The 54,999-nt window shown below is 65.5% G+C and carries 58 protein-coding genes and 1 pseudogene (1 of these 59 only partly in view); 31 read left to right on the top strand and 28 right to left on the bottom strand.

The window, feature by feature from the left end:
• Positions 1-113 (bottom strand): annotated as a pseudogene (gcvT, locus tag F3H26_RS01630) (glycine cleavage system aminomethyltransferase GcvT); the annotation flags it as partial.
• A gap of 366 nt (positions 114-479) precedes the next feature.
• Here gcvT and F3H26_RS01625 point away from each other — a divergent pair.
• Genes F3H26_RS01625 through F3H26_RS01610 form a run of 4 tightly spaced genes read left to right on the top strand, consistent with a single transcriptional unit; the run spans position 480 to position 3,986 of the window.
• Positions 480-1,130, top strand: coding sequence for a histidine phosphatase family protein (locus F3H26_RS01625; protein WP_149774313.1), 651 nt, complete (start codon positions 480-482; stop codon positions 1,128-1,130).
• Positions 1,131-1,154: 24 nt separating this feature from the next.
• Positions 1,155-1,772 (top strand): glutathione S-transferase family protein, encoded by a 618-nt coding sequence (locus F3H26_RS01620; RefSeq protein WP_149774312.1) that lies wholly within the window; start codon positions 1,155-1,157, stop codon positions 1,770-1,772.
• Positions 1,773-1,784: 12 nt separating this feature from the next.
• Positions 1,785-2,840, top strand: a complete 1,056-nt coding sequence (locus tag F3H26_RS01615; protein ID WP_149774311.1) for a saccharopine dehydrogenase — start codon at positions 1,785-1,787, stop codon at positions 2,838-2,840.
• Positions 2,841-2,843: 3 nt separating this feature from the next.
• On the top strand, positions 2,844-3,986 hold the full coding sequence (locus tag F3H26_RS01610) for a saccharopine dehydrogenase family protein (protein ID WP_149774310.1): 1,143 nt from the start codon (positions 2,844-2,846) through the stop codon (positions 3,984-3,986).
• A gap of 94 nt (positions 3,987-4,080) precedes the next feature.
• On the opposite strand, the gene F3H26_RS01605 is transcribed toward F3H26_RS01610, so the two are convergent.
• Together F3H26_RS01605 and F3H26_RS01600 are read right to left on the bottom strand one after the other, a co-directional pair.
• Positions 4,081-4,398: a DUF3775 domain-containing protein gene (locus F3H26_RS01605; protein WP_149774309.1), complete on the bottom strand. Its 318-nt coding sequence runs from the start codon at positions 4,396-4,398 to the stop codon at positions 4,081-4,083.
• A gap of 85 nt (positions 4,399-4,483) precedes the next feature.
• Positions 4,484-5,254, bottom strand: coding sequence for a DUF1365 domain-containing protein (locus tag F3H26_RS01600; protein WP_149774308.1), 771 nt, complete (start codon positions 5,252-5,254; stop codon positions 4,484-4,486).
• A 138-nt stretch (positions 5,255-5,392) separates the two neighbouring features.
• On the opposite strand from F3H26_RS01600, the gene F3H26_RS01595 reads away from it, so the two are divergent.
• Genes F3H26_RS01595 through F3H26_RS01585 form a run of 3 tightly spaced genes read left to right on the top strand, consistent with a single transcriptional unit; the run spans position 5,393 to position 7,105 of the window.
• On the top strand, positions 5,393-6,049 hold the full coding sequence (locus tag F3H26_RS01595; RefSeq protein ID WP_149774307.1) for a sigma-70 family RNA polymerase sigma factor: 657 nt from the start codon (positions 5,393-5,395) through the stop codon (positions 6,047-6,049).
• Positions 6,050-6,059: 10 nt separating this feature from the next.
• A complete protein-coding gene (locus F3H26_RS01590) occupies positions 6,060-6,710 on the top strand; it encodes a ChrR family anti-sigma-E factor (protein ID WP_188127661.1) in 651 nt (216 codons plus the stop codon).
• A 56-nt stretch (positions 6,711-6,766) separates the two neighbouring features.
• Positions 6,767-7,105: a hypothetical protein gene (locus tag F3H26_RS01585; protein ID WP_223162402.1), complete on the top strand. Its 339-nt coding sequence runs from the start codon at positions 6,767-6,769 to the stop codon at positions 7,103-7,105.
• A gap of 69 nt (positions 7,106-7,174) precedes the next feature.
• On the opposite strand, the gene F3H26_RS01580 is transcribed toward F3H26_RS01585, so the two are convergent.
• The 6 genes from F3H26_RS01580 to F3H26_RS01555 form a co-directional block, all read right to left on the bottom strand.
• On the bottom strand, positions 7,175-8,413 hold the full coding sequence (locus F3H26_RS01580; protein WP_149774305.1) for a DNA recombination protein RmuC: 1,239 nt from the start codon (positions 8,411-8,413) through the stop codon (positions 7,175-7,177).
• Between the two features lie 57 nt (positions 8,414-8,470).
• Positions 8,471-10,333 carry a DNA mismatch repair endonuclease MutL gene (gene mutL, locus F3H26_RS01575; RefSeq protein ID WP_149774304.1) on the bottom strand — a complete coding sequence of 621 codons (1,863 nt, stop codon included), beginning with the start codon at positions 10,331-10,333 and terminating at the stop codon, positions 8,471-8,473.
• Between the two features lie 282 nt (positions 10,334-10,615).
• The gene (locus F3H26_RS01570) at positions 10,616-11,545 is read right to left on the bottom strand and encodes a metal ABC transporter permease (RefSeq protein ID WP_149774303.1); all 930 of its coding nucleotides are present in this window, start codon (positions 11,543-11,545) and stop codon (positions 10,616-10,618) included.
• Positions 11,542-12,747 carry a metal ABC transporter permease gene (locus F3H26_RS01565; RefSeq protein ID WP_149774302.1) on the bottom strand — a complete coding sequence of 402 codons (1,206 nt, stop codon included), beginning with the start codon at positions 12,745-12,747 and terminating at the stop codon, positions 11,542-11,544. Before F3H26_RS01565 ends, F3H26_RS01570 begins: the two co-directional genes overlap by 4 nt.
• Positions 12,748-12,750: 3 nt before the next feature.
• Positions 12,751-13,554: a metal ABC transporter ATP-binding protein gene (locus tag F3H26_RS01560; RefSeq protein ID WP_149774301.1), complete on the bottom strand. Its 804-nt coding sequence runs from the start codon at positions 13,552-13,554 to the stop codon at positions 12,751-12,753.
• 1 nt (position 13,555) lies between these two features.
• The gene (locus F3H26_RS01555) at positions 13,556-14,509 is read right to left on the bottom strand and encodes a metal ABC transporter solute-binding protein, Zn/Mn family (RefSeq protein ID WP_149774300.1); all 954 of its coding nucleotides are present in this window, start codon (positions 14,507-14,509) and stop codon (positions 13,556-13,558) included.
• 198 nt (positions 14,510-14,707) lie between these two features.
• Here F3H26_RS01555 and deoC point away from each other — a divergent pair, with 198 nt between their 5' ends.
• The 3 genes from deoC to F3H26_RS01540 are packed head-to-tail and all read left to right on the top strand — an operon-like array spanning position 14,708 to position 18,890.
• Complete coding sequence (gene deoC / locus F3H26_RS01550; protein WP_149774299.1) at positions 14,708-15,706, top strand: deoxyribose-phosphate aldolase; 999 nt, start codon at positions 14,708-14,710, stop codon at positions 15,704-15,706.
• A gap of 11 nt (positions 15,707-15,717) precedes the next feature.
• The gene (locus tag F3H26_RS01545; RefSeq protein ID WP_149774298.1) at positions 15,718-18,051 is read left to right on the top strand and encodes an aldehyde dehydrogenase family protein; all 2,334 of its coding nucleotides are present in this window, start codon (positions 15,718-15,720) and stop codon (positions 18,049-18,051) included.
• 23 nt (positions 18,052-18,074) lie between these two features.
• Positions 18,075-18,890: an SDR family oxidoreductase gene (locus F3H26_RS01540; protein ID WP_149774297.1), complete on the top strand. Its 816-nt coding sequence runs from the start codon at positions 18,075-18,077 to the stop codon at positions 18,888-18,890.
• Positions 18,891-18,910: 20 nt separating this feature from the next.
• On the opposite strand, the gene F3H26_RS01535 is transcribed toward F3H26_RS01540, so the two are convergent.
• The 7 genes from F3H26_RS01535 to F3H26_RS01505 all read right to left on the bottom strand — a co-directional run bounded on the left by F3H26_RS01535 (position 18,911) and on the right by F3H26_RS01505 (position 27,381).
• Positions 18,911-20,221 (bottom strand): M16 family metallopeptidase, encoded by a 1,311-nt coding sequence (locus tag F3H26_RS01535; RefSeq protein WP_149774296.1) that lies wholly within the window; start codon positions 20,219-20,221, stop codon positions 18,911-18,913.
• On the bottom strand, positions 20,218-21,558 hold the full coding sequence (locus F3H26_RS01530; RefSeq protein WP_149774295.1) for a M16 family metallopeptidase: 1,341 nt from the start codon (positions 21,556-21,558) through the stop codon (positions 20,218-20,220). The genes F3H26_RS01535 and F3H26_RS01530 overlap by 4 nt, the downstream gene beginning before the upstream one ends.
• A gap of 82 nt (positions 21,559-21,640) precedes the next feature.
• A complete protein-coding gene (locus F3H26_RS01525; protein ID WP_149774294.1) occupies positions 21,641-22,156 on the bottom strand; it encodes a DUF3035 domain-containing protein in 516 nt (171 codons plus the stop codon).
• 50 nt (positions 22,157-22,206) lie between these two features.
• Positions 22,207-22,683, bottom strand: a complete 477-nt coding sequence (gene lspA, locus F3H26_RS01520) for a signal peptidase II (RefSeq protein ID WP_149774293.1) — start codon at positions 22,681-22,683, stop codon at positions 22,207-22,209.
• Positions 22,683-24,272 (bottom strand): bifunctional phosphoribosylaminoimidazolecarboxamide formyltransferase/IMP cyclohydrolase, encoded by a 1,590-nt coding sequence (gene purH, locus F3H26_RS01515; RefSeq protein ID WP_149774292.1) that lies wholly within the window; start codon positions 24,270-24,272, stop codon positions 22,683-22,685. Before purH ends, lspA begins: the two co-directional genes overlap by 1 nt.
• Before the next feature lie 21 nt (positions 24,273-24,293).
• Positions 24,294-26,033: a heparinase II/III family protein gene (locus tag F3H26_RS01510; protein ID WP_149774291.1), complete on the bottom strand. Its 1,740-nt coding sequence runs from the start codon at positions 26,031-26,033 to the stop codon at positions 24,294-24,296.
• A gap of 88 nt (positions 26,034-26,121) precedes the next feature.
• Entirely contained in the window at positions 26,122-27,381 is a 1,260-nt protein-coding gene (locus F3H26_RS01505; RefSeq protein ID WP_149774290.1) for an RsmB/NOP family class I SAM-dependent RNA methyltransferase, read from the bottom strand.
• 88 nt (positions 27,382-27,469) lie between these two features.
• Here F3H26_RS01505 and F3H26_RS01500 point away from each other — a divergent pair, with 88 nt between their 5' ends.
• The gene (locus F3H26_RS01500) at positions 27,470-27,652 is read left to right on the top strand and encodes a DUF1674 domain-containing protein (RefSeq protein WP_149774289.1); all 183 of its coding nucleotides are present in this window, start codon (positions 27,470-27,472) and stop codon (positions 27,650-27,652) included.
• 4 nt (positions 27,653-27,656) lie between these two features.
• On the opposite strand, the gene F3H26_RS01495 is transcribed toward F3H26_RS01500, so the two are convergent.
• Positions 27,657-28,517: a LysR family transcriptional regulator gene (locus F3H26_RS01495; RefSeq protein WP_149774288.1), complete on the bottom strand. Its 861-nt coding sequence runs from the start codon at positions 28,515-28,517 to the stop codon at positions 27,657-27,659.
• Between the two features lie 98 nt (positions 28,518-28,615).
• Here F3H26_RS01495 and tmpA point away from each other — a divergent pair, with 98 nt between their 5' ends.
• Together tmpA and tmpB are read left to right on the top strand one after the other, a co-directional pair.
• Positions 28,616-29,752, top strand: coding sequence for a 2-trimethylaminoethylphosphonate dioxygenase (tmpA, locus tag F3H26_RS01490; RefSeq protein WP_149774287.1), 1,137 nt, complete (start codon positions 28,616-28,618; stop codon positions 29,750-29,752).
• Positions 29,749-30,339 carry a (R)-1-hydroxy-2-trimethylaminoethylphosphonate oxygenase gene (tmpB, locus tag F3H26_RS01485; RefSeq protein ID WP_149774286.1) on the top strand — a complete coding sequence of 197 codons (591 nt, stop codon included), beginning with the start codon at positions 29,749-29,751 and terminating at the stop codon, positions 30,337-30,339. The genes tmpA and tmpB overlap by 4 nt, the downstream gene beginning before the upstream one ends.
• Here tmpB and dapB read toward each other — a convergent pair.
• Positions 30,336-31,145, bottom strand: a complete 810-nt coding sequence (gene dapB, locus F3H26_RS01480) for a 4-hydroxy-tetrahydrodipicolinate reductase (protein WP_149774285.1) — start codon at positions 31,143-31,145, stop codon at positions 30,336-30,338. The genes tmpB and dapB overlap by 4 nt on opposite strands.
• A 92-nt stretch (positions 31,146-31,237) precedes the next feature.
• Between dapB and rbfA the strand changes: the two genes are divergently transcribed.
• From rbfA to F3H26_RS01440, 8 genes are all read left to right on the top strand, one after another.
• Positions 31,238-31,633, top strand: coding sequence for a 30S ribosome-binding factor RbfA (gene rbfA, locus F3H26_RS01475; protein ID WP_149774284.1), 396 nt, complete (start codon positions 31,238-31,240; stop codon positions 31,631-31,633).
• Positions 31,634-31,650: 17 nt separating this feature from the next.
• A complete protein-coding gene (locus F3H26_RS01470; protein WP_149774283.1) occupies positions 31,651-32,373 on the top strand; it encodes a phosphodiester glycosidase family protein in 723 nt (240 codons plus the stop codon).
• Positions 32,374-32,427: 54 nt separating this feature from the next.
• Positions 32,428-33,333, top strand: coding sequence for a tRNA pseudouridine(55) synthase TruB (gene truB, locus F3H26_RS01465; RefSeq protein ID WP_149774282.1), 906 nt, complete (start codon positions 32,428-32,430; stop codon positions 33,331-33,333).
• 22 nt (positions 33,334-33,355) lie between these two features.
• Entirely contained in the window at positions 33,356-33,865 is a 510-nt protein-coding gene (locus F3H26_RS01460) for a DUF1643 domain-containing protein (protein WP_149774281.1), read from the top strand.
• 94 nt (positions 33,866-33,959) lie between these two features.
• A complete protein-coding gene (locus tag F3H26_RS01455; protein WP_149774280.1) occupies positions 33,960-35,045 on the top strand; it encodes a calcium-binding protein in 1,086 nt (361 codons plus the stop codon).
• Between the two features lie 143 nt (positions 35,046-35,188).
• Positions 35,189-35,458, top strand: a complete 270-nt coding sequence (gene rpsO / locus F3H26_RS01450) for a 30S ribosomal protein S15 (protein WP_005980247.1) — start codon at positions 35,189-35,191, stop codon at positions 35,456-35,458.
• A 317-nt stretch (positions 35,459-35,775) separates the two neighbouring features.
• Positions 35,776-36,150 (top strand): hypothetical protein, encoded by a 375-nt coding sequence (locus F3H26_RS01445; RefSeq protein ID WP_149774279.1) that lies wholly within the window; start codon positions 35,776-35,778, stop codon positions 36,148-36,150.
• A gap of 53 nt (positions 36,151-36,203) precedes the next feature.
• Complete coding sequence (locus tag F3H26_RS01440) at positions 36,204-36,581, top strand: hypothetical protein (protein ID WP_149774278.1); 378 nt, start codon at positions 36,204-36,206, stop codon at positions 36,579-36,581.
• 227 nt (positions 36,582-36,808) lie between these two features.
• On the opposite strand, the gene F3H26_RS01435 is transcribed toward F3H26_RS01440, so the two are convergent.
• The gene (locus F3H26_RS01435; protein ID WP_223162401.1) at positions 36,809-37,555 is read right to left on the bottom strand and encodes a DUF3299 domain-containing protein; all 747 of its coding nucleotides are present in this window, start codon (positions 37,553-37,555) and stop codon (positions 36,809-36,811) included.
• 284 nt (positions 37,556-37,839) lie between these two features.
• Here F3H26_RS01435 and pnp point away from each other — a divergent pair, with 284 nt between their 5' ends.
• Together pnp and F3H26_RS01425 are read left to right on the top strand one after the other, a co-directional pair.
• On the top strand, positions 37,840-39,990 hold the full coding sequence (gene pnp / locus F3H26_RS01430; protein WP_149774277.1) for a polyribonucleotide nucleotidyltransferase: 2,151 nt from the start codon (positions 37,840-37,842) through the stop codon (positions 39,988-39,990).
• A 104-nt stretch (positions 39,991-40,094) separates the two neighbouring features.
• Positions 40,095-40,826, top strand: coding sequence for a glycosyltransferase family 25 protein (locus F3H26_RS01425; protein ID WP_149774276.1), 732 nt, complete (start codon positions 40,095-40,097; stop codon positions 40,824-40,826).
• A gap of 68 nt (positions 40,827-40,894) precedes the next feature.
• Here the strand turns inward: F3H26_RS01425 and F3H26_RS01420 are convergent, their stop codons facing one another.
• Positions 40,895-41,545: a peroxiredoxin gene (locus F3H26_RS01420; RefSeq protein ID WP_149774275.1), complete on the bottom strand. Its 651-nt coding sequence runs from the start codon at positions 41,543-41,545 to the stop codon at positions 40,895-40,897.
• Between the two features lie 217 nt (positions 41,546-41,762).
• Here F3H26_RS01420 and F3H26_RS01415 point away from each other — a divergent pair, with 217 nt between their 5' ends.
• The gene (locus F3H26_RS01415; RefSeq protein ID WP_149774274.1) at positions 41,763-43,202 is read left to right on the top strand and encodes an aldehyde dehydrogenase family protein; all 1,440 of its coding nucleotides are present in this window, start codon (positions 41,763-41,765) and stop codon (positions 43,200-43,202) included.
• A gap of 63 nt (positions 43,203-43,265) precedes the next feature.
• Here F3H26_RS01415 and F3H26_RS01410 read toward each other — a convergent pair whose 3' ends face one another.
• Positions 43,266-43,700, bottom strand: a complete 435-nt coding sequence (locus F3H26_RS01410; RefSeq protein ID WP_149774273.1) for a glyoxalase superfamily protein — start codon at positions 43,698-43,700, stop codon at positions 43,266-43,268.
• 177 nt (positions 43,701-43,877) lie between these two features.
• Entirely contained in the window at positions 43,878-44,729 is an 852-nt protein-coding gene (locus tag F3H26_RS01405; RefSeq protein WP_005980227.1) for a bifunctional helix-turn-helix domain-containing protein/methylated-DNA--[protein]-cysteine S-methyltransferase, read from the bottom strand.
• Positions 44,730-44,861: 132 nt separating this feature from the next.
• On the opposite strand from F3H26_RS01405, the gene nth reads away from it, so the two are divergent.
• The 3 genes from nth to F3H26_RS01390 all read left to right on the top strand — a co-directional run bounded on the left by nth (position 44,862) and on the right by F3H26_RS01390 (position 47,235).
• Positions 44,862-45,506: an endonuclease III gene (gene nth / locus F3H26_RS01400; protein WP_040633580.1), complete on the top strand. Its 645-nt coding sequence runs from the start codon at positions 44,862-44,864 to the stop codon at positions 45,504-45,506.
• Positions 45,503-46,492, top strand: coding sequence for an adenosine kinase (locus F3H26_RS01395; RefSeq protein WP_149774272.1), 990 nt, complete (start codon positions 45,503-45,505; stop codon positions 46,490-46,492). Before nth ends, F3H26_RS01395 begins: the two co-directional genes overlap by 4 nt.
• A 203-nt stretch (positions 46,493-46,695) precedes the next feature.
• Positions 46,696-47,235 carry a hypothetical protein gene (locus tag F3H26_RS01390; RefSeq protein ID WP_149774271.1) on the top strand — a complete coding sequence of 180 codons (540 nt, stop codon included), beginning with the start codon at positions 46,696-46,698 and terminating at the stop codon, positions 47,233-47,235.
• A gap of 71 nt (positions 47,236-47,306) precedes the next feature.
• Here F3H26_RS01390 and F3H26_RS01385 read toward each other — a convergent pair whose 3' ends face one another.
• On the bottom strand, positions 47,307-47,792 hold the full coding sequence (locus F3H26_RS01385; protein WP_149774270.1) for an RNA pyrophosphohydrolase: 486 nt from the start codon (positions 47,790-47,792) through the stop codon (positions 47,307-47,309).
• 135 nt (positions 47,793-47,927) lie between these two features.
• Between F3H26_RS01385 and F3H26_RS01380 the strand changes: the two genes are divergently transcribed.
• From F3H26_RS01380 to F3H26_RS01370, 3 genes are all read left to right on the top strand, one after another.
• On the top strand, positions 47,928-49,955 hold the full coding sequence (locus F3H26_RS01380) for an NADPH-dependent 2,4-dienoyl-CoA reductase (RefSeq protein WP_149774269.1): 2,028 nt from the start codon (positions 47,928-47,930) through the stop codon (positions 49,953-49,955).
• Between the two features lie 97 nt (positions 49,956-50,052).
• Positions 50,053-50,304, top strand: coding sequence for a hypothetical protein (locus F3H26_RS01375; RefSeq protein WP_149774268.1), 252 nt, complete (start codon positions 50,053-50,055; stop codon positions 50,302-50,304).
• Positions 50,301-50,678, top strand: a complete 378-nt coding sequence (locus tag F3H26_RS01370; protein ID WP_149774267.1) for a hypothetical protein — start codon at positions 50,301-50,303, stop codon at positions 50,676-50,678. The genes F3H26_RS01375 and F3H26_RS01370 overlap by 4 nt, the downstream gene beginning before the upstream one ends.
• A gap of 17 nt (positions 50,679-50,695) precedes the next feature.
• On the opposite strand, the gene F3H26_RS01365 is transcribed toward F3H26_RS01370, so the two are convergent.
• Positions 50,696-51,133, bottom strand: a complete 438-nt coding sequence (locus F3H26_RS01365) for a DUF4399 domain-containing protein (protein WP_394349754.1) — start codon at positions 51,131-51,133, stop codon at positions 50,696-50,698.
• Between the two features lie 229 nt (positions 51,134-51,362).
• Here F3H26_RS01365 and F3H26_RS01360 point away from each other — a divergent pair, with 229 nt between their 5' ends.
• A complete protein-coding gene (locus F3H26_RS01360) occupies positions 51,363-52,268 on the top strand; it encodes a LysR family transcriptional regulator (RefSeq protein ID WP_149774265.1) in 906 nt (301 codons plus the stop codon).
• Between the two features lie 60 nt (positions 52,269-52,328).
• Here the strand turns inward: F3H26_RS01360 and F3H26_RS01355 are convergent, their stop codons facing one another.
• The 4 genes in view from F3H26_RS01355 to F3H26_RS01340 are tightly spaced (at most 31 nt apart) and all read right to left on the bottom strand, a layout consistent with a single transcriptional unit that may run on beyond the window.
• Positions 52,329-53,228, bottom strand: coding sequence for an OmpA family protein (locus tag F3H26_RS01355; protein WP_149774264.1), 900 nt, complete (start codon positions 53,226-53,228; stop codon positions 52,329-52,331).
• Positions 53,225-53,782 carry a peroxidase-related enzyme gene (locus tag F3H26_RS01350; RefSeq protein ID WP_394349756.1) on the bottom strand — a complete coding sequence of 186 codons (558 nt, stop codon included), beginning with the start codon at positions 53,780-53,782 and terminating at the stop codon, positions 53,225-53,227. Before F3H26_RS01350 ends, F3H26_RS01355 begins: the two co-directional genes overlap by 4 nt.
• A 31-nt stretch (positions 53,783-53,813) precedes the next feature.
• Positions 53,814-54,524, bottom strand: coding sequence for a GNAT family N-acetyltransferase (locus F3H26_RS01345; protein ID WP_149774262.1), 711 nt, complete (start codon positions 54,522-54,524; stop codon positions 53,814-53,816).
• Positions 54,521-54,999, bottom strand: partial view of a competence/damage-inducible protein A gene (locus F3H26_RS01340; RefSeq protein WP_149774261.1) — the 3' portion only. Its footprint extends 244 nt past the window's final position; only the last 479 of its 723 coding nucleotides appear in the window; its start codon lies beyond the right edge, outside the window; it ends in the stop codon at positions 54,521-54,523. The genes F3H26_RS01345 and F3H26_RS01340 overlap by 4 nt, the downstream gene beginning before the upstream one ends.

Here is a 54,999-nt window from a genome sequence, read left to right as displayed (position 1 = left end):
ATGATCCCCAAAGGATACTGAACGGGCATCTCCCAGCCCGCAAAATCAACCAGCTTGCCACCCAATTCAACATGAAGTGCATGCAGCGGCGTGCGGCGGAGCGTGTCTGTCATTTCAATGACCTTTCCTTGGATGAGCCCGCAGGGGCTGAGTCGCACCGGAAGGGCAGGCGAAATCGAGTCGGCCCCATCCTAGCCCAATAACCGCGACGCAGGAGCCCCATTCCTGTGGGTGAGACCGGATCAGTGGTGGCGTCAATCGGGTGGCGGTCATTGCGGCCCAAATCGCGATGCAAGACAAGAGGTATACGGCCGCATACGGCAGCCAATGTTCCTATAGGAAACTTTTTTCCGTTAAGCAACACGCGAATTGACCCGGGCCGCCTGTGTCTTGATCGCGAGATTTACGGCCCTGCCGGTCGAACGCCTCTGGCCCCCTGCGGAAACCTGCCCTAAGACTTCGCAGCAAGAGGGACGCACATGTCATACATCACATTGGTCCGGCACGGACAGGCCAACACCGCCGCGCGCGACGAAGACAGCTACGACAAGCTCAGCCCGCTGGGCCATCAGCAGGCCCGGTGGCTGGGTGCTTATCTGCAGGACACGCGGGCGCATCATCCGCGCGTGTTCTGCGGTACCCTGACCCGCCACCTGGAAACGGCTGCCAGCATGGGCCTGCCGGATCCGGTCCGCGACCCGCGCCTGAACGAGATCGAGTATTTCACCCTCGCCAAACTGTTCGAGGACCAGCACGGCGTGGCGATCCCGACCGACCGCGAGGGCTTTGTCCGGCACCTGCCGCAGACCTTCGAGGCCTGGGCGCGGGGCGATATCAAGGATGCGCCGGAAACATTCGAACAGTTCGAATCCCGCGTCTCGGATGCTCTGCGCGAAATCCGAAACGGCGACGGGCCGGCCATCGTGGTGACCTCGGGCGGGTTGATCTCGATGGCGGTGCGGCAGGCGATGGGGCTGGACATTCCGGCGATGGCGCGGGTGGCCCTTGCCATCATGAACACCTCGTTGCATCGTCTGCACCCGATCGGGGCCGATCTGAGCCCCGTTCTGTTCAACGCAGTCCCGCATCTGGAAGCGCCCGACCGGCAGTTCGCCCAGACGCATCTGTAACCGCCCAGCCCGACGGAGCCGCCGATGCAGCTGTATTATGCGCCCAACACCATATCGGTTGCGACCGCCATCACCCTGGAAGAGGCCGCGCTGCACTATGAGGCGATCAGGGTGGATTTCGCCGCGGGCGAGCAGACGACGGCAGCCTACAGGCAGATCAACCCCAAGGGGCGCGTGCCCGCGCTGGTGGTCGAGGGCGGGATTCTGACCGAAACCGGCGCCCTGCTGGAATTCATCGCCGCCAAGGCCCCCGAGGCCGGGCTTGTCCCCGACGACCCGCTGCTGGCGGCGCGGATGCGCGAGGTGATGTATTACCTGGCCTCGACCATGCATGTGAACCATGCGCACAAGATGCGTGGGCACCGCTGGGCCGACAGGAAATCCAGCTGGAAGGACATGGCGGCCAAGGTGCCACAGACCATGACCGCATCCTGCAAGTATATCGAGGCGAACGGCCTGCGCGGCCCGTTCGTGCTGGGCGAAAGGTTCAGCCTTGCCGACCCGTATCTTTACGTGGTGTGCAGCTGGCTCGAGGGGGACGGGGTCGACGTTTCGGCCTTTCCCAAGATCGTCGCGTTTCGCGACGCGATGGAAGCACGCGCATCCGTCAGGGCGGTTCGGGCCGCCGGGATGCTGGGATAACAGGAAGAACAGATGACACATCTCTGGGTCCGGGCCGAACAGCGCCCGAACGAGGAACGGGTGGGGCTGACGCCCGAAGGCGCGGCGCAACTGATCGCGGCCGGCATCCGCGTGACGGTCGAAGAAAGCCATGTCCGCGCCATCCCGATCGACGGCTACCGCGCGGCGGGCTGCGAAATCGCGCCGGAAAACTCGTGGCCGGAGGCGCCGCCGGATGCGATCATCTTCGGCCTCAAGGAACTGCCCGAGGACGGCACGCCGCTGCCGCATCGACACATCATGTTCGGCCATGCCTTCAAGGGCCAGCATTCGGGCCGCAAGCTGCTGGAACGGTTCAAGGCCGGCGGCGGCACGCTGTATGATCTGGAATACCTGGTGGACGAGAATGGACGGCGCGTCGCGGCCTTTGGCTATTGGGCGGGCTACGCGGGCGCGGCGGTGACGCTCAAGACCTGGGCGGCGCAGCAGCGCGGCGAGATCTGCGGCCCCGTCGGGGTCTATCCCGGCAAGGACGCACTGAACGCCGAGTTGCTGGCCGAGCTGGACGCCACCGGAGCGCCCCGCCCCCGTGCAATTGTCATCGGCGCCTTGGGCCGCGTGGGCACCGGCGCCTCCGACCTGTGCGAGGCGATGGGCGTCGAGGTGACCAAGTGGGACATGGCGGAAACCGCCCTTGGCGGGCCGTTCCCGGAAATCCTGGAACACGACATCTTCCTCAACTGCATCTTCGCCCGCCCCGGCACCCCGGTCTTTGTCCCGCGCGAGGCGCTGAATGCCCCGCGCCAGCTGACCGCCATCGGCGACGTGGCCTGCGACCCCGACAGCGACTACAACCCGGTGCCGGTCTATGACCGCGCCACCACCTGGGAAGAACCCGCCCTGCGCGTGGCCACCGACCCGGTGCTGGACGTGATGGCCATCGACAACCTGCCCTCGATGCTGCCGGTCGAAAGCTCGCAGGACTACGCCGCGCAGCTTCTGCCCTCGCTGCTGACCCTGACCGACCTGACCTCGGGCGTTTGGGCGCGGGCCGAGGACACCTTCAAATCCCATATCGAAAGGATCTGAGCCATGACGATTCACTGGTGTGGCACCGGCCTGTCGGCCATCCCCGGCCTGCGCCGCCTGATCGAACGCGGCCACAAGGTCACCGTCTGGAACCGGACCGTCGAAAAGGCCCGCGCCGAGGTCGGCGATCTGACCGACGACATCCAGGCCTTCGACATCGACGCCCTGGGCGCGGTGCTTGAAAAGGGCGACGTGATCGTCTCGATGCTGCCGGGCGACTGGCACGTGCCGCTGGCGGAACTGGCAATCGAGAAGGGCGCGCATTTCGTCTCGTCCTCCTACATCGCGCCCGAGATGCGCGCGCTGGACGACAAGGCCCGCGAGGCGGGCGTCGCGCTGGTCAACGAGGTCGGGCTGGACCCCGGCATCGACCACCTGATGGCCCACGCGCTGGTGGACGACTACCGCGCCTCCGACGCCTTCGACCCGGACAACCACCTCAGCTTCATTTCCTATTGCGGCGGCATCCCCAAGAACCCCAACCCGTTCCGCTACAAGTTCAGCTGGTCGCCCCTGGGCGTGCTCAAGGCGCTGCGCTCGCCCTCGCGGTCGATCCGCGACTATGCCCCGCTGGACGTGGCCCGGCCCTGGGACGCGATCAGCACCTATGTCGCGCCGCTGCCCACGCCCGAAAGCTTCGAGGTCTATCCGAACCGCGACTCGATCCCCTTCATGCAGCAGTACCATTTCGAGGAGCACTGGCCGGTCAAGGAATTCGTCCGCGGCACCCTGCGGCTGAACGGCTGGTCGGATGCCTGGGCGGACGTGTTCCGCGAGATCGAAACGCTGGAAGGGCCCGAGGGCGAGGAGCGGCTGAAGGAAATGTCCGACCGGTTCTGGGCCGAAAACGCCTATGAAGAGGGCGAGCCGGACCGGGTGGTGCTGTGCGTCGGCCTGAAGGCCGAGAAAGACGGCAGGCCGGTCTGGCACAAGACCTACGTGATGGACGCCTGGGGCGACGCGCGAGGCAGCGCCATGGCCCGCCTCGTCTCGATCCCGGTCTCGCTGGCGGTCGAGGCGGTTCTGAACCGCGCCATCCCCGCCGGGGTTCACGCCGCCCCCAGCGACCCGAAACTGGTAAAGGACTGGATGGCCGAGATCGACACGCTGGCGCAGCACCTGCAGGTGGTCGATCACACCGCCTGACAGATCAAAGGGCGCGGGGAACCCGCCGCGCCCTGTTCTTCTTCTTTTCGAAAATACTCCGGGGGCACGAGGGGCTGGCCCCTCGCTGACACGCTCACATCAGATCGTTTTCCACGTCCTCGGCGGAAATCCCCAGCGCGTCCAGACCGTTCTCCAGATGATCCGACAGGTGCGGCGTGCCGATCAGGTAGTCGGCGCAGGGGGTCGAGGCCTCGGCCTTGGCCGTCGCAATCGCCTCGGCCAGGTCCTCGGGGAAAAAGCTTTCGCGGCCGATCCACATGATCGCCACCAGTTCGGCCTGTTCGTCCTCGCTCATCCGGTCGATGAAGGCGCGCAATTCGCCTTCGGCCCGGTCCAGTTCGCGCCCCATCAGGGCAACCTGAGCCACTTTTCTGGGCGAGATTTCCAGCATCGGTGTCAACTCCTCTGTCCGCGTCTGCACCCATCTGAACCATCGGCACCGGGCGTCGTCCTTGATCTTGCGCAAATTGCGCCGGTCACTCGTGCGTCCGCGACACGGGCTCGGCCGGCACCGGCGCGGTGCGGAACGGCAGGAAGGGCGCTTTCCTGACCCACAGCCTGAGCGCCTGCCAGTGGATCAGAAACACCGCACGCCGGGCCCCGAATGGCCGCCGAAGCAACGACCACAGGATCGCCCGGTTGGTGAGCGCCCGGCGCGGGCCGGTAAGCGTGGCAATCAGCCCGCCCCCATCGCGCCCATAGTCGATCCAAACGCCAACCCGGTCGGGCCGGAAATCGAAGCGGAAGGTATATGTCCCCTCGATCTTCTGGAACGGGGACACATGCATGCGCTTCTCTGCCCGGATGCGATCCGATGGCCCGATCGGTGTGAATCCGGGCTTGTGGCAGACATAGCTGTGGCGCGTGCCGTGGGTATTCGTGACCTCGGCCACGACTGCATAGGGTTGGTCCGCGTCATCGAGGCAGAACCAGAAACTGACCGGGTTGAACACATGGCCAAAGACCCTGGGTTGCGTCAGCAGGGCGATCCGGGCGGGCTGCGGGATGTCCATCTCGCGCAGGCGCGCGCGCAGCCAGGCGGCCCCGCTGCCCCGCCCCGGCAGGCCGCCGTGGTCGCGGGTGCGCCAATTGGTGATGTTGGCGCGGTCCACCGAGAACAGAAGCGGCGTCCGCGGCCGGGCTTCGGGATCGAACAGAATGTAGTCGACCGAATAGCGAAAGGCGTTCTGGATGGCACCTTTCCTGCCGTGAAAGGTGTGGGCGGGGACGAAGTCGATCGAAGTCATGAACCGGTGCCGTATTCAACTGCTTGAGGCCGCACGGCTTTTCGTGCGGCCGTTAGTTTGTGTACGAAAATTATCCGTATTCGGATCAAAAATCCCGTTTCCTGTGATCCAGCTTGGGCCGAGCGTCGTAATGCGGTTATGTTTACCGAGATCGACACCGTTGATTTGGACAGTGCCGCGGCAGGAACCGCGCCGCGGCGCGCCCACGGCGGCAGCAAACGAACCAAGGGAAGTTCGGTGAACGGAACACAATCGAATGGCGCAGCGCGGTGCCCGTGGGTCGACCACGTGAAACGCATCCGCGAGGCGCAGGATCAGGCGGCCTTTGCCGAGCTGTTCCAGCACTTTGCTCCAAGGGTCAAGGCGTTCCTGATCCGCTCGGGGTCCGACGCCGCTCTGGCCGAGGAATGCGCGCAGGAGGTGATGGCGACGCTGTGGCACAAGGCCCATCTGTTCGACCCGACGCGGGCGACGGTATCCACATGGGTCTTCACGATCGCGCGGAACAAACGCATCGACGCGCTGCGCAAACAACGGCGCCCCGAACCTGAAGACCTGACCTGGGGACCCGAAGCAGAGCCCGAACAGGCGGACGTGGTTGCGATGCAGCAGGAAACGGCGCAGTTGCGCACGGCCCTGCGCGCGCTGCCCGAGGCGCAAAGGGAACTGATCGTGAAGGCCTATTTCGGAGACCTGAGCCACCGCGAGATTGCCGCGCAGACGGGTTTGCCGCTGGGCACGATCAAGTCGAGAATACGGCTGGCGCTGGACCGTCTGCGCCATGCGATGAACTGAGATGACAAAGATGAGCAACGCGATCAAACACCACCTGACGGACGATCTTCTGATGGCCTATGCCGCGGGCGCCCTGCCCGAGGCATTTGACCTGATGGTCGCCACGCACATCTCACTGTGCGACCATTGCCGCGCGCGCGCGGAAAGCTACGAGGCCGTCGGCGGGCATCTGCTGGAAGATCAGGACGACACGGTGGCGATGAGCCGGGATTCGCTGGCGGCGACCATGGCGCTGATCGCCCAGAACGCCCCTGCGGCGAAACCCAAGCGCCAGGCCTGCAGTGTTCTGCCCGCCCCGTTGCAGGATTACGTGGGCGGCGACGTGCACAGCATCCGCTGGAAACCGATCGGCATGGGGGTCAAGCAAGCCATCCTGCCGACCACGAAGGAAGCAACCGCCCGGTTGCTGTTCATCCCGGCCGGTGCGGCGGTGCCGGATCACGGCCACAAGGGCATCGAACTGACCATGGTCTTGCAAGGCGCGTTTTCCGACGAGGTGGATCATTTCGCCCGCGGCGATGTCGAGATTGCAGACGAGGATCTGGAACACACGCCCGTGGCCGACATGTCCGAAGACTGCATCTGCCTGGCCGTGACCGACGCTCCGCTGAAGTTCAACGGCCTGATCCCACGTTTGGTGCAGCCCTTCCTGCGAATCTGACCGATCCATCGGGTGTGCAAGGCTTGGATCCGGAAATCACCGGGAGGATATGCAGAATGTTGAAACAAGCTCTCGCAGCCCTGTTCATGGCCGTTGTGGCCGTTCCGGCCTTGGCCCAAAGGAAGGCCGAGGTGAAGTTCCAGCCTGGAAATTTCGGCACCATGGTCAACGGCACCATCACGGGTGATGAATATTTCGACTATGTGCTGGGTGCGAAGGGCGCGCAGGAACTGTTCGCCGAACTTCAGGTCAGCGATACCAACGGCAACGGCGTGATCTATTTCAATATCCTGCCGCCGGGCAGCGACGGTGTCGCGATCTACAACGGCTCGATCGACGGCAACACAGCCCGCATCACCCTGCCCGAGGACGGAGATTATACCATCCGCGTCTAGCTGATGGGCAATGACCGGGATACCGGCAAGACCGTCGGCTACAATCTGGACCTGTCGATCCAGTAGGCCTCAGCCCTCGGACTTGCCCAGCGGCACCACGTTGGCGCGGTCCTCCGGGGCCAGTTCCTCGAAATCGAAATTGTCCAGCCGCTGCGCCCGGCGACCCGCCTTTTCGGCGCTGATCTTGATTTCCGAGATATCCTTGGCCGCCTGACCGAAATGCCGGTCCAGGTTGGCCACCCGGTCGCCCAGACGCTCCACATCCTTGTGCAGCAAGCCCAGTTCCTTGCGGATCGCGCCCGCCTGTTCGCGCATCCGCGCGTCCTTGAGGATCGCCCGCATCGTGTTCAGAGTGGCCATGCAGGTGGTGGGCGAGACGATCCAGACCCGTTTCGAGAAACTCTCCTGCACCAGTTCGGGGAACTTGGCGTGCAGCTCGGCATAGACCGCCTCGGAGGGCAGGAACATCAGCGCCCCGTCGGCGGTTTCGCCGTCCAGGATGTATTTCGTCGAGATGTCCGTGATGTGCTTGCGCACCGTGCTGCGGAACATCTGCACCGCCGCCTTCAACTCCATGTCATTGCCCGCGCCCACCAGCGCCTCATAGGCCTCCAGCGGGAACTTGCTGTCGATCACGATGGGCCCCGGCGGGTTGGGCAGGCGGATCAGACAGTCGGCGCGTCTGCCATTCGACAGGGTGGCCTGCAGCACATAGCTGTCCGAGGGCAGCGCCTTGGACACGATGTCGTTCAACTGGATCTCGCCGAAGGCACCGCGGGTCTGCTTGTTCGACAGGATGTCCTGCAGCGACAGCACGTCGCCCGACAGCTTGGTGATGTTGTCCTGCGCCTTGTCGATGGCGGCCAGACGCTCTTGCAACTGGGTCAGCGAGGTCGCGGTCTGTTTCGACGTGCCGTGCAGGGTTTCCTTCATCCGCTCCTGCATCTCGGCCAGTGCGCGGGCGGATTTCATGGCGTTGTCGGCGAGCCGGTCGTTCATCTGCTGCTGCACCGCCGACAGCCGCGCCTCGACCGTCTGGATCACCTGCACCTGCGCATTGGCCTGCGTGTCCGAGACATGCTGCAACCCGCCGCGTAATTGCTCCTGCCCCTGCCCCAACTGCTGCACATGCTGGCCCAGATAGGCCAGCTGCCGGGCCAGCGGCTCGGCCATCCGGGCCGAGCGGTTGGCCGCGCGAAGGGCCAGAAACAGCAGGACGAGGATCAGCAGAACCACCCCCGCCCCGATCAGGGCGGCCATCACCATGGGGTCTTCCAGCGAATATCGGGTGCCTGCAATCTCGATCATCTCAACCTGCGCGTTCTTGTTTTGTTTCTTCTTTTCTATCGCCGACCGGCGGCCGGATCAACTGCGGCCGAACAACCTTTCGATATCGCTCAGCTTCAGTTCCACGTAAGTGGGCCGCCCGTGGTTGCACTGGCCGGAATGGGGCGTGGCCTCCATCTCGCGCAGCAGGGCGTTCATCTCTTCGGCGCGCATCCGGCGGCCCGAGCGGACCGAGCCATGGCAGGCCACCCGGCTGAGGATCGCCTCGATCCGTGCCTGCACCGTCTGGCTTTCGCCCTGATCGGCCAGTTCGTCCAGAATATCCAGGATCATCGCTCGCGCGTTGACCTCGCCCAAAATGGCCGGGGTTTCGCGCACCGCCACCGCGCCGCCGCCGAAGGGCTCGATGGTCAGGCCGAGGCGCGACAGGTCATCGGCCACCGCGAGCAGGCGGGCGCAGTCGCCCTCGGAGAGTTCCACGATCTCGGGGATCAGCAGCGCCTGTGCGGCCACGCCGTTCTCGGCGATCTGCTTCTTGAGTTTCTCATAGACCAGCCGTTCATGCGCGGCGTGCTGGTCCACGATCACCATGCCGTCCGCGGTCTGGGCGATGATGTAGTTTTCATGCACCTGACCGCGCGCGGCCCCCAGGGGCAGATGTTCGGGCGGCGTCTGGTCGGGCTGCGCAGAGGCGGGTTCGGCCACCGGTTCGACCACGCTGCCGCTGTAGGCATTGGCCAGATCGGCAAAGCCGGGCGCCTGCGCCTGATAGGCCATGGCCCGCGCCGCGGGCGAGGGCCGGTCCATCTGATAGACCCGCGCGGGCGCCGCCGGGGCCGGCTCGGGCCGCATCGCGCCCAGCGTCGCGTTGGCCACGGTGGTCGAGGCGCGGTGCCCCGCCTCGGCCAGCGCGTGACGCAGGCTCGAGACGATCAGCCCGCGCGCCACGCCGGGATCGCGGAAGCGCACCTCGGATTTCGCCGGGTGCACGTTCACGTCGACCAGAGTCGGCTCGCAGTCGACGAACAGCGCCGCCGCCGGGTGCCGGTCGCGGCTGAGGAAATCGAAATAGGCCGCGCGCAGGGCCCCGGTCAGCATCTTGTCGCGCACCGGCCGGCCGTTGACGAACAGGAACTGCGCCACCGCGGCCCCGCGCGAATAGGTGGGCAGCGCGGCGTAGCCATAGAGCCGAATCCCCTCGCGGGTGGCGTCGATCCGTAAGGCATTCTCGGCGAACTCGCGGCCCAGGATGCGGGCCAGACGGGCGTGCAGCGCGTCGAACAGGTCTCCGTTCTCGCGGTCGGCGCGGAACACCACGCGCCCCTCGCCCCCGCCCGAGACATCGCGCAGGGTGAAGGTGATGGAGGGTTCCGCCATGGCCAGCCGCTTGACCGTGTCCGAGATCGCCTGCGCCTCGGCCCGGTCGGTGCGCATGAATTTCAGCCGCGCGGGCGTGGCATAGAACAGGTCGCGCAGCTCGACCACGGTGCCGGTGCGCAGGGCGGCGGGTTTCACCGGTTCCATCTTGCCGCCGGCGACGCGGATCTGGGCCGCCTCGGCCCCCGGCGCGCGGCTGGTGATGGTCAGACGCCCCACCGCCCCCAGCGAGGGCAGCGCCTCGCCCCGGAACCCGAAGGTGTGGATGTTGAGCAGGTCCGACCCGTCGATCTTGGAGGTCGCGTGGCGCGACAGGGCCAGCGGCAGATCCTCGGGCGCGATGCCGCATCCGTCGTCGGTGACGCGAATCAAGGTCTTGCCGCCATCGGCGATGTCGATGGCGATCCGGGTGGCGCCTGCGTCGATGGCGTTCTCCACCAGCTCCTTGACGGCCGAGGCCGGACGTTCGACCACTTCACCGGCGGCGATACGGTTGATCGCGGCCTCGTCGAGTTGCCGGATTACGGGGCGATTTTCGCTGATATTGGGGTTTGCCTGCGCCATACCGCTAGACCTAGCACGGCCGCGCGCGATTCTACCACAGGTTTGAGCAAATTCAGGAGAAGGGGCCGGATCGTCCGGGCCATCGAAAACGGCAAGCTCGACAGGTTGCCTGTATCACAATGACTGCCCGGACGACCCGTGGTGAGTGGTGGTCGTGCATTTTGCAATGGCCGGGGTTCTAGCACGATGCGCCGCACAAAGCGCGCCCTGATTTCCGGCCCGCCCGGTCTCGGCGAAGTTTGGCCGAAGCGGCGCGGGTCGCGGCGGCGAAAACCTGCGGGGTCAACCGGTGCCCGGCGCCCCCGCCCGTCCGCGGCATGGCCCGAAAGCAGCGGCCAGGACCAGGATGACGCCCGAGACCGTGGCGATCATGCCAGCGGCACTGACCGCATCGGCCCAACCCAGCCACAGCGGCCCATAGCCCGCCAGAACATAGCCGATCACCGCCGACAGAACCGCGAACAGAACGCTCCAGCCGATCTGCGCCTCGAGCCGGTTGGTCATCATCCTTGCGGCGGCGGGCGGGCAGATGAACATCGCGATCACGATGATCGAGCCCACCGCGTCGAACGCCGCCACCGCCGAGATCGCCGCGACCAGCACCAGCGCAAGGCCCAGCGCGCCGGTGCGGATGCCGATCGTGCGGGCAAATCCTTCGTCGAAGGTCGAAATCTTGAGCGGCCGCCAGAACAGCCCAATGAACAGCGCGACGGCCAGCAGCGTGACCGCGATCCGCGGCAGTTCCGGCGGCAGCCCGGCCAGCGCCTTAGGGTCCAGCAGTGAGGCCCAGCCCGTTGCATCCAGCCAGATCAGGCTTTCCAGATTGCCGTAGAGCGCATGTTCCACGTCCAGATGCACGCTCGAGGTGTCGGTCTGTTCCAGCAGCAGCACACCGGCGGCGAACATGGTGGTGAACACAACGCCCATCGCTGCGCCCGGCTCGATCCGGCCCAGCCGTCGGATGGCCTCGATCAAAATCACCGCCACCGCGGCCGCGCCCGCCGCGCCCAGCATCATCGGCCAAGTCGAGATCACCCCGGTCAGCAGAAACGCCACCACGATGCCCGGCAGCACCACATGGCTGATCGCATCGCCGATCAGCGCCTGCCGGCGCAGCAGCAGGAAGTTGCCCGGCAGCGCACAGGCCACCGCCGCGCAGATGCCGATCAGCAGCGGCGTCAAGGAAAGGGGAACGAATTCTTCGCCGCTCATGCGCGCACCTCGTGCGGGGGGCCGATCCGGCGGTCGATCTCGTCGATCTGATCGCGGGTCAGGACGGTTTCGATGTCGCGCAGGCCGTCATATTGCGCCGCGGCGGCTTCGTGCGTCTGGTCCGCGCGCACGAGGCCCCAGCGCCTTTCGTCGCGCAACGCCTTGGCGGCCCGCGCCCGGCCCGCTTCGGTGGCCACGCCGTCGGCGCGCATCAGCCCGGCCCGGCGCAACAGGCGCCGGGTGTAGGGCTCATAGACTTCCTGCCCCTGCGCCAGGGCCAACAGACCCTGCCGGACATGGACGCGGCGCTGAAACCGCCGGTGACGCAGCACCGCCGCCAAGACCCCGCGCGCCGGCGCCAGCAACAGCGACAGCGCAAAGAGCGCGAAGCTGATCAGCACGATGATCGGTCCGGTCGGAAGGTTCGGGGCCGAGGCGGACACGGCCGCGCCCAGATACCCCGCCAGCCCCCCGGCGATCCCCGACAGCAGAACCACCCGATCTGCCCGGTCCGACCAGAACCGCGCCGTGACCGGCGGGATGATCAGCAGGGCCACGATCAGGATCAGGCCGACGATCTTCAGCCCGATCACCGTGACCGCCATCACCAGGCCCATCATCGCCAGGTCAACGCGATGCACCGGCACCCCCGTGGCCGCCGCGTATTCGGCGTCGAAGGCCACCATCAGCATCGGGCGACGCAGGATCATGACCAGCAGCACGGTCGCTGCGCCGCCCACCGCGATGATCAGCGCGTCGGCAAACAGCATCCCCGCGGTCGAGCCCAGCAGGAACCCCTCGAGCCCCGCCTGACGGCCAACGCCCATCGTCTGGATCACCGTCAGCAGCACCACGCCGAACCCGAAGAACACCGACAGGACGGCGCCGATCGCCGCGTCCTCGGCCAACCGGGTGCGCCGGGTCAGCCCGTTGATGCACAACAGCCCCACCCAGGCCGACAGAGCCGATCCCGCCAGCAGGCCGGGCAGGTTGCGCCCGTCACCGCCCAGCGCCACCATCACCATGAAGGCGATGCAGACACCCGGCAGGGTCGCATGGCTGATCGCATCGCTGACCAGCGCCCGTTTGCGCAGAAACAGGAAGGTACCGGTCACCCCGGCGGCAAATCCCAGAAGCGTCGCGCCGATGGCGACCAAAGTGGCGTTGTAGCCCAACTGCAGGGTCAGCGCATCCCACAGCATGGCCTAGCCCAGAGCTCCGGCGATCTGGTCGATCTGCGCGGTGGCCAGCCGGCCGCCATAGGTGGCCTGCAGGGTCTCGGCGGTAAAGGCCTCGTCCACCGGGCCTGCGGCCAACTTGCGCGTGTTGATCAGGAAGACGTGGTCGAAATAATCCGTCACGGTGGCCAGATCATGATGCACCGCCACGACGGTCTTGCCCGCCTGTTTCAGCGATTTGAGAACCGCGATGATCGCCTTTTCGGTGGCGGCATCCACCCCGGCGAAGGGCTCGTCCAGCAGGTATAGGTCGGCGTCCTGCGCCAGCGCGCGGGCCAGGAACACCCGCTGCTGCTGGCCGCCGGACAGCTGGCCGATCTGGCGGTCGGCAAAGTCATGCATGCCGACCCGGTTCAGGCAGTCCATCGCCTTGGCGATGTGCCGCATGCGCACCCGGCCCAGCAGGCCCAGTTCGCGCGACAGCCCCATCAGCACCACGTCGATCACGCGGGTGGGGAAATCCCAATCGACGCTGGCGCGCTGCGGCACATAGGCGATGCGGGCGCGCTGTTTCTCAAGCGGCCTGCCAAAGACGGTGACCTGCCCCGAAACCGGCCGGACGATGCCCAGCGCCGCCTTCAGCAGGGTGGACTTGCCCGCGCCGTTCGGACCGATGATCGCGGTCATCGACCCAAGTTGAACGGTCATGTCCACGGAAAACACCGCCGGTTTCTGGTTGTAGGACACGGTCAGCCCGCGAATGGCCAGCGGGCTGGCCTGAACCGATGGATCGGTCGGGCGAACGCCCTGTTTCGCGGCAAGCTCGACCATGTCAGGACCCCGCCGCCAGCTTGCCGTCCATGCCGCGCGCGGGCACATCGGCGCCCAGCCCGCGGGCGATGACGGTGAAGTTGTGATCGAGCATGCCGACATAGGTGCCCTCGTAGGTGCCCGGCGCGCCCATTGCGTCCGAGAACAGCTCGCCGCCCACGGCAACGGTGTGCCCCTTGGCCGCCGCCCCCTCGATCAGCGCCCGAACCGACCGGTCGGACACCGAGCTTTCGACGAACACCGCCGACACCTGCCGTTCGACCAGCATATCGACCAGTTCGCCGATCCGGTTGAGCCCCGCCTCGGACTGGGTGGAAATGCCCTTGATGCCGGTCACCTCGAACCCGTATTCCGCGCCGAAATAGCCAAAGGCGTCATGGGCCGTGACCAGCACCCGCTTGTCCGCGGGGACCTGCGCCAGAACCTGTTCGCCATAGGCGTGCAGGCGGTCGATCCTGTCCAGAAACGCCTGGGTGTTCGCGGCGAACAGGTCGGCGGCCTCGGGGCGTGCCTCGGTCAGGGCCTGCTGCACCTCGATCACGACGTCGCGCCACAGGACCGGGCTCATCCACAGATGCGGGTCGTACTTGTCGGCATAGTCGTCATGGGCCCGCAGTTTCGACTTGTCGACCCCCTCGGCCACGGCCACCACCTGGCGTTTGCGGCCGAGATCGTGAAAGAAATCCTCCATCTGCGCCTCGAGATACAGGCCGTGCCACAGAACCAGGTCGGCGCGGGTCATGGCGACGATGTCGCTGCGGGTCTGGCGATAGGCATGGGGGTCCACGCCGGGTCCCATCAGCGATTTCACCTCGACCTGGTCGCCACCGATCTGCTGCACCGCATCGGCGATCATGCCGGTCGTGGCCACCACCTTCAGCGGGGCCTCGGCCCATCCGGCGACGGGCAGTATGGTGGCAAAGGCGAGCGCAGCGAGAAATTGACGGCGAATCATGTTCGTCCTCGGGTTGGGTTCACGTTGACCCCGAATATGAGAACCATTCGCAACTAAGTCAATGCAATTGCGAATTACTCGCAAGAAAATGCCTATTTTGTCCGTTTGGTCAAAAATCTGAGGTTACACGGTGCGCAACGCCTTTCCTTCGCCGCCGTCTCGTGCGATTTTGGCGCAAACCTCCCAAAGGACGTGACAATGGATACGCAGAGCTCAGAAAGCCCCGTGCGCACCGCGCATCTGCCGCAAGTGACCGAGCCCCGAAACCCCGGCATGGATCTGGACCTGGACTGGGTGCGCGCCGTGCAGGCCAACACCTCGGCCATCGAGCGCCGCGCTGCGACCCTGCCCGGGCGCCGGTCGGTCAAGAAAGAGCATCAAGCCGCGTGGCTGCTGAAGGCGATCACCATGATCGACCTGACCACCCTGTCGGGTGATGACACCGAAGGCCGCGTGCGCCGCCTGTGCGCCAAGGCCCGGCAGCCGGTGTCCCCCGCGCTTCTGAAGGCGCTGGACATGCCGCCGATCACCACCGGCGCGGTCTGTGTCTATCACGACATGATCGAAACCGCGGTGGAGGCGCTGACAGGCACAGGCATTCCGGTCGCGGCCGTGTCCACCGGCTTTCCGGCGGGTCTGTCACCTTTTCACCTGCGCGTGGCCGAGATCGAAGAGAGCGTGAAGGCCGGGGCCGAGGAGATCGACATCGTGATCTCGCGCCGCCATGTGCTGAAGGGCGACTGGCAGGCGCTGTATGACGAGATGAAGGCGTTCCGCGCAGCCTGCGGCGAGGCGCATGTAAAGGCCATCCTCGCCACCGGCGAACTGGGCAGCCTGCGCAACGTGGCGCGCGCCTCGCTGGTCTGCATGATGGCGGGGGCCGATTTCATCAAGACCTCGACCGGCAAGGAAAGCGTCAACGCCACTCTGCCCGTGTCGCTGGTGATGATCCGCGCGATCCGTGACTATTATGACCGCACCGGCTATCGCGTGGGCTACAAGCCCGCGGGCGGGATCTCCAAGGCCAAGGACGCGCTGGTCTACCTGTCGCTGATCAAGGACGAGCTGGGCGACCGCTGGCTGCAGCCCGACCTGTTCCGGTTCGGCGCGTCGTCGCTGCTGGGCGATATCGAGCGGCAGTTGGAACATTTCGTCACCGGGGCATACTCGGCCGGCTACCGGCACCCGATGGGCTGAGGACAGGAACAATGACAGTCAAAGAGATTTTCGAGACCATGGAATACGGACCCGCCCCGGAAAGTGCCGTCGAGGCTCTGGCATGGCTGGTCGATCAGGGCGACAAGTTCGGCCATTTCATCGACGGCGCCTCCACCAAGCCGGGCAAGGGGTTTGAAAGCCGCAACCCGGCCACCGGCGAGGTTCTGGCGACCCTGACCCAGGCCACCCAGGCCGACGTGGATGCCGCCGTGGCCGCCGCGCGAAAGGCGCAACCCAAATGGGAAAAGCTGGGCGGCCCCGCCCGCGCCCGATACCTCTATGCCATCGCGCGGCTGATCCAGAAACACGCCCGCCTGTTCGCGGTGCTGGAAACGCTCGACAACGGCAAGCCGATCCGGGAATCGCGCGACATCGACATTCCGCTGGTGCAGCGGCATTTCTACTATCACGCGGGTATGGCCCAGCTGATGGAAAGCGAATTGCCCGACGCGCAAGCGCTGGGGGTTTGCGGCCAGATCATCCCGTGGAACTTCCCGCTGCTGATGCTGGCGTGGAAGGTGGCCCCGGCGCTGGCCATGGGCAACACGGTGGTGTTGAAGCCTGCCGAATACACCTCGCTGACGGCGCTGCTGTTTGCCGATATCTGCATGCAGGCCGGTCTGCCCAAGGGCGTGGTCAACATCGTCACCGGCGACGGCGCGGTGGGCGAGATGATCGTGAAGGCGGACGTGGACAAGATCGCCTTTACCGGCTCGACCGAAGTGGGCCGCCGCATCCGCGAGGCCACCGCCGGGTCGGGCAAGTCCCTGACGCTCGAGCTGGGCGGCAAGTCGCCCTATATCGTCTTTGACGACGCCGATATCGATTCAGCCATCGAAGGTCTGGTCGATGCGATCTGGTTCAACCAGGGCCAGGTCTGCTGCGCGGGCTCGCGCCTGCTGGTGCAGGAGGGCATCGCCGAGCGGTTCTACGCCAAGCTGCGCGCCCGCATGGACACGCTGCGCATCGGCAACCCTCTGGACAAGTGCATCGACGTGGGCGCCGTGGTGGACCCGGTGCAGCTGCAGACCATCAAATCGATGGTCGAGGGCAACGCGGTGGGCCAGGTTTACCAGCCCGCCTGTGAGTTGCCATCGAATGGCTGCTACTACCCGCCGACGCTGATCACCGGACTCGAGACCTCGGACCCGCTGATGCAGGAGGAGATATTCGGCCCGGTTCTGGTCTCGACCACCTTCCGCACCCCGGCCGAGGCGGTCGAGTTGGCCAACAACACCCGCTATGGGCTGGCGGCCACGGTCTGGACCGAGAACGTCAACCTTGCGCTCGACATCGCGCCCAAGCTGGTTGCGGGCGTGGTCTGGGTGAATGCCACCAACCTGTTCGACGCGGCCGCGGGCTTTGGCGGCGTGCGCGAAAGCGGCTTTGGCCGAGAAGGTGGCTGGGAAGGGCTGAGCGCCTATACCAAGCCCAAGGGCAAAACCAAGCCGCTGGCGAAAATCGAGCCCGTCGTGGGCGAGGGCGGCCCGGTCGACCCGATCGACCGCACCGCCAAGCTGTATGTCGGTGGCAAGCAGGCGCGGCCCGATGGCGGCTATTCCCGCGCGGTCTGGGGCAAGGCGGGGCTGCTGGGCCATGCGGGTCTGGCCAACCGCAAGGACGTGCGCAACGCGGTCGAGGCCGCGGCGGGAGCCAAGGGCTGGTCCAAGACCACCGGCCATCTGCGGGCGCAGATCCTGTATTACATCGGCGAGAACCTCTCGGCCCGCGCAGACGAGTTCGCGCATCGCATCGACGCGATGACCGGCCGCAAGGACGGCGCGAAAGAGGTCGACGCCGCGATCCAGCGCCTGTTCACCGCCGCCGCCTGGGCCGACAAGTATGACGGCCAGGTGCATGGCGTTCCGATCCGGGGCGTGGCGATTGCGATGAAGGAACCGGTGGGCGTGATCGGCGCGCTGTGCGCCGACGAGGCGCCGCTGCTGGGTCTGGTCTCGGCCATGGCGCCGGCGATCGCGATGGGCAACCGGGTGGTTCTGGTGGCGTCCGAGCCCTATCCGCTGGCGGCCACCGATTTCTACCAGGTGCTGGACACCTCGGACGTGCCCGCCGGCGTGGTCAACATCCTGACCGGCAGCCACGAGGAGCTGGCCAAACCGCTGGCCGCGCATCTGAACGTGGATGCGGTCTGGTCCTTCTCGTCATCGGACCTGTCGGGTGAGATCGAGAAAGCCTCGGCCGGGAACCTCAAACGGACCTGGGTGAATAACGCGACGGCATTCGATTGGGGCATGGACCACACCCGCCGCTTCCTGCAGGCTGCGACCGAGATCAAGAACATCTGGGTGCCCTACGGCGAGTAGGGCTCCCGCCAAGGGAGGCCTATATGGACTTTGCGGGAAAGACGGTCATCGTCATCGGTGGCACCAGTGGCATCAACCGGGGCATCGCCGAGGCATTCGCGGCTTCGGGCGCGAAACTGGCCGTGGCCAGCCGCTCGCAAGAGAAGGTGGACGACACGGTCGCCGCGCTGAAAGCGGCCGGTGCGGCCGAGGCCATCGGCGCGGCCTTCGACGTGCGCGATGCCGAGGCGGTCGCTGAGGGGCTGAAACAGTTCCACGCGGCGCTCGGCGATTTCGACGTGCTGGTTTCGGGGGCGGCGGGCAACTTCCCGGCGCTGATGGCGGAAATGTCGGTCAACGCCTTCCGCACCGTGGTCGAGATCGACCTGATGGGCACCGTGCATGTGCTGAAAGGCGCCTATCCCTATCTGAAACGGCCCGGCGGCAACGTCATCAACATCTCGGCCCCGCAATCCTATCTGCCCTACGAGGGTCAGGCCCATGTCTGCGCGGCCAAGGCAGGCGTCGATCAGATCACCCGTACCCTGTCGATGGAATGGGGCGTGGAAGGTATCCGGGTGAACTCGGTGGTGCCGGGTTTCATCGAGGGCACCGAGGGCGCCAAGCGTCTGGCCCCCACCCCAGACGCGGGCAAGCAATTGCTTCAGGACGTGCCTCTGGGCCGCTGGGGCACCCCGCAGGACGTGGCCAATGCCTGCCTGTTTCTGGCCTCGGACATGGCCAGTTACATCAGCGGGACGGTTCTGGCCGTGGACGGGGCGCTGTATCAGCGCGGCTCGGGCCGGTTCGGCCAGATGATGGGGCAGATGCTGCGCGGCATGGCCGGCAACAAGGGCTGAGCACCGCCCAGCCCCGCGCCTCAGTTCGTGGTCTCGAGCCCCTCGGGTTTGCCCACCACCACGAAATGCAGCCCGTCCGGGTCCAGCAACTCGGCCGCGACGCGGTTCACCTCGTCCAGCGTCACCGCGTTCACCTTGTCGTTGCGGGTGGCGATGTAGTCGATCGGCAGGCCTTCCATCTGCATCCCCACCATGATCCCCGCGATCCGGGCATTGCCGTCGAAGCGCAGTGGATAGGCACCGGTCAGATAGGTCTTGGCGTCGTCCAGCTCTTTCTGGGTCACGCCTTCGGTCGCGGCGCGCCGCCATTCGTCGCGGATCACCGTGATGGCCTGCGCGATCCGGTCATTGGCCGAGGACACCGACCCCAGATAGACCGAGGCCAGATCCTTGGGCACCAGATAGGTCCCGACGCCGTAGGTCAGGCCGCGCTTTTCGCGCACTTCCTGCATCAGGCGGCTTTCGAAACCTCCGCCGCCCACGATGTGGTTCAGGATGTAGGCCGCGAAGAAATCCGGGTCGTCGCGGTCGATGCCTTTCTGGCCGAACAGCGCCACCGATTGCGGCGTGTCGAACTCGACCACCGTGACGCCGCCGGGGATGTTCACCTGCGCCTTGCCGGGGATCGGCTTGCCCGTCTCGGGCAGATCGGCCAGCAGATGGTCCAGCAGCGCGCCCAGTTCGTCGGGGGTGATGTCGCCCACGGCACCCACATACAGCCGGTCCTTGGCAAATACGCCCTTGTGGGCCGCCACGATGTCATCGCGGGTCAGGGCCGAAATGCTTTCGATCGTGCCCTTCCCGTCCGAGCCGTAAGGGTGATCGCCATAAGCCATCCGGGCGAAGGTCCGCCCCGCGATGGTGTTCGGGTCGGTCTGGTCGGACCGCAACCCGGACAGCACCTGCGCCCGCACCCGGTCGATCGCATCCTGGTCGAACCGCGGCTGCTGGATCGTGGTACGCAGCAGGTCCACCGCCTGGTCGCGGTTCTCGGTCAGGAACTGGGCCGAGATCGCCACGCTGTCATCCGACGCGTCATAGCCGAAGGAGGCCGCCAGCGACTCCAGCGCCCGCGCATAGCTGCGCGCGTCCATGTCGCCCGCGCCTTCCTCCAGAAGGCCGCTCATCAGGTAGACCGCACCGCGCTTGTCGGGATCGTCCAGCGAGGTGCCCCCACGGAACCGCAGTTCCAGCGCGGTGAAGGGGATCGAGTGATCCTCGACCAGCCAGGCCCGGATACCGCCGGGCGAGGTGACCTCCTGGATCTTGATTTCGGCCCAGGCGGGCAGCGCGAACAGCAGGGCAATCAGGGGGGCAAGGAAACGGATCATTGGGTCACCTCGTCATCACGCATCAGCCAACCGGTGACCGAAGATTCGGGGCGCAGAACCTCGCGCGCGGCGGCGATGATATCGTCGCCAGTGACGGCCTGCAGGATGTCGGGCCAGGCCTGCACGTCTTCGACCGTCAGGCCGCTGGTCAGCGCCCGCCCATAGCGGTTGCCGATTCCGTCGACATTGTCGCGGGCATAGATCTGCGCGGCGCGCAATTGCAGCTTGATCCGGTCCAGATCCTCTTGCTTGACGCCCTCGGCGATGAAATCGGCCACCGCCTGATCCATCGCCTCTTCGGCCTGTTGCAGCGACACGCCCTGCGCCGGTACGACGATCAGGTCAAAGGTCGTGTCATCCAGCGACACCCCGCGATAGAACGCCCCAGCATAGACCGCCAGCTGCTGATCCAGTTGCAGTTTTTCGTTCAGGTAGGATGTGGTGCTGCCGCCCAGCAGCTCGGCCAGCAGGTACAGCGCCGCGGCCTTCTCCTGCGCGCCGGCGTCGCGTTCGGGCGCCAGATAGCTGCGGTGGACATAAGGCTGCGATACCCGCGCATCCTTGAAGGTGAGGCGCCGGGCGGCGGTCTGAGGCGGCTCCTGCGAGCGGACCCGCTCGGGCAGGTCCGGGTTGGCCGGGATCACGCCGTAATAGGTTTCGGCCAGCGCCTTGACCTCGGCCGGGTCCACGTCACCGGTCACCACCAGGATCGCATTGTTGGGCGCGTAATAGGTCTGGTAGAAGGACAGCGCGTCCTCCATGTCCAGCTCTTCCATTTCGTGCTTCCAACCGATCACCGGAACGCCGTAGCGGTGGTTGAGATACTGCGCTGCGCTCATCTGTTCGCCAAACAGGGCGCGGGGGTTGTTCTCGGTGCGCTGGTTGCGCTCTTCCAGGATCACGTCGCGTTCGGTCGCGATGTCCTCCTGCGAGAGCCTGAGGTTGCGCATCCGGTCGGCCTCCATCTTCATCATCAGGCCCAGCCGGTCGGCCGCGACCCGCTGGAAATAGGCCGTATAGTCATACGAAGTGAAGGCGTTGTCATTGCCGCCATTGGCCGCGACGGTGGCCGACAGCTCGCCGGGGGCCATGCTGTCGGTGCCCTTGAACAGAAGATGTTCCAGAAAATGCGCCACGCCGGATGAGCCCACCGGCTCGTCCGCCGATCCGGCCCGGTACCAGACCATGTGCTGCACGACCGGGGCGCGGTGATCCTCGATCACCACCACGTCCATGCCGTTGTCCAGGGTAAACGTGGTCACGGCCTCGTGGCCTGTTCCGGCCAGAACCGGGGCTGCGATTGTCAGTGCGGCGCAAAACGCCAGGGCCCGAACCATGGGGCATCCTCCGTCTGTGTCGTTGGTCTTCAAACTACGGTGGCGCCGGGCGGGATCAAGAGCGATGACGGAAAGTTAAGGATTATTCATCCGGCGGGAAGGACGGGGTTTCGTACCCCTGCCGGCGGAAGGCTTCGGCCTGCTGCCTGGAATCGATGGACTCGCGCTTGTAGACCTGCGCGTAGCGGTCCACCTTGAACAGGCGCAGACGGGTCCAGCGCGCCTGGCGCGTGCGGAAGGCCTCGTCCTCGGCGGCCAGCGCCTGCCGGGTGTCGGGCGCCACGCCATAGCGGCTGGAGGCCGTGACCAGCGCCGCATCCGACGACGGGATGCCGCCTGCGGACTTCAGCGCCGCGGCGTTTCCGCCCAGCGCGGCCACCGCGTCACCTTTGGGGTTGGGATCGGTCAGGTTCTCGCCGCCCGGTGTGGGGGCGGGCAGAAAGGCATAATCCTTGGGCTGGGTCAGCGGCTTGACCGGCATCACCGAAAACTCGTCAGGCCCCGAGCCGGGCGCTTCGAGATGGCGCAGGCCAATATCGGAACATCCCGCGGCAAGGGCGGCGAGTGTCAGGGCAACAATGGCGCGCGGCATCCGCATCTTGGTCTCCAGCCTGTTTCAGGCGCTTTTATCGCATAACAACCAGCGCGTCACGAGGGCTTTTTGCCGTCGAACAGCACCAGCCCCAGCGCGCCGGCAAAGATGAACACGTCGGCCAGGTTGAACACATAGGGGTTGTTGATGCCGCAGCAGGACATGTTCAGGAAATCCAGAACATACCCGTACAGCACCCGGTCGACCACGTTCCCCAACGCTCCGCCGATCAGCAATCCACCGAAAACCAGCATCCGCCGCGATGCGGCCGTGCGCCAGAGCCAGACGAAAACGCCGATGCTGATGGCCAGCGAAACAGCGACGAGAAACCAGCGCGCGGCCTCGGAATTGCCCTGGAACAGGCCGAAATTGATGCCCCGATTCTCGCCGTACCGAAAGGTCAGCATCGGCGGCAGCACGTCGATGCCGCCGGGGTGGTCGGCCACGCGCAACACGTGGACGACCAGGTACTTGCTGAGCTGGTCGATCGCAAATGCGGCCAGCCCGGCCCAGAGCAGAACCCGGACCCGCATCAGTGGCGGAAGTGCCGCATGCCGGTGAACACCATGGCCAGGCCGGCCTCGTCGGCGGCGGCGATCACCTCGTCATCGCGCATCGACCCGCCCGGCTGGATCACGCAGGTCGCGCCTGCGGCGGCGGCCTCCATCAGCCCGTCGGGGAAGGGGAAGAACGCATCCGACGCCACGGCCGAGCCGATGGTCAGCGGTTCGGGCAGGCCCAGGGCTTCGGCCATGCGCTCGGCCTTTTTGGCGGCGATCAGGGCCGAATCCACCCGGCTCATCTGACCGGCGCCGACGCCCACCGTGGCCTCGTTCCTGACATAGACGATGGCGTTCGACTTGACGTGCTTGGCCACTTTCCAGGCAAACAGCAGATCACGCATCTGCTCGGGCGTGGGGGCCAGCTTGGTCACGACCTTCAGGTCATCCATCTCGACATGGCCGTTGTCCTTGTCCTGCACCAGAAGCCCGCCGGCCACCTGGCGGAAGGCCAGCCCGCCCGCGCGGGGGTCGGGCAGCGCCTCGGTGGTCAGCAGGCGCAGGTTCTTCTTGGCGGCAAAGATCTCTTTGGCTTCGTCGGTAGCGCCCGGAGCAATCACGACCTCGGTGAAGATGCCGGTGATTTCGCGCGCGGTTTCCGCGTCCAGCGGCCGGTTCAGCGCCACGATCCCGCCAAAGGCCGAGGTCCGGTCGCAGTCGAACGCGGCCTTGTATGCCTCGAGCAGCGTCGCGCCCTTGGCCACACCGCAAGGGTTCGCGTGCTTGATGATGGCACATGCGGCGCTGTCGCGCGGGTCGAACTCGGCCACCAGTTCAAAGGCGGCGTCGGTGTCGTTGATGTTGTTGTAGCTCAGCTCCTTGCCCTGATGCTGCACGGCGGTGGCGACACCGGGACGGCCCGAGCCATCGACATAGAACGCCGCCTGCTGGTGGCTGTTCTCGCCATAGCGCAGGGGCTGTTTCAGCTCGCCGGCGAACACGCGGCGCTTGGGCGTGTCGATCTGCAGCGCGTCGGCCAGCCAGCTGGACACGGCCGCGTCATAGGCTCCGGTGCGGGCATAGGCCTTCTGCGCCAGCCACTGGCGGAAGCCCAGCGACGTCTTGCCGTAGTTTTCCTCGAGCTGATCCAGCAGGGCCGAGTAATCCTCGACATCCACCACCACGTTGACGAACGCGTGGTTCTTGGCCGCGGCGCGGATCATCGCGGGGCCGCCGATGTCGATGTTTTCGATGCATTCGTCATAGCCCGCGCCCTTGGCCACCGTTTCCTCGAACGGGTAGAGGTTGACCACCAGCAGGTCGATCGGACCGATGCCATGCTCCTGCATCGCCGCCACATGGGCGTCATTGTCGCGCAGCGCCAGCAGGCCGCCATGCACCATCGGGTGCAGCGTCTTGACCCGGCCATCCATCATCTCGGGGAACCCCGTGACCTCGCTGACATCCTTGACCGCAAGCCCCGCATCACGCAGCGCCTTGGCGGTGCCGCCGGTCGACAGCAGCTCGACCCCGCGGTCGGCCAGGGCCTTGCCCAGATCGGTCAATCCGGTCTTGTCGGAAACGGAAAGCAACGCGCGGCGCACGAGGTGAAGGTCGGTCATGGGTCCAAAGATCCTTTTGGCTCAGTCGAAATCGGGCTCGTCCCGGTGCACGTCGCGCACGGCATAGGCTGTATCCTGCGCCTTGCTCAGCGTCCACCGGATGCGCGTCGCATACCCGATTGCGCGGCCGGAGAGAACGATCTGTTTTGTCGCGCGGGGCTTCAGGCGGCCTTTTTCCAGGTAAACGCTTGGCTCAAGCGCCAGTTTCGCCGCCCCATCATGGCGAAACACCCAGATCTCGCCGCTTTTCAGCGCCATCGACACAGCCGACCCGCCCAGATCCAGCGCCACGTCCACATCCGGGTGCAGGTGAAACCGGATGTCGAAACCGACCCCCTCGAGGTGCGAGGCCTCGAGCGCGCGGTCGTATTGGCGCCTGGCCTTGCCATCCAGAGACAGCAGGTTGTCTTCCCCGCTCAACTCGCGCCCGTCGAAGCGCAGTTCGAGGGTACGGGCATGGGTCAGGCCAAAAACCCGGACATAGCCGTCATGCCCGGCCATGAGACGCACCCCGTGGGGGCCGTGCTCGAACTCGGCCGGAACCAGGTGCGGGCCATCCACCAGCGCCTCGTGCGCGGACCCCTTGGCCGGAGCGGCCAGCCGCGCGCTGGAAAAGCCGCCCAGGCACAAAGTCGAATGCGACGGCGTGGCCCGTCCGGCCCGACGCCATTCCAAGCCAAAGCTGGCCCCCGAACCGCAGTTGACGATCAATGGGCGCCGCCCCGACGTCAGTTCGAAAGCCAGTGTGGACGCATGACCGTTGTACGATGCCGCCCCCGTGGGCGGCCGAGCCGCGTCGGCGATCACCGTGGTCCGCGCCGCCGACAACCGCGCGTAGCCCATGGCCAGCCCCCCGGTCGGCGCCGGTTTCACGCCACTTTGCGCCAGCGCCTGTTCCAGCCGGCCCTCGACCCCGCGCCCGCCGCCGTGGAACCGCGCAAGCGCGCCGTCGGCGTGGCGCAGGCTGCGCAGCGTCGGGGCAATCCGTTTGATGGCCTCCATCTGCGCGGCCGGAGTGCCCCGCCCCACTTCGCCCAGTGCGGCCGAGGTCCAGGTCAGCAGGGTGAACACGTCCAACAATTCTTCGGGGTTGCGGGTGGGAATGCCGCCCTGTGCATCGATCTGGGTCTGGCATTCCCGCGCCAGGGCGCGCACCGCCGGGTCGGCGATCTCGTCCATCCCCTCCAGCGCCAGCCCCGCCTGAACCAGGCCCGCCAAGGCCTCGAACCGCGGCAGCCCCGGTGTCGCCGCGTGCCAGCGTTTGGACAGGAACCAGGTCTGCTGTGACAGAGACCGGAAAAACAGGCGACTATGGGCCTCGTCCATACCGCGCAGAAGGAACAGCGCGTGATTGATCCAGCGGATCAGGCGGCGTCCGGTCAGGTCCGGGGCCCAGCCCGGACCCTGCCCCTTGCCGTGGGTCTCGATCCAGCCCCAGACCCAGCGTTGCGCCTTTTCCCGTGCCGCGGCATCACCCACTGCGGCCAGATCGTCCAGCCAGGCAAACCCGTGCCGCTCGTCGTCGAATGCGGCGTTGGGGGCCGCGACCTCCCACAAGCCCGTGTCCGGGGCTTCGACCAGGTAACCCGCAAACAAGAGATTTCCCGCCACCAGTTGCCGCCCGCGCGCAAAGGAACCGACAGTGCGCGGCTCGGGCTGACCGACAAAGCCGCTGACAGGTTTGCGGCGTTGGCTGAGGCGCGCGTAGAGACGGTTCTGAAACCGCACCCATCGGTTGGCCATGGTGTCCGAATTCGACATGACGTGTGTTGCTCTGCCCCTGCCGCTCTGCTGGCGTTTGAACCAACGATAGCCGGGCCGGTTCGTCAAGTCATCGAAAAGCGACCGGTCAGGCCGATTTGCTCAGGCAGGCGATGTAGAACCCGTCCATACCGCCCAGATCGGGCCAATAATCGGGACGCAGGCGCAGCCCGCCTTCCTCGGTCAGCCAGCCGGGTTGAACGCCGGGCACCTGCAACGCCGCGCGGTCCACCTGCATGTCGGGATGTTGCGGCAGCGCCTCTTCGATCTGCACCTCGCCTTCGTCGGGCAGCAGCGAGCAGGTGCAATAGACCAGTCGCCCGCCGGGTTTCAGCAGGGTCCAGGCATGGGCCAGCATCCGGGCCTGCAACGCGATCAGGCCACCGAATTCCGAGCCATCCTTGGCAAAGGGCAGATCCGGGTGCCGCCGGATGGTGCCGGTCGCCGAACAGGGCGCGTCCAGCAGGATCGCGTCGTACTGACCCCGATGGTCCAGCGCGTCACCGGCGACCACCAGGGCCGACAGCCCTGTGCGTTCGAGGTTTTCCCGCACCCGCGCCAGCCGGGCCTCGGAAATGTCCAGCGCGGTGACCTCGGCCCCCGCCGCCGCCAGTTGCAGCGTCTTGCCGCCGGGCGCGGCGCACATGTCCAGAACCCGCTCGCTGGGCCGAGGCGCCAGAATCCGCGCCGGCAGGGCGGCGGCGGCATCCTGCACCCACCAGTCTCCGGCCGCATAGCCCGGCAGGGCCGAGACCTGCCCCGCGTCAGCAACCCGCACCGAGCCGGTCGGCAGTTCGGTGCCCATTGGGATCGTTGCGCCGGGTTTCGGCGTCAGGTCCAGCGGTGCGCCGTTGAAATGGGCCTGCTCCATGCCCTTGACCGCCTCCGTGCCCCAGGCCGCGATCAGCGGCTCGCGCAGCCAGTCCGGCAGGCGCGGCACCCGCATCTTGGGCCAGGCCTCGGGGCCTTCGGCGGCGATCTTGCGCAGAACCGCGTTGACCAGCCCCTTGAGCCGCCCGTGCTTGCGCGAGCGGCCGATGATCTCGACCATCGCGTTCACGACGCCATGCGCAGCCTCGCCCTGGCACAGTTCGACCGTTCCCAGACGCAGCGCGTTTTGGACGGTCAAAGCCGGTGTGCGCCGCAGATGCCCCTCCAGCAGGCGGTCGGCGCGTTCAAGCCCGCGCAGGGTCTCCAGCGCCAGCCGCTGCGCCCGCGCGCGGTCTTCGGGGGCCAGGCGATCCAGCGCCCCGGCCGCCAGGCATTCGGACAGCAAGCGCCCCTCGCCCAGGATCTGATCCAGCAGATGGATGGCGCTGCGCCGCGCCGCCGTCGGGGTGTTGGTCATGAAACCGCCTTTGCAAGGTTTGCGCCCGCATTGCCATCAGCGGACGAGGGCGTATATCAAGGCCATGCACGGAAAGGAACCCGATGTCATGAGCGACGACCGCACAGACCTGCCGCCCGCCGCCCGGCGCGCCCTGGCCGAGGCCGAGGAGCGCCGGCGCAAGGCCGAAGCCGACGCCAAACCCCTGCCCAAGGAGCTGGGCGGGCGCGACGGCCCCGATCCCGCGCGCTTCGGCGATTGGGAGAAGAAGGGCATCGCGATCGATTTCTGACCGCTCAGACCGCCGCGCGCAGGGCCTGCAGGAAATCGCCGATCAGGGCCTGCTGCTTTTTCGACTGCGCCCGGTCCCGCGGCCAGGTCAGCCAGTATCCGTCGCGGGTTTCCAGATCGGGACGCCCCAGCCGGATCAGGCGGCCCGAGGCCAGATCCGCCGAGGCCAGGGCGACCGACCCCAAAGCGACCCCCAACCCCTGCCGCGCCGCGCCAAGGGCATGTTCCATCGAATCAAAGCTCAGACCGGCGCGTGGCAGATCCGTGTCGCCCGTCTTCTGCATCCAGTCCTGCCAGCCGGGCCGTTCGCCGCGCAGCTCGATCACGGGCGCGCGCCAGCTGACGCCCGGCGCTGCCATCGGAGTCAGAACCTCGGGCGCGATCAGGTCGGCGGCGCGCCCCGGCCAGTTGCCGCGCCCATATCGGATCTGAAGCCAGGTCCGCTCGTCCTCCAGCGAGGACCGCCGGGCCACCGAATCCGTGGTGACCTGCACCTCGGGTCGCAGGGCGCGAAAGGCCCCTAGACTGGGCAGCACCAGCGCCTGGATATGCGAGGACAGCCCGGCCACCCGCAGCGCGCGCGGGGCGGTGCCGAACAAATCCTCGGTGTTGCGTTCCAACGCCCGCAGACTGTCCTGCACCAGCGGCAGATAGCTTTCGCCCTCGACCGTCAGCGACACGCCGCGCGCCTCGCGCACGAACAGGGACCGGCCCAGCCAGGATTCCAGATTGGCGATGCGCTGGCTGACCGCCGCCTGGGTCAGGCCGAACTCGCGCGCCGCGGCCGAGAATCCGCCCAGCCGCCCGGCCGCCTCGAACACGCGCAGCCAGTCCAGCGGCGGCAGGCCGACCTTTTTCTTGCTCATTAGATTTTCCAACCCTCAGAGGAAACAAGCCTTAATTGTCGTAATGCCATATCCCGCGTATCTCCTCAACCAAAGCCCGCGCTGAACAGGAGAGCCCCATGCTGCGCCACGCCACCCATGACCCGGCGGTTGTTTCGGTTGAATTCAAAGACGGCACCCGCGCCCGTTTCCACGCCATCTGGTTGCGCGACAATGCGCTGGACCCGCAGACGCGCGACCCCGGCAACGGCCAGCGCCTGATCACGATCGGCGACATTCCGGCAAAGATCGCGATCCAGGCGGCCGAGGTGGCGGGCGGCGACCTGCAGGTGACTTTCGCCCCCGAAGACAAGACCGTCACCTTCCCCGCAAACTGGCTGGCCGCGCATGTCTATGATCGGGACCAGACCCGCCCGATGGGCTGGCTGTCGCCCGGCATCACCACCTGGGACGGCGGGTTCGCGGCCCCGGCTGGCGACTGGACGCAGGTGCATGAAAGCCCCGCCGCCAAGAGCGACTGGCTGGCGGCGGTCGCCGAATACGGCTTTGCCAAGCTGACCGACGGCCCGACCGAGCCCGGTTCGCTGCTGAAGGTCGCCGATCTGTTCGGATATGTGCGCGAGACCAATTATGGCCCCTATTTCGAGGTGCGGACCGAGGTGAACCCGACCAACCTGGCCTATACCGGCCTTGGCCTGCAGGCGCATACCGACAATCCCTATCGCGATCCGGTACCCACGCTGCAGATCCTCTATTGCCTGGAAAACAGCGCCGAGGGCGGGGAGTCGATCGTGGTCGACGGCTTTCGCGCGGCCCAGCGCCTGCGCGACGAAAACCCCGAAGCCTTTGCCCTGCTGGCGGGCTATCCCGCGCGGTTCGAATACCGCGGTTCGGACGTGGTATGCCTGCGCGCGCGCCGCCCGATGATCGAGCTGTCGCCCGATGGCGAATTGATCGGCATCCGCTTCAACAACCGGTCCTCGGCCCCGTTCGTGGATGTGCCCTTCGACCGGATGGAAGCCTATTACGCCGCTTACCGTCGTTTGGGCGAGATCATCGACGACCCGGCCATGGGCGTGGCGTTCAAGCTGGAACCAGGCGAGAGCTTCATCGTCGACAACACCCGCGTCCTGCACGCGCGGCTGGGCTATTCGGGTGCCGGGGCGCGCTGGCTGCAGGGGTGCTATGCCGACAAGGACGGGCTGCTGTCGACCCTGGCCGCGATGCGGATGGCGCAACCGGAGGCGGCGGAATGAACCCCGATTTCCAGACCCTGACCCGCGACAACATCGTGGCCTTCATCGCCGATATCTTCGACCGGCGCGGGGGCCAGGAATATCTGGGCGAGCCGGTCACCATGGCCCAGCACATGCTGCAGGGCGCCACCATCGCCGAGCAGAACGGCATGCCCGAAGAGATCATCGTGGGCGCCCTGCTGCACGATATCGGGCATTTCACCTCGGAATTCGGCACCTACCATCCCGACGACACCGAGGACCGCCACCACGAGGATGCCGGCGCCGAGGTGCTGGAGCGGTTCTTTCCCTCGGTCATCACCGATTGCTGCCGCTATCACGTCGCGGCCAAGCGGTACCTGTGTGCAACCAGGCCCGAGTATTTCAACCGTCTGTCGGCGGCCTCGGTCCATACGCTGGAATTGCAGGGCGGCCCGATGAGCGCCGAGGAAGTCGCGGCATTCGAGGCCAACCCGAACCTGAAGGAAATCATCCAGGTCCGGTATCTGGACGAGGCCGGCAAACGGCCCGACATGGACACCCCCGGCTTCGACCATTTCGCGCCGATGGTTCAGCGCATGGTCGACCGGCATCTGGGCGAGGATTAAAGGCCCAGCACATCCACCATGTCATATTGGCCGGGGGTCTTGCCCTGCCCCCACAGCGCCGCCTTCAGCGCGCCTCGGGCAAAGATCGCCCGGTCGGTGGCCACGTGGCGCAGCACGATCCGTTCGCCCGGCGCGGCGAACAGAACGTCATGTTCGCCGACGATGTCGCCACCGCGGATGGCGTGGAACCCGATATGGCCGCGTTCGCGCGCGCCGGTGATCCCGTCGCGGCCCCGATCGGCGACATCGGCAAGGTTCACGCCCCGCCCCTCGGCCGCGGCCTCGCCCAGCATCAGAGCCGTGCCCGAGGGCGCATCGACCTTGTGATGGTGATGCGCCTCGATCACCTCGATGTCGAAATCCTCGTCCAGCGCGGCGGCGACCTTTTTGGTCAGTTGCACCAGAAGGTTGACGCCCAGGCTCATGTTGCCCGCCCGCACGATCACCGCATGGCGCGCGGCGGGTTCCAGCGCGGCGATCTGTTCGTCGCTCATGCCGGTGGTGCCGATCACATGCACGCAGCGCGCCTGCGCCGCCAGCGCGGCGAACTCCAGCGTCGCCTCGGGCGCGGTGAAGTCGATCACCGCCTGCGCCTGTGCAAAGGCCTCGAGCGGATCGTCGGTGACGGTCACGCCCAGCGGCTGGCCGCCCATCGCGGTGCCCACGTCCTGGCCGATCCAGTCATGGCCAGTGCGCTCGACCGCGCCGACCAGCCGCGCCTGATCGCTGTCGGTGATGGTCTTGATCAGCATCTGCCCCATCCGGCCCGAAGCCCCGGTCACGACGATTCCCGGAATATGCGTCATTGCGCTGGTCCTTCTTCTGAAATTCGGCTCAAAGCCTCCTACCCGGTTCGGGGCCGCTTGGCAAAGCCCCGCTTTGCGCTTAGATCGGGGACATGGCTAAGAACAAATTCCACGACGGCCCCGGCCCCTCGCAACGGCAGCTTCGCGTCGGCGAACTGATCCGCCGCACCCTGTCCGAGGTGCTGGCGCGCGACGACGTGCACGACCCAGACCTGAACCGCCTGTCGATCACCGTGGGCGAAGTGCGCACCTCGCCCGACCTCAAGATCGCCACCGCCTATGTGCTGCCGTTGGGCGGCAAGGGGCAGGACACCGTGATCGAGCTGCTGACGCGCAACAAGGGCGAGCTGCGCCGCATGGTCGGCAAGAAGGTCGGCCTGAAATTCGCCCCCGACCTGCGCTTTCGCCTGGACGACACGTTCGACCGGATGGACGACACGCGCCGGATGTTCGAACAGGACGCCGTGCGCCGGGACCTGGACGAGTGATCCGCAGGACCGCAGCTGTGATCGCATTGCTCTGGGCCGGACAGGCCGGCGCGGTGACGTGCGAGCGTGTGGTCCACGAAGACCGGCGCTATACCGTTTGCGAGGTTGACGCCACCACCGAAGACCTGCGCCTGTTCCTGTATGACGAAGCGGGCCAGGTGCTGGGCCATTTCTCGTCGGTGAACGAAGAACTGGCCGGCGCGGGCCAGCGTCTGAGCTTTGCGATGAACGCCGGCATGTATCACGAGGACCGCTCGCCCGTGGGCCACTATATCGAAGACGGCGAAGAGCTCATGCGCGTGATTCCCAACGCCGGCCCCGGCAATTTCGGCCTGCTGCCCAACGGGGTGTTCTGCATCCGCGAAGGCCGCGCCGACGTGTTCGAGACGCTGGACTATCTGGACCGCAAGCCCGAGTGCCGTTTTGCCACCCAATCCGGCCCGATGCTGGTGGTCGATGGCGAATTGCATCCGCGGTTCCTTGAGGAGTCGACCTCGCGCTATATCCGCAACGGGGTGGGCACCAGCGCCGATGGCAGCCGTGCGGTGTTCGTGATTTCCGAGGATTACGTCACCTTCCATGAATTCGGCCGCCTGTTCCGCGACGTGCTGAACACGCCCAACGCGCTGTTTTTCGACGGCAACATCTCACGCATGTATGATCGGGCGGCAAACCGGTCGGACGTGGGTTTCTCGCTGGGGCCGATCGTCGGCGTGGTCGAGGACATCCCGGCAAATTGACAGCGCCGGGCCGATCCGCTAGGTCGCGCGCCTTAGCAGGAAACAAGGTGCATCATGGGACGCAAACGCAAGGGTCGCGACATTTCCGGTTGGCTGGTGGTCGACAAGCCCGCGGGCATGACCTCGACCGCCGTGGTCAACAAGGTCCGCTGGGCGATGGACGCCAAAAAGGCGGGCCATGCCGGCACGCTCGACCCCGAGGCCACCGGCGTTCTGGCCGTCGCTTTGGGCGAGGCGACCAAGACCGTTCCTTTCGTCACCGATGCGCTCAAGGCCTATAGCTTTACCGTGCGGCTGGGTCAGGCCACCAATACCGACGATGCCGAGGGCGAAGTGATCGCGGAAAGCGACCTGCGCCCCACCGATGACGAGATCAAGCAGGCCCTGCTGCCCTTCGTGGGCGAGATCATGCAGGTGCCGCCCAAGTTCTCGGCGGTCAAGATCGACGGCCAGCGCGCCTACAAGCTGGCCCGCGACGGCGAGGACGTGGAGCTGGCCGCCCGCCCGCTGTGGGTCGAGGAGCTGGTGCTGGTCGATCGTCCCGATCCCGATCATGTCGTGCTGGAAATGACCTGCGGCAAGGGCGGCTATGTCCGCTCGATCGCGCGCGACCTGGGTGAGGCGCTGGGCTGTTACGGCCACGTCAAGGAGCTGCGCAGGATCTGGTCCGGCCCGTTCGACGCCGAGGACGGCCTGAGCATCGAGCAGATCGACGAGATGGCGAAAACCCCGGCGCTGGATGACTACCTGCGCCCGCTGGAAGAAGGGCTGGCCGACCTGCCCGAGCTGAAATGCACCCCCGAAGGCGCCACCCGCCTGCGCAACGGCAACCCCGGCATGGTTCTGGCCGGCGACGTGGAATACGGCGACGAGGCCTGGGCCTCGTTCGACGGCAAGGCCGTGGCGGTGGGGATCTACAAATCCGGTGAACTGCACCCCAGCCGGGTGTTCGCCGGTTAGGTCCCGTGCTAAGCGAAGGCGCATGATCACCCGGTCCCATACCAAGGGCGACGCGCCCTCGACAGCCGTCTATTCCGACTGCGAACGCTATCGCTACAGCCTGACCCGCATCTGGGATCCGGCCGGGCGCCGGGCGTTGTTCGTGATGCTGAACCCCTCGACCGCGACCGAGGTGCAGAATGACCCGACCGTCGAGCGTTGCGAACGGCGCGCGCGGGCCTTGGGGTTCGGGGCCTTCCAGGTGACCAACATCTTTGCCTGGCGCGACACCAACCCGCGCAAGATGCGCGCGGCGGCCGATCCGGTGGGGCCGGACAACGACGCCGCCATCCTGGCCGGCGTGGACTGGGCCGACCAGGTGATCGCCGCCTGGGGCACCCATGGCGCGCATCTGGATCGCGGCCCAGCGGTCGAGCGTCTGCTGCGCGGCACCGGCCAGCCGCTGTTCCACCTGGGCCTGACCAAGGACGGCCACCCCAAGCACCCGCTGTACATCGCCTATTCGCAGCAACCGCAGCCCTGGGGCCGGTAACGAGCGGTTAACCACAGAATCAAGTAGCCCTTGACCAACGCCCTGATCGGGTGGGATATTTCACACTCGGAGCAATATCTGCCCGGAGGGTTTCATGTTCCTGTTCGGCCTGCTTGGGCTGGCCGCCATCGGCGGCGCCGCCTATGCCATGAGCGATGTCCTCTTGCCCTCGGAAGAGGACGAGACAGACACCGACGTGATCGAGGACGAAGAGACCGCCGACGTGTCCCAAGGCAACCTGCTCGAGACCGACGACATGCCCAGCGAGGGCAACCTTGTCGAACCCGACACCACAACCGCGACGGACGAAATCGCCCCCGAGGACAGCGCGCCGGATGCGGAAAAGACACCCTCGGCCGGCACCGTTCTGTCCGATTATGAAGGCAACCTGGTCATTGCCGGGGCGGAAGGCGACGATGTTCTGGCCGGCGGCGCAGGAAACGATCAGATCAACGGATATGGCGGCGACGATACCGTGGTAGGCGGCGACGGGAATGACGTTCTGTTCGGCGATCAGGGCACAGACAAGCTGACCGGCGGAGCGGGCGACGACACCCTGCACGGGCAGGATGACGCAGACAGTCTGGATGGCGGCACCGGAGACGACGCGCTTTTTGGCCATCACGGCGACGACAGGCTGACCGGCGGCTCCAACGAGGACGAGCTGTATGGCGGGCAGGGCAACGACATCTTGGCCGGTGACGCGGGCGAGGATTCGCTGCAGGGCGGCGCCGGCGATGACCGCCTGGCCGGCGGCGCGGGCGCGGACGCTTTGTTCGGCGGCGACGGGGACGACACGGTGGACGGGTCCGATGGCGAAGACACGCCGTCCACCGATTTTCTGAACGGAGGGGCCGGAGACGACACCATCCTGGCCGGCCTGGGCGATATCGCCACCGGCGGCGCGGGCGACGACACGTTCCTTTTGGACGGCGCCCCCGCCGGGCCGGAAGTGACCGTCACGGATTTTGCCCACGGACAGGACAAGCTGCTGGTGTCCTGGGACCAGCCCGAGGCACCCGAGATCTCGATCGAACAGAATGCCGACGACCCCGACATGACGCAGGTGCTGGTCAATGGGCAGTTGGTGGCACAGCTGCTCGGTGCCGAGGGGCTGACGCTGGACGATATCGAGCTGGTTTCCACCCTGTCGGGGCCCCAGTCCGCGGCAACCGGCTGACGGACCAGAAACCCTTTGCCATTCGCGCCAAATGCGCCTATACGCGCCCATCCGCATCGGAATCGGTGCGGTTCTCTCCATGGGCCTGCGCTGGACGACATCCCGGCCTGCGCCATCAACTCTAACCTGTAAAGGAGACCCCGATGTCGATCACTGCCGAAGAAAAAGCACGCGTCATGAAAGAATTCGCAACCAAGGACGGCGACACCGGTTCGCCGGAAGTCCAGGTTGCCATCCTGACCTCGCGGATCAACACCCTGACCGAGCACTTCAAGACCCACAAGAAAGACAACCACGGCCGCCGTGGTCTGCTGAAGATGGTCGCCCAGCGCCGCAAGCTGCTGGACTACCTGAAGGGCAAGGAAGAAGCGCGCTACCAGGACCTGATCAAAAAGCTGGGCATCCGCCGCTAAGCCCGGAACACCCCGCTTTCCAGCTCCAGACGCCCGCCATTTGGCGGGCGTTTTTCATACCCGCAGTCGCCGGACCATCAGGGCATTTGAGACTTGCCGCGAAGTCGCTGAATCCCTTCCGCAAAGCTGCTTGGATCACTCCTCCAGGGGTTGGCCCTTCTAGGCCCGGGCCACCCAATGAGGGTATTTTCAGACGAGCGAGATTCATCCAGATGGCACAACTTTGGAAGCCCGTCGCGGTTTTGGTCGCGGTAAACATTGCATGGATGTAAACGGCGGAAGCGCCGACAGCGGATGTTCAGCTTTCGCCACGAACCATGACGCAGATACGCGACAATCCAGACCAGTTCATCGAACACACGATTCCGCAACTGTTCAGTCTTGCTCCGAATGGAAAGCTTGCCCGTGAAGCTCTGGCAATTCGCAACCAGATGACGACGGCACGGCAACGCGCCAATCGGCTTGACATCGTCACCCCGGAAAAGATCGCGGCAGTCGTCAGGCAGATCGCACCGGACGCGCAGAAAGCCGAGCCTTCGGCGACGAGGCGGTCGTTGCCAAAGGCTTGGTCGCCTCAAAGCTCAAGCGCAGCGCGAACCATGTTGTGGGAAGCTACAGGCTCGGCGAAATCGGTCTTCCGTCCGGAAACATCTCGGGATCGAAACGGGGAAGCCAATCCGGCGGAAGCCTGACGATCCTCAAGGGCAACCGACAGTTCATCGCAACCGAGGACGGGGTCACCGAATTGGCGGAACCCGCCGAAGGTCCGGCGAAAGGGCTTGAGTTAAAGCTGGAGAGGCTTCTGCTCAGGTGCTCTCCCGGCGGGATCCTCGAGGTTGCACCCGAGGATGTCGTGTCGAACCGCGATGCCGAAGGGTACAGGGTTCTTCCGCAACAGGCGGGTTTGCTGCAACTCGCCCGCAACGGGGCGATCACCCAGACTTCGGAGGGGTATTTCAAGATCGTCAAGCCGATCCCCCGGTTTCCTGCCGGACCGAACGGCGGGCACAGCGTCCGTTTCATGCTGGGTGAAGGCGTAGCGATGCCCGGCGGGTCTCCGGGCCACTCGCGTTTCATCGGCGCGGAAACCGGCAAATGTGTGGCAGGACCGCGGCGCCGCTGACTGTCACAGGCATGTGGCCCGGAAGAACGCCGGTCAGACGGCGGGCGTACTTCCGCGCGATTGGGCCTGGCGCTGCGCGGCGCGACGGCGCGCCAGCGTGTCGGGTTGCGCCTTCGCCGATGGCGTCGTCGGCCGCATGACTTGAACGCCGGTCAAGCCGGAGAGCGGCTTCGGCGCGGTGCCGGCTATGGGCAGAAGCTTTCAGCGCCCGCCCACAAAAGGCAGGATCAGTCCGAGGCCCCGCCGGTCTTGCGCCGGGCACCGGCGCGCATCCGTTCGGCGGCATCCGCGGTCGACGGCGCCGTCTGCGCCAACGGCTCGGCCCCCGTCACATCAAGACGGAAGGTGGCGCGCATCGGCATAAGCCCGTCCACGACGACCATCTGCTGTTCGGACGGATCGATAACAAGCCGGCCCGTCAGGCGGACTGGCTCGTGATTTAAGGTGGGTGCCCAGTCATTGGATAGCCGAACCCGGATCATCTGGTTCGGTGGCGGCGGCGGCATGTGGCTGCACATGCCGCGCTCGGGCACCAGATAGGCCACCGCGCGCCCGTCGGCCTCCGGCGGCGCGGGGATGGCGAAACCCACCAAGGTCACGATTTGACCGTCATACGCCGGATTGCCCTGCGTGGCAGCACGACGGCGGCGCTCGGTGACCGCTTCGCGCTGATCCAGCAACCAGTCCACATCGATGCCGTCGGCGGCCAGGGCGTCCTCGGTTTCATCCAGCAGGGCCTGCCATTTCCGACGCTCCTCGGCGGTGCCGCGATCCTGTTGCAGGCGCCCGCGCAGGCGCACGGCGAACAGCAGATCGTCGAACTGTTCGGGGCTGAGGTCGCGATAGGGGTCCTCGAACTGCTGCACCGCGGGGTCGCGCAGGTCGGACCAGTTCAGCGGCGCGGGTCCGGCCAAGGTCGCCTGCGCCGCCATCAGCAAGGCCGCCAACGGGGCCAACACTCGTCCGACTCGCATACCTGTACCTCCGCCGGGGTCGAACCGGAGACAACGGAATGCCTCCTCCGTCACCTTAGCGCCGCGCCCCCGGTGCGTCCATGCCCCCACTTGCCCGTGCGGGCCAGGGCCGTTCGGTTTCTCTTTCAATCCCGCGCATTCTATTGTATGCGCGCAGCATCTGAGACGTTGTGCCCTGACCCCGGCACTCGAAACAAGGATGAATGGGGTCGGCGGCAATGGGGCCGCCACGCAAACGGGAGACCCGGGATGGGCCTGGGAGAGCTCCCTTCTAGGATACGCAAATGTTTGATGTAACGAAGAAATCAATTCAGTGGGGCGAAGAGACGCTGACACTGGAAACCGGCAAGGTTGCCCGTCAGGCCGACGGCAGCGTGATTGCCACCCTGGGCGAAACCAGCGTCATGGCCAACGTGACCTTCGCCAAGGAACAGAAGCCCGGTCAGGACTTTTTCCCGCTGACCGTGCACTATCAGGAAAAATACTATGCCGCCGGCAAGGTGCCGGGTGGCTTTTTCAAGCGCGAGGCGCGTCCGACCGAGAAAGAGACGCTGACCGCACGCCTGATCGACCGTCCGATCCGCCCGCTGTTCGTGGACGGGTTCAAGAACGAAGTGCTGGTGATGTGCACCGTCCTCAGCCACGATCTGGTCAACGACCCCGACATCGTGGCGATGATCGCCGCCTCGGCCGCCCTGACCCTCTCGGGCGCGCCCTTCCGCGGACCGATTGCAGGCTGCCGCGTGGGATACACCGACGGTGAATATGTCCTGAACCCGACCGTCGATGACATGCAGGACCTGCGACTGAACCCCGAACAGCGCCTGGACCTGGTCGTGGCCGGCACCAAGGATGCCGTGATGATGGTGGAATCGGAAGCCTACGAGCTGTCCGAAGCCGAGATGCTGGGCGCCGTGACTTTCGCGCATGAACAGATCCAGCCGGTGATCGACCTGATCATCAGCCTGGCCGAAGAAGCCGCGAAAGAGCCGTTCGAATTCACCCCGCCGGACTATTCCGCGCTGTACGAGGCCGTGAAGGCTGCGGGTGAAGAGCAGATGCGCGCCGCGTTCGCCATCACCGACAAGCAGGAGCGCACCGCTGCGGTCGCGGCCGCGCGCGAGGCCATCAAGGCCGCCCTGACCGAAGAGCAGCTGGAAGACCCGAACCTCGGCTCGGCGATGAAAAAGCTCGAGGCCGGCATCCTGCGCGGCGACGTGGTGAAGGGCGGCAAGCGGATCGACGGCCGTTCGACCACCGACGTGCGCCCGATCGTGGCCGAAACCGGTCTGCTGCCGCGCACCCACGGTTCGGCCCTGTTCACCCGCGGCGAAACCCAGGCGCTGGCCGTGACCACGCTGGGCACCGGGGATGACGAGCAGTTCGTCGACGCGCTGCACGGCAACTTCAAGTCGAACTTCCTGCTGCACTACAACTTCCCGCCCTACTCGGTCGGTGAGGTTGGCCGCGTTGGCCCTCCGGGCCGCCGCGAGGTGGGCCACGGCAAGCTGGCCTGGCGCGCGCTGCAGGCGGTGCTGCCGGCGCCGACCGACTTCCCCTACACCATCCGCGTGGTGTCCGAGATCACCGAGTCGAACGGCTCGTCCTCGATGGCGTCGGTCTGCGGCGGCTCGCTGTCGATGATGGATGCGGGCGTTCCGCTCAAGGCGCCGGTGGCCGGTGTGGCCATGGGCCTGATCCTGGAAGAAGACGGCTCGTACGCCGTTCTGACCGACATCCTGGGTGACGAAGACCACCTGGGCGACATGGACTTCAAGGTCGCGGGCACCGAAAACGGCATCACCTCGCTGCAGATGGACATCAAGGTCGCGGGCATCACGCCCGAGATCATGGAGAAGGCCCTGGCCCAGGCCAAGGACGGCCGTCTGCACATTCTGAACGAGATGAGCAAGGCGCTGAGCGAGACCGCCGAGTTCTCGATCCACGCCCCGCGCATCGAGACCATGCAGATCCCGACCGACAAGATCCGCGAAGTGATCGGCTCGGGCGGCAAGGTGATCCGCGAGATCGTGGAAACCAGCGGCGCCAAGGTCGACATCAACGACGACGGCATCATCAAGATCGCCTCGCCGAATGCCGAAGCCATCCAGAAGGCCTATGACATGATCCATTCGATCGTGGCCGAGCCGGAAGAAGGCAAGATCTATACCGGCAAGGTCGTGAAGATCGTCGATTTCGGCGCCTTCGTGAACTTCTTCGGCAAGCGTGACGGTCTGGTCCACGTGTCCCAGATCGAGAACCGCCGCCTGAACCATCCCTCGGACGTTCTGAAGGAAGGCCAGGAAGTGAAGGTCAAGCTCTTGGGCTTTGACGATCGCGGCAAGGTGCGCCTGTCGATGAAGTGCGTCGATCAGGAAACCGGCGAAGAAATCGCGCCCGAGAAGAAAGAAAAGAAAGAGGAAAGCGCGGAATAACCCGCCCTGCCCTTTGCGAAATCCAAGACCCCGGTTCCGGCCGGGGTCTTTTTTGTTCTCCCGGGGCCTTTCCCGGGTCGCAGCCCTGCTCTATGCACGGCATCATGCGATCCTTCATCATCCATATGTCCTCCAGCACCGCGCGCCGCCCGAATGCCGAGAAACTCTGCGCCGAGTTGCCCAATGCCGAACTGATCGAAGCGGTGGACGGGCGCGATCCGGCGCAGATTGCCGGGGTCACACTGCACCCGGGCAACCTGCATCGCCCGCGCTACCCCTTCGCCCTGCGCCCGGCCGAAATCGGCGTCTTCGAAAGCCACCGCCGGATCTGGCGCAAGATGGTCGACGAGGGGATCGATCTGGCGATCACCGCCGAGGATGACCTGCGCGTCGATCCCGGCCGGATATCAGCGGCGCTGGATCTGCTACGCCCGATCGCGACCCCTGACCATTATATCCGCATCCCGGTCAAGCAGCGCGAAACCGCCGCCCAAACCTTGGCCGAGCGCGACGGCTTGCGCCTGATCCTGCCCAAGGTCATCGGGCTGCAATGCTGCTGTCAGGTGGTGGGGCGGAAGGCGGCGGAACGTCTGCTGGCCGCCACCGACCAGATCGACCGCCCGGTGGACACGTTTCTGCAGATGCACTGGATCACGGGCCAACCCGTCCATTCCCTCTTGGGCAGCGGCAACCAGGAAGTGGCCGGTGAACTCGGAGGCTCGACGATCCAGACGAAACCGCCCCTGACCGACAAACTGACCCGCGAATTCAAGCGCGCCGCCTATCGCGCGCAACTGCACCTGCATCCGCAGCGCGCGCCCGCTTCATCTGGCTGAAAATATCCTCGGGGGAATCGCGCCCCTTGGGGCGCGATGGGGGCAGACAGCCCCCGACCCGGTCGCCGTCAGGCCGGCGCCTTGGTCTTGCGCAGATAGGGGAAGATCGTCTCGAACTCGCCGAACTTCTCCTTCGCGTCTTCGTTGGAAACCGTGGGCGGGATGATCACGTCTTCGCCCGGTACCCAGTTGGCGGGGGTGGCCACACCCTTGGCGCTCATCTGCAACCCGTCCAGCGCGCGCAGGACCTCGGCAAAGTTGCGGCCCACCGTCATCGGGTAGATCATCGACAGCTTCAGCTTCTTGTCCGGTCCGATGATGAACACGGCGCGAACGGTCGCGCTGTCGGCAGCGGTGCGGCCGTCGGGCAGGAATGCGTCGGCAGGCAGCATGTCGAATGCCTTCGAGACTTCCAGCCCTTCATCGGCAATGATCGGGAAGCCGGGGTTGGCCTTCCCATAGGCCTCGATGTCCTTCTTCCACTTCTTGTGGTCCTCGACCCCGTCCACGGACAGACCGATCACCTTCGTGTTGCGCTTGGCCCATTCATCGGCCAGTTGCGCCACCGCCGAAAACTCGGTGGTGCAGACCGGCGTGAAATCCTTCGGGTGCGAGAACAGGATCGCCCAGCTGTCGCCGATCCAGTCGTGGAACTGGATGGTGCCCTGGTCCGTTTCAGCGGTGAAATTGGGGACGGTATCGTTGATGCGCAAACCCATGATGCATCTCCTTTCCTGTGAAAACCCGAGTCGGTTGGTGCAAACCTAATCACTTTGCCCTCAGGTTAAACCATTGATGTGGCACAGGGGCAAAAAACCTGCGATCAATAATTTGATCAAATTTCCAGAATTGCCTTGCTCCAAGGGGGCCGCAGTGACAGAGTGCCCGGGAAAACCGACCGCGCGGTCGAATGAATGCGGATCAAGAGGACACGCCATGATCGAGAAACGCGATTTTTACATCAACGGCCAGTGGGTCGCCCCCAGCCAAGCCAATGATTTCCATGTGATCGACCCCTCGACCGAGGAGCCCTGCACGGTGATCTCACTGGGCGGTCAGGCCGATACCGACGCGGCCGTGGCGGCGGCCAAGGCGGCGCTGCCGGGCTGGATGGCCACCCCGGTCGAAGAGCGCATCGCGCTGGTGGAAAAGCTGATCGAGATCTACCCCACCCGCGCCGAAGACCTCGCGCAGGCGATGTCGATGGAGATGGGCGCGCCGATCGACATGTCGCGCACCCAGCAGGTGGGCGCCGGGATCTGGCATCTGAAGAATTTCGTGCGTGCGGCCAAGGATTTCCAGTTCGAACGCCCCCTGGGCGACCATGCCCCCAATGACCGGATCATCTATGAGGCGGTCGGCGTCGCCGCGCTGATCACCCCGTGGAACTGGCCGATGAACCAGATCACGCTCAAGGTGGGCGCGGCGGCGATCGCGGGCTGCACCATGGTTCTGAAACCGTCCGAGCAAAGCCCGCTGAACGCGATGATCTTTGCCGAGATGATGCACGAGGCGGGCTTCCCCGCCGGTGTCTTCAACCTTGTGAACGGGGACGGGGCCGGCGTGGGCACTCAGCTTTCGGGCCACCCCGACGTCGACATGGTCAGCTTCACCGGCTCGACCCGCGCGGGCACGGCGATCTCCAAGAACGCCGCCGACACGCTGAAGAAGGTGCATCTGGAACTGGGCGGCAAGGGCGCCAACGTGATCTTTGCCGATGCCGATGACAAGGCGGTCAAGCGCGGCGTGCTGCACATGATGAACAACACCGGCCAGAGCTGCAACGCGCCCAGCCGGATGCTGGTGCAGCGCCCGATCTATGACCAGGCGGTGGAAACCGCGGCCGAGGTGGCGGGCAAGGTCACCGTGGGGCCGGCGATGCAGGAAGGCCGCCATATCGGCCCCGTCGTGAACGAGTTGCAATGGACCAAGATCCAGGCCCTGATCCAGAAAGGCATCGACGAAGGTGCACGCCTGGTCGCCGGCGGCACCGGCCGCCCCGAGGGCTTCAACAAGGGCTATTTCGTCAAGCCGACGGTCTTTGCCGACGCCAACAACCAGATGACCATCGCCCGCGAGGAAATCTTTGGCCCGGTCCTGACGATGATCCCCTTCGACACCGAGGAAGAGGCCATCGAGATCGCCAATGACACGCCCTATGGCCTGACCAACTATGTCCAGACGCAGGACGGCGCCCGCGCCAATCGCATGGCGCGCAAACTGCGCTCGGGCATGGTCGAGATGAACGGCCAGTCGCGCGCTGCCGGTTCACCCTTTGGCGGCATGAAACAGTCCGGGAACGGGCGCGAAGGCGGTGTCTGGGGGCTCGAGGACTTTTTGGAGGTCAAAGCCATCAGCGGCTGGACCCCGGAATAACCCCCGCACGGGAACGCACAAAATGCGGGGCAAGGCGCGGTCCGGCGCCTTGCCCCATTTGCGTCAGGCCGGGCGCACCACCAGCTGCGGTTCGCCGTTCGACGTGTGTCGGGCCGAACGCCCGTCCCAGCCGATCTGACCGCTGACGCGCTGGCGAAAGGCCGAGAAGCTGTCAAAGGTCACCACGTCGACCGGGGAGTCGAACTGCAGCGTGATCCGCCGCTGCGCGCCGTCGCCCAACACCGTCAGGCCGCGGATTTCCCCGGTGAAGGGCTGGCCCAGATAGGTGCCCTGCACGCGGTCTCCGACCTTCAGGTGCAGCCGGTTTCCGGCCATCGCGTGCAACGTGTTCCAGTCGCGCGCGCCATGCTGATGGGCGATCATCTCAAGCGATTGCGCATGGCTCAGGGCCACGCCGGCACCACGCAGTTTCTCGCGCAGGCGTTTGGCCTGCACTTTCAGCTCACCCACGGGGGCGATGTTTCGGATCTGTGTCATGTCTTGCCTCGTTTCCAAAAACGGGCGCGCGTATTGGACGGGGCTCGCCTTGCCATCCGCGCGCCGGGAAAGGGCAACAGATGTGGTTTGAACCGGGTTTCACCAAAGCCAAAGGGCCGCGAGCGGCAGGAGACCCGAACCTGCTCGCCTTGTGGCAGGCGCGGAACCCCAAGTCAATCAGGCATCGGCCTGCGCCGCCTCATAGGCCAGCATGGCGCGTTTGACGGGCAACCCCCAGTGATAGCCGCCCAGCCCCCCCGATTTGCGCAGCGCACGGTGGCAGGGGATCAGCCAGCTGACCGGGTTGCGGCCCACCGCCGTGCCCACCGCCCGCACCGCCTGCGGCGTGCCCACGGCCTGCGCGATCTGGGAATAGGTCGTCACTTGGCCCGAGGGGATCTGCATCAGCGCCTCCCACACCTTGATCTGCAAGGGTGAGCCGATCAGGTACAGCGGCGTAGGCTCAAGCCGGTCGCTGGCCGCGCCGAAGGCCGACAGGACCCACGGGCGCAGGCGCATCGGATCCTCGACATAGTCGGCCAGGGGCCAGCGTGACAGCATGTCCTGCATCGCGGCCTCTTCGCCGGTCTCGGCGGCAAAGGCCATGCCGCAGATGCCCTTGGCCGTCCCCATCACCAGCGCCGGGCCAAAGGGGCTTTCGAACCAGCCCCAATAGATGGTCAGCCCGGCGCCCTTGCGGGCGTATTCGCCGGGGCTCATCGCCTCCCATTTCAGGAACAGGTCGTGCAGGCGGCCGCTGCCGGACAGGCCGACGCTGTGCGCGGTCTCCAGCGTGGTGAACCGCTCGCGCAGCAGCGCCTTGGCATGGCCCAGCGTCAGGTATTGCTGGTAGCGTTTCGGCGACACGCCCGTCCAGCGCGAGAACAGGCGCTGGAAATGCGCGGGGCTCATGTCCATCTGGCGGGCCAGTTCTTCCAGCGACAGGGACTCGCCGCCCTGGTCGATCAGATCGATCGCGCGCCGCATCACGTTGTAGTGGTAACCGGATTCGGATGTCTGGACGTTCATGGCATTCACCTTGCTGTGGCTTGCCCCATCCTAGCCGGGCCGGGCCCGACCGTGCGACCCGAAACTTGCGCATTGCCGGTGCAGCGGGCTTTGGGCTTGTCACCCGGCACCGCGGGCGGCATTAAGGCCCGGATGGCAAAGCAGCTTGATTATCACACGATCCGCGAGATCTTTACCCGGTTCCAGCAGGCCGACCCCGAACCCAAGGGCGAGCTTGAGCATGTGAACGTATACACGCTGGTCGTCGCCGTGGCGCTATCGGCGCAGGCGACCGATGCGGGCGTCAACAAGGCCACCCGCGCGCTGTTCAAGATCGCGGACACACCGCAGAAGATGCTCGACCTCGGCGAAGAGGGGCTGATCGAACACATCAAGACCATCGGCCTGTTCCGCCAGAAGGCCAAGAACGTCATCAAGATGTCGCGCATCCTGGTCGAGGAATACGGCGGCGAGGTTCCCAACTCGCGCGCCGCACTGCAGTCGCTGCCGGGCGTCGGGCGCAAGACCGCGAACGTGGTGCTGAACATGTGGTGGCGATACCCGGCGCAGGCGGTGGACACCCATATCTTTCGCGTCGGCAACCGCACCGGCATCTGCCCCGGCAAGGACGTGGACGCCGTGGAACGCGCCATCGAAGACAATATCCCCGTGGACTTTCAGCTTCACGCCCATCACTGGTTGATCCTGCACGGCCGGTACCACTGCAAGGCGCGCAAACCGCAATGCGGCACCTGCCTGATCCGCGACCTGTGCCAATTCGAGGACAAGACCCTATGAAAACCTATCACCTGACCGGCATCGGCAACGCCGTCGTGGACGTCATCTCTCAGGCCGACGACAGCTTTCTCGAGATGATGGGGATCGAGAAGGGCATTATGCAGCTGATCGAGCGGGAACGCGGCGAGGTGCTGTATGCGGCCATGGAAAACCGGGTGCAGACGCCGGGTGGGTCGGTGGCCAACACCATCGCGGGCGCGGGTGCGCTGGGTCTGGACGCGGCCTTCATCGGGCGGGTGCATGATGATGCGCTGGGCCGGTTCTATGCCGATGCGATGAACGAGGACGGCGTGGATTTCGTGAACCCGCCGGTGCCGGGGGGCGAGCTGCCGACCTCGCGTTCGATGATCTTCGTTTCGCCCGATGGCGAACGGTCGATGAACACCTATCTGGGTATCTCGTCCGAACTGTCCTCGACGGACGTACCGGCCGAGGTGGCGGGCAACAGCCAGATCATGTTCCTCGAGGGGTATCTGTTCGACAAGGAGAAGGGCAAGACCGCCTTCCTGGAGGCCGCGCGCGACTGCCGCAACGGCGGCGGCAAGACCGGCATCGCCATCTCCGACCCGTTCTGCGTCGAGCGTCACCGTACCGATTTCCTGCTGCTGATCGAACACGAGCTGGATTTCGTGATCGGCAACGAGGCCGAGATCAAATCGCTGTTCGAGACCGACGACCTGGAAGAGGCGCTGGCCAAGACCGCCGCGATCTGCCCGTTGGTGGTCTGCACCCGCTCGGGCGACGGGGTGACGGTTCTGCACGACGGCACGCGCATCGATGTACCGGTCGAGAAAGTGGTGCCGGTGGACGCCACCGGCGCGGGCGACCAGTTCGCCGCCGGGTTCCTGTTCGGCATGGCGACGGGCCGCGACATGGAAACCTGCGCCCGCATTGGCAACGTCTGCGCCCGCGAGGTAATCAGCCATATCGGCCCACGGCCGGATACCAACGTGCTGGAGTTGTTGAGGGAAGAGGGGTTGGTTTGAGGGGGGCTTGCGACTTTGCTACTTCTCGGGTCTCGACGTTCAGGCAGGATGCCGATGTCCTGCCAACATTTTTGACGAAGGGGAATGCGGCTGTAGGTCGAGGAAATGTTTGATGATGTGGAGACTTACATGCGCATTCAGTCTCCGATAGTGTCCAGCTCGTGACTCGGAAAAAAGAAAAGTCCTTCTTTCGCTGGATTGTTATGACCGTGCTTGCTTGGCTCGGCTTGGCCGGCCTGAGCGATGCGATAGTCGAGTGGCAGAATTGGTTCGAGCAGGGCGTAATGGAGCACTGGCGCTCTGTGAAAGAGTGGACAATCGCCGTGCTTCTTTGGTGGATGCCGTTTCGTGTACCTTCGTGGCTGATTGATTACTCGATCATCTCGATAATCGTAGTCCGTACATCACCAATTCCGAGTTGGGACGAAAACTGGCATTTCGGACCGGAAGACGCCTTGGAAGAGTATGGCTTCATTCCCTTTAGCTGGAAGATCGAATGGGCGATGAGCCAGGTGTTTATCCGGTGGCCACGTCGCGTTTTTCTGTTTCTTACGTGGCCTGTCGCTATCCCTTTTCTTTCCATCGAAGCAATTCGCGGGAAAGCATTCGCCCCAGAAATTGAAATTGACCCCAACGATCGAAGGAGCGAAATGGTCAATTGGTTGTCTCGGATAGCTTGGTGCTTCGTCAGCTTTATCCCTTTCCTCTTCGTTTGCTCAAACGTGCTTTATGCGCATGGATGAAGCACACTATGGACCTTCTTTGTATTTCAAAAATTTATTAAAATCAGGGCGTTAAGAAGGAAAACGATCCCTCACCCCAAATACCCCCCAAACGCCTCCATCACCCGCTCGTAGACCTCGCGCTTGAAGGGCACGATCTCGGCGATCAGGCGGTCGGGGTCCTGCCATTTCCAGCGGGTGAACTCGGGGTGGTCGGTCTGAATGTCGATCTGGTCGTCGGTTCCCAGAAACCGCAACAGGAACCATTTCTGCTGCTGCCCGCGATAGCGGCCCTTCCAGATCTTGGGCACGATGTCATGCGGCAGGTCATAGGGCAGCCAGCCGTCGGTCTCGGCCACGATTTCCACCAGGTCGGGGGTGACGCCGATTTCCTCCTGCAATTCGCGCAGGGCTGCTTCGCGCGGGGATTCGCCCTCGTCCACGCCGCCCTGGGGCATCTGCCAGGCGTCCTCGAACCGGTCGTTGCGCTGGCCGACGAAGATCTTGCCCCGGTCATTCATCAGCATCAGGCCCACGCAGGGGCGATAGGGCAGTTTGGCGATCTGTTCTGGGGTCATGGGCGGGCCTCGTGATGTGGTTGGCCAAGCTGTAGCAACTGGCAAAGCGGCGGCAAAGGGGGTGACGTCAGGTTTCGCGTGACACCGGAGCGGTGCGGCGCGATTGTCGGCCCCGAATTGAGGGAGAGTTTCACGATGACTGCGTACCCGAACCTGCTGGCCCCGCTGGATCTGGGCTTTACCACGTTGAAGAACCGGGTCCTGATGGGCTCGATGCATACCGGGCTTGAGGAAACCGGCGACTGGAACCGGGTGGCCGAATTCTATGCCGCCCGCGCGCGCGGTGGCGTGGCGCTGATGGTGACGGGTGGCATCGGGCCGAACCTCGAAGGCTCGGTCCTGCCGGGGGCGGCGATGATGGCCAGCGACAAGGATGTGGCCAATCATTCCGTCGTCACCGACCGGGTGCATCAGGCGGGTGGCAAGATCGCCATGCAGATCCTGCATGCGGGCCGCTATGCCTATGGCCCAAAATGCGTGGCGCCCAGCCCGATCAAGTCGCCGATCTCGCCCTTCCCGCCGACCGAGCTGGACGAGGAAGGAATCGAGAAGCAGATCAGCGACATCGTGAACGCCGCCGTGCTGGCCCAGAAGGCGGGCTATGACGGGGTCGAGATCATGGGGTCCGAGGGGTATTTCATCAACCAGTTCCTGGTGACCCACACCAACAAGCGCACCGACCGCTGGGGCGGGTCCTATGAGAACCGGATGCGCCTGCCGCTGGAAATCGTGCGCCGCACCCGCGCGGCGGTGGGCACCGACTTCATCATCATCTACCGCCTGTCGATGATCGACCTTGTGCCCAATGGCTCGACCTTCGAAGAGGTGGTGGAACTGGCGCGGCGGATCGAAGAAGCCGGGGCCACGATCATCAACACCGGCATCGGCTGGCACGAGGCGCGGATTCCGACCATCGCCACATCCGTGCCGCGCCGGGCCTTTGCCTGGGTGACGAAGAAGCTGATGGGCAAGGTGGGGATTCCGGTCATCACCTCGAACCGGATCAACACGCCCGAAGTGGCCGAGCAGGTGCTGGCCGAGGGCTGCGCCGACATGGTCTCCTTGGCGCGGCCGATGCTGGCGGATGCGGATTTCGTGGCCAAGGCGATGGCTGGTGAATCGGCCAGGATCGCGCCCTGCATCGCCTGCAACCAGGCCTGTCTGGACCACACCTTCAGCGGCAAGCTGACCTCGTGCCTGGTGAACCCGCGCGCCTGCCACGAGACCGAGCTGGTGATCGAAAAGGCAGCCACGCCCAAGCGTGTGGCCATCGTTGGCGCGGGCCCGGCGGGCCTGTCCACGGCGATGACCGCCGCCCAGCGCGGCCATGACGTGACCGTGTTCGACAAGGCCGACGACATCGGCGGCCAGCTGAACATGGCCAAGCAGGTGCCGGGCAAGGAAGAGTTCTGGGGCCTGGTGGACTGGTATCGCACCATGCTGGACGATCTGGGCGTCAAGGTGGAACTGGGCCGCGAGGTCGGCGCCGACGATCTGGACGGGTTCGACGAGGTGGTGATCGCCACCGGCGTCAACCCGCGCGATCCGCAGATCCCGGGCGAGGACCGCGACAATGTGGTGAACTATATCGACGTGCTGCGCGACAAGGCCCCGGTGGGCAAATCGGTGGCCGTGATCGGCGCCGGCGGCATCGGCTTCGACGTGTCGGAATACCTGCTGGAGGAGGGCCATTCGCCCACCACCGACCTGCCCCTGTGGATGAAGGAATGGGGCGTCGCCGACCCCGAACAGCACCGTTCGGGCCTGGCGCCCGAAGGTCCGCAGCCCGAGGCGCCCAAGCGGCAGGTCACCCTGCTGCAGCGCAAGAAACAGGCGCATGGCAAGGGGTTGGGCAAGACCACCGGCTGGATCCACCGCGCGACGCTGAAGATGAAGGGCGTGAATTTCGTAGGCGGCGTGAACTATGAGCGGATCGACGACGAGGGGCTGCATGTCTCGTTCGGAGAAGAGCGCGCCGATCCGACCGTCATCAAGGCCGATACGATCGTTCTGTGCGCCGGGCAGGTGTCCGAGCGGTCGTTGGCCGATGCGCTGATCGAACGCGGCATCACCCCGCATGTGATCGGCGGCGCGGATGTGGCGGCCGAGCTGGACGCCAAGCGGGCGATCAACCAGGGCACGCGGCTGGCCGCGACGCTCTGAATCCCGAATTCACTCGGTCCAAAAGCCGCTTCGGGGGAAGCGGCTTTTTTTGTTTTGAAACTTGACAACAGAGTTACCACGGTACATCGGTAACACCATGAACACCAAGATCGAACGCACCCAAACCGGCCTCCGGATCGAAAAACGCCTGCTGAAGGTTCTCAAGGGGCTGGCCGAGTCTCTGGACATGTCGCTGGGTGACCTGATCGAAGGCATCGTCCTGCACAGTTTCGAGAACAAGTCCCCGTTTTCGGACGAGACCCTGGCCAAGATCCAACAACTCAAAGCCGTCTACGAATTGGACTGGACCGCCGGAGACAGCCACAAGTTCAAGGAAACGGAAGAATGACCACCGCACTTGCCCGCGCCTTCGAGGCCCATGAGATCGACAATTCGACTTTTGACCACCCTGCCCATGTCCAGGTCGCCTTCGAGCTGCTGAAGAAATACGATTTCATCGACGCGTCGGCGATCTACGCCAAAGGGATCCGGGCGCTTGCGGCCAAAGCCGGCGCGCCCGAAAAATTCAACCTGAAGATCACCTACGCCTTCATGAGCCTGATTGCCGAGCGCATGGATCAAGCCCCCTACGAAGATCTTGATGCGTTCATCGCCGCCAATCCGGACATAATGGACAAGACGGTCCTGGGCCGGTGGTATGGCGCGGATCGGCTGCATTCGGCCACGGCGCGCAACATTTTCCTGCTGCCTGCGGCCGCCTGATCTCATCGGGGGCGGGTCTACTCGACGGTGATCGTGATCACCTCGGACACGACCGGCGAAGAATGCGGCACATGCCCGGCGTCGCCCAGAACCAGTTGCAGCGTATGCGGGCCGGGCGCGAGGTCCAGCGTGACCTCGGTCTGGCCGCCGCCGAAATGCATGTGATGCGCGTCTGACGGCAGGCCGTTGGACAACTCGTCCGCCCCGTCTTCGCCCTGCCCCAGCGGCGGGCGGTCGATCAGCAAATGATGGTGGCCGGTGTTCTCCTTTTCGGTTCCGGCCGGTGCAACCCCCATGCCGCTGAGACCAAAGACGATGGTCACCGGCGACGTCACCGTGTCGCCATCGGATGGCTGCACGAAATAGACCTTGGCGTCGGGGTTGGATGCGGTCGGCCCTCCGGCCTGTGCGACCGATGCCACAAGGCAGAATATGCACGCGAATATGATCCTCATCATCACCTCCCTGGTCAAGGAATTGCCGCCTTCAGCGTAGCATGTGCAGGCAAATGCTCCAAAAACCGCCGGAACATCGGGGCGTCGAACGCCCGAGGCGCCACTGTTTCCGCGTTTCCGAAGCGCAAACGATCCAATTCGAAACCCTGATATTATCCCATGTCTGCCCCGTTTCCGCCCAGATTCAAGGCCATGGTCGGGCAACGAACAGAAGACCTGGGGAACGAGAATGGACCGACTGACCGAAATGGAGGCCTTTGCCAATGTGGTGGACCAGGGTGGTTTCACCGATGCGGCCAAGAAGATGGGCATTTCCAAATCAGCCGTGTCAAAGCATGTGTCGAGCCTCGAGGCCCGGCTGGGCGCGCGGCTGCTGAACCGCACCACCCGCCGTGTTTCGCCGACCGAGATCGGGCTGGCCTATTACGATCGCGCCCGCCGTGTGCTGAACGACGCCGGAGAGGCCGACGCGCTGGTGACCTCGATGCAATCGGCGCCGTCGGGCCTGCTGCGGATCTCGGTCGCGACGGATTTCGGCGTGAATCACCTGTCGCCGGTCCTGTCGGAATTCCTGGCCGCCTATCCCGACATCACCGTGAACATGGTCTTGAACAACCGCTATGTCGAGCTGATCTCGGAAGGGTTCGACGTGGCCGTCCGCATCGGCGAGTTGGAGGACAGCACCCTGCGCGCCCGCAAGCTGACGGAAACGGTCAAGCGCATGGTGGCCGCCCCCAGCTATGTGGAACGCTTCGGACTGCCCGCAAAGATCGACGATCTGAACGAACACAAGCTGCTGCATTACTCCAGCCAGTCCTCGGGCAATGTCTGGAAGCTGACGGCGCCTTCGGGCGAAAAGCGGCAGGTGCGCACGGCCGGATGGCTGAGCGTGAATGACGGGCAGTCGCTGCTGAACGCGGCGATCTCGGGGCTGGGTATCGCCTATCTGCCCAGCTATCTGTATGCGGATGCGCTGAAATCGGGCAAGGTGGTGGACGCGATGCCGTCGCTGCCGGACGAGGTACAGGGCATCTATGCGGTGTACCCGCCGGGCCGGTTTACCCAGCCCAAGGTGCGCGCCTTCATCGATTTTCTCGTCGACTCCTTCGCGGAAAAGGGGCCGATGGACTGGTAATTCTCCCGGTGGCACCTGAACGGCCCGCGCGTCCTGCGTGGGCCATTTTTTTGCCGAGGTTCAGTTGACCAGCAGCACCGCCTCGACCCGGCGGTTCAGTTCGCGGCCTTCCGGGGTTGCGTTCGACGTCAACGGCGCCAGATATCCCACCCCCTGCGCCTGCACCCGGTCGGGGGAAACGCCGTGCCGTTCGATCAGGCGGGTCCGCACGGCCTGGGCACGGCGGGTGCTGACATCGATATTGGCCTGCAGGTCTCCGGTGTCGTCGGTGTGGCCGACCAGGGCCAGCCGTGCCCCCGGATTGTCCGCCAGATAGGCGGCCAACAAGGCCAACGAGGCAAACGGACCTTCGCCCAGTGCGACGGCACCGGATTCGAAGCTCAGATCATCCAGGATCACATGGCCGTCGCGCGTCAGATCGGACAGAAGGCCGCCTGCGCCCTGAACCGTCTCTTCAACCACCAGGGGCGGCGGCTTGGCGCCCTGGGGTGTGACGCGGATCATCTGCAGATACCCGTCGGGCGGGCTGCGGCTGACCAGCAGGGTCAGAACTTCTTCGCCGCGCGTCGCGGACAGAAAGCGGTAATCGTTGATGGACACGTTCATGTCGGGGGTCGGCACCACCTCGATGGCAAAGCGGAAATCGAAACCGCCGCAGCTGCGGGCCTCGCATTCGAACACGATGTCATAGCCCTGTGCCAGCAACTGGTCACGCAGCGGCGCCAGCAGCTGCAGCGTGGTGCTGGACCCCGCCTGCAGGCGCCAGGTGATCCGCTCGACCCGCCCTTCGACCGGACGCACCGGCACCGAGCCGTCGGCAAAAGGCCCGATCGGCATGTCATAGCTGTCCAACGGGCTGTTGCGTTCGCTGACCTGCCGGGCGCTGTCAGGCAACGTCAGGGTCTGGGCCGCAACCGGCCCGACCAGCAGGCAGAACAGCAGGGCGGCAAGACGGATCATCTCGATTGGGCGTGGTATTCGTCGTTCGGCTGCATCGCCGTCGCGCTGGCCACACGGTTGGTCATGTTGAAGAACCCGGCAACGTTGGCGATGTCCCAGATGTCGCGATCCGAGAACCCCACGTCGCGCAGGCGCTGGCGGTCGGGCTCCTCGATCTCGGCGCTGGCGATGGTCATCTTGGCGGCGAAATCCAGCATCGCGCGCTGTCGGTCACCCAAAGGCGCCACACGGTAGTTCATCACCAGCATCTCGCCCAGCTTGGGGTCGCCCGACAGTTGCCGCACCGCCGCGCCATGCGCCACCAGGCAATAGAAACAGCGGTTGATCGACGACACCACGACCGCGATCATCTCACGCTCGAGCTTGGACAGGTTGCTGTCGGCCAGCATCAGGTCGTTGTACATGGCCGTGAAGGCATTCAGCTTGTCGATGTCGAAGGCATAGGCCTTCAGCACGTTGGGGATCATGCCCAGCTTTTCGGTGCAGATGTCGAAATATTTCTGCGTTTCGGGCGGCAGCGGGTCCACCATCGGCAGGTTCAGCGCGGTGGGCATGTCGGTGTCGGTCACGGCTGTCGTTCTCCTCTCAGACCAGCTGGCGGTAGTGGTACTCTCCGACGGTCTCCATCCCCAGAGAGCGGTAGAGCGCGTTTGCCCCCTCATTCGCCTTGGTGCAGATCACGCTAAGGCTATCGGCGCCATTGTCCAGCGCCCAAAAGGCCGCGGCGCGCATCGCCCAGCGGCCCAGCCCCTGCCGGCGGTGCGCCGGCACGATCTCGAGCGCATGCAGCATGGCGATGCCGTCGTGGATGGCCACGAAACCGGTGCCCGCCGGCTGATCGCGGTGCCGCAGCAACAGGCCGGTCTTGCGGCCGGGGGCGCGCTCCATCACCGCCAGGCGTTCGGGGCCGATGCCCCCCTGCGCCCAGATCTCGCGCATGATGGCCAGCGGCTCCCACAGGGTAAAAACGGTGACCGGCGGCACCGGCTGGTCGGTCAGCCGCGCGACCGGGCAGGCATGGATGTTGACCGGATCGAGGATCTCATAGCCCCGCGTGGCCAGCATTTCGTCCAGTGCCTCATCACCCGGACGCAGGCAAAAGATGCGTTTCTGCCCCATCGCCTGCATGGCCGCCTCGGCCGCGTCGATATCCGGCGGGGTGACCGGGCCGGTGCGGCTGGCCGCCGACACGCGAGAGCCGCCCCCCTGCCCTTCGCGCAGCAGGAACGGACCCAGTTGCGAGTACCGAGCGGCAGGCCAAGTGCCGTCAACGACGGCGGCCCAGTCGACGCTCAAAGGTCAAGCTCCCTTGCCAGGCGGGTGATTGCGGCGTCGATGCGGGCGCCGTCGGTGCCGCGCACCACCACGTTGGCGCCGAACACGCCGTTGATCTGAAACGGATAGCAGCCGATCGACAGGTCGTCGAAATCCTGTGCCAGGGCCGACAGATTGGCGGCGATGTCGCCCTCGCCCCGGTTCACGCGCAGGGTCTGCGACAACAATGGCTTGCCTCCGGTCAGGGTAGGCAGCACGCTGGCCACCATCGCCCGGAACACCGAGGGCACCCCGGCCATCACGTGGACGTTGCCCAAGGTAAAACCCGGCGCGGTTGAGACCGGGTTGTCGATCAGCGTCGCGCCATCGGGGATGCGCGCCATGCGCAGCCGTGCGGCGTTCAGCTCCAGCCCGGACTGGTCGTAATGCGCCTCCAGCAGGGCGCGGGCGTCTTCGCGAACGTCGATACGGGCCCCGAAGGCGCGGGCGATGCAAT

It is taken from the genome of Ruegeria intermedia, from assembly GCF_900129345.1.
GTDB classification, from domain to species: domain Bacteria; phylum Pseudomonadota; class Alphaproteobacteria; order Rhodobacterales; family Rhodobacteraceae; genus Ruegeria; species Ruegeria intermedia.
This window is presented reverse-complemented; position numbering and strand designations above follow the sequence as displayed.

Coding starts and splice junctions, on each gene's coding strand:
- F3H26_RS01625 (WP_149774313.1), top strand. CDS start 480: ATGTCATACATCACATTGGTCCGGCACGGACAGGCCAACACCGCCGCG.
- F3H26_RS01620 (WP_149774312.1), top strand. CDS start 1,155: ATGCAGCTGTATTATGCGCCCAACACCATATCGGTTGCGACCGCCATC.
- F3H26_RS01615 (WP_149774311.1), top strand. CDS start 1,785: ATGACACATCTCTGGGTCCGGGCCGAACAGCGCCCGAACGAGGAACGG.
- F3H26_RS01610 (WP_149774310.1), top strand. CDS start 2,844: ATGACGATTCACTGGTGTGGCACCGGCCTGTCGGCCATCCCCGGCCTG.
- F3H26_RS01605 (WP_149774309.1), bottom strand. CDS start 4,398: ATGCTGGAAATCTCGCCCAGAAAAGTGGCTCAGGTTGCCCTGATGGGG.
- F3H26_RS01600 (WP_149774308.1), bottom strand. CDS start 5,254: ATGACTTCGATCGACTTCGTCCCCGCCCACACCTTTCACGGCAGGAAA.
- F3H26_RS01595 (WP_149774307.1), top strand. CDS start 5,393: ATGTTTACCGAGATCGACACCGTTGATTTGGACAGTGCCGCGGCAGGA.
- F3H26_RS01590 (WP_188127661.1), top strand. CDS start 6,060: ATGAGCAACGCGATCAAACACCACCTGACGGACGATCTTCTGATGGCC.
- F3H26_RS01585 (WP_223162402.1), top strand. CDS start 6,767: ATGTTGAAACAAGCTCTCGCAGCCCTGTTCATGGCCGTTGTGGCCGTT.
- F3H26_RS01580 (WP_149774305.1), bottom strand. CDS start 8,413: ATGATCGAGATTGCAGGCACCCGATATTCGCTGGAAGACCCCATGGTG.
- mutL (WP_149774304.1), bottom strand. CDS start 10,333: ATGGCGCAGGCAAACCCCAATATCAGCGAAAATCGCCCCGTAATCCGG.
- F3H26_RS01570 (WP_149774303.1), bottom strand. CDS start 11,545: ATGAGCGGCGAAGAATTCGTTCCCCTTTCCTTGACGCCGCTGCTGATC.
- F3H26_RS01565 (WP_149774302.1), bottom strand. CDS start 12,747: ATGCTGTGGGATGCGCTGACCCTGCAGTTGGGCTACAACGCCACTTTG.
- F3H26_RS01560 (WP_149774301.1), bottom strand. CDS start 13,554: ATGGTCGAGCTTGCCGCGAAACAGGGCGTTCGCCCGACCGATCCATCG.
- F3H26_RS01555 (WP_149774300.1), bottom strand. CDS start 14,509: ATGATTCGCCGTCAATTTCTCGCTGCGCTCGCCTTTGCCACCATACTG.
- deoC (WP_149774299.1), top strand. CDS start 14,708: ATGGATACGCAGAGCTCAGAAAGCCCCGTGCGCACCGCGCATCTGCCG.
- F3H26_RS01545 (WP_149774298.1), top strand. CDS start 15,718: ATGACAGTCAAAGAGATTTTCGAGACCATGGAATACGGACCCGCCCCG.
- F3H26_RS01540 (WP_149774297.1), top strand. CDS start 18,075: ATGGACTTTGCGGGAAAGACGGTCATCGTCATCGGTGGCACCAGTGGC.
- F3H26_RS01535 (WP_149774296.1), bottom strand. CDS start 20,221: ATGATCCGTTTCCTTGCCCCCCTGATTGCCCTGCTGTTCGCGCTGCCC.
- F3H26_RS01530 (WP_149774295.1), bottom strand. CDS start 21,558: ATGGTTCGGGCCCTGGCGTTTTGCGCCGCACTGACAATCGCAGCCCCG.
- F3H26_RS01525 (WP_149774294.1), bottom strand. CDS start 22,156: ATGCGGATGCCGCGCGCCATTGTTGCCCTGACACTCGCCGCCCTTGCC.
- lspA (WP_149774293.1), bottom strand. CDS start 22,683: ATGCGGGTCCGGGTTCTGCTCTGGGCCGGGCTGGCCGCATTTGCGATC.
- purH (WP_149774292.1), bottom strand. CDS start 24,272: ATGACCGACCTTCACCTCGTGCGCCGCGCGTTGCTTTCCGTTTCCGAC.
- F3H26_RS01510 (WP_149774291.1), bottom strand. CDS start 26,033: ATGTCGAATTCGGACACCATGGCCAACCGATGGGTGCGGTTTCAGAAC.
- F3H26_RS01505 (WP_149774290.1), bottom strand. CDS start 27,381: ATGACCAACACCCCGACGGCGGCGCGGCGCAGCGCCATCCATCTGCTG.
- F3H26_RS01500 (WP_149774289.1), top strand. CDS start 27,470: ATGAGCGACGACCGCACAGACCTGCCGCCCGCCGCCCGGCGCGCCCTG.
- F3H26_RS01495 (WP_149774288.1), bottom strand. CDS start 28,517: ATGAGCAAGAAAAAGGTCGGCCTGCCGCCGCTGGACTGGCTGCGCGTG.
- tmpA (WP_149774287.1), top strand. CDS start 28,616: ATGCTGCGCCACGCCACCCATGACCCGGCGGTTGTTTCGGTTGAATTC.
- tmpB (WP_149774286.1), top strand. CDS start 29,749: ATGAACCCCGATTTCCAGACCCTGACCCGCGACAACATCGTGGCCTTC.
- dapB (WP_149774285.1), bottom strand. CDS start 31,145: ATGACGCATATTCCGGGAATCGTCGTGACCGGGGCTTCGGGCCGGATG.
- rbfA (WP_149774284.1), top strand. CDS start 31,238: ATGGCTAAGAACAAATTCCACGACGGCCCCGGCCCCTCGCAACGGCAG.
- truB (WP_149774282.1), top strand. CDS start 32,428: ATGGGACGCAAACGCAAGGGTCGCGACATTTCCGGTTGGCTGGTGGTC.
- F3H26_RS01460 (WP_149774281.1), top strand. CDS start 33,356: ATGATCACCCGGTCCCATACCAAGGGCGACGCGCCCTCGACAGCCGTC.
- F3H26_RS01455 (WP_149774280.1), top strand. CDS start 33,960: ATGTTCCTGTTCGGCCTGCTTGGGCTGGCCGCCATCGGCGGCGCCGCC.
- rpsO (WP_005980247.1), top strand. CDS start 35,189: ATGTCGATCACTGCCGAAGAAAAAGCACGCGTCATGAAAGAATTCGCA.
- F3H26_RS01445 (WP_149774279.1), top strand. CDS start 35,776: ATGACGCAGATACGCGACAATCCAGACCAGTTCATCGAACACACGATT.
- F3H26_RS01435 (WP_223162401.1), bottom strand. CDS start 37,555: ATGCGAGTCGGACGAGTGTTGGCCCCGTTGGCGGCCTTGCTGATGGCG.
- pnp (WP_149774277.1), top strand. CDS start 37,840: ATGTTTGATGTAACGAAGAAATCAATTCAGTGGGGCGAAGAGACGCTG.
- F3H26_RS01425 (WP_149774276.1), top strand. CDS start 40,095: ATGCGATCCTTCATCATCCATATGTCCTCCAGCACCGCGCGCCGCCCG.
- F3H26_RS01420 (WP_149774275.1), bottom strand. CDS start 41,545: ATGGGTTTGCGCATCAACGATACCGTCCCCAATTTCACCGCTGAAACG.
- F3H26_RS01415 (WP_149774274.1), top strand. CDS start 41,763: ATGATCGAGAAACGCGATTTTTACATCAACGGCCAGTGGGTCGCCCCC.
- F3H26_RS01410 (WP_149774273.1), bottom strand. CDS start 43,700: ATGACACAGATCCGAAACATCGCCCCCGTGGGTGAGCTGAAAGTGCAG.
- F3H26_RS01405 (WP_005980227.1), bottom strand. CDS start 44,729: ATGAACGTCCAGACATCCGAATCCGGTTACCACTACAACGTGATGCGG.
- nth (WP_040633580.1), top strand. CDS start 44,862: ATGGCAAAGCAGCTTGATTATCACACGATCCGCGAGATCTTTACCCGG.
- F3H26_RS01395 (WP_149774272.1), top strand. CDS start 45,503: ATGAAAACCTATCACCTGACCGGCATCGGCAACGCCGTCGTGGACGTC.
- F3H26_RS01390 (WP_149774271.1), top strand. CDS start 46,696: ATGACCGTGCTTGCTTGGCTCGGCTTGGCCGGCCTGAGCGATGCGATA.
- F3H26_RS01385 (WP_149774270.1), bottom strand. CDS start 47,792: ATGACCCCAGAACAGATCGCCAAACTGCCCTATCGCCCCTGCGTGGGC.
- F3H26_RS01380 (WP_149774269.1), top strand. CDS start 47,928: ATGACTGCGTACCCGAACCTGCTGGCCCCGCTGGATCTGGGCTTTACC.
- F3H26_RS01375 (WP_149774268.1), top strand. CDS start 50,053: ATGAACACCAAGATCGAACGCACCCAAACCGGCCTCCGGATCGAAAAA.
- F3H26_RS01370 (WP_149774267.1), top strand. CDS start 50,301: ATGACCACCGCACTTGCCCGCGCCTTCGAGGCCCATGAGATCGACAAT.
- F3H26_RS01365 (WP_394349754.1), bottom strand. CDS start 51,133: ATGAGGATCATATTCGCGTGCATATTCTGCCTTGTGGCATCGGTCGCA.
- F3H26_RS01360 (WP_149774265.1), top strand. CDS start 51,363: ATGGACCGACTGACCGAAATGGAGGCCTTTGCCAATGTGGTGGACCAG.
- F3H26_RS01355 (WP_149774264.1), bottom strand. CDS start 53,228: ATGATCCGTCTTGCCGCCCTGCTGTTCTGCCTGCTGGTCGGGCCGGTT.
- F3H26_RS01350 (WP_394349756.1), bottom strand. CDS start 53,782: ATGCCCACCGCGCTGAACCTGCCGATGGTGGACCCGCTGCCGCCCGAA.